Raw genomic sequence first — 57,671 nt, 5'->3', positions numbered from 1 at the left:
CAGATCGAGGATCACGAGCTCGTGGCGGTTTTGCGTGAGGGCCTGTTCGGCGAAAATGCCGTCGTGGACCATGTCGACAGTGAAGCCGGCTTGTTCGAGACTGCTTTGGATGCCGCGTGCGATGGGGCGGTCATCTTCGATCAGAAGGAGTCGCATGGATTTCGCTCAAGTACAATGGGTTAGGCGTTTGGGCAAGCGGTTCGCCGGGGCGCATGCTGCACAGGCAGCGCGCGGCATGGCCATGCCGAACTGGCAGGAACCGGCCATGAAGCAGCCTTCGAGCAGCCATTAAGCGGCCGTGGAGTGATCACGAAGTCATGTCCGAGATAACCATTCACGAACTGGAAGCCGCGATCAACTTCTGGCGCGCCCGCTCACCTTCAAGCGGCGACGAACTCGTTCTGTGCAAGGAGGCAAGCGCGCTCTCCAAGCCGTATGCGCTGATGATTGTACAGCGTCAGCAGACGCTATCACCGGATCGTTTAGACGCGATCGCCAGGCTTGCGTGGGAAACTTACATGCACCTTAAGAATAGCCTGTAGAACTGAAGGTTTAGGTGCCGGATTGCCTGCAATGCCCTTTCATTAATGCCTGCTTGCCCCTTCGAGGCGCCTGAATGCGCCTGAACCCTTGTATTAAGCGGTAATACTGTCAATAAATCGTGCCAGCTTGATGTCCCGCTCGGTCAGGCCATTGGCGTCATGCGTGGACAGCGTGATTTCCACCTTGTTATAGACGTTGAACCATTCCGGGTGGTGATCCATTTCCTGCGCCTTGATTGCCACGCGCGTCATGAAGCCGAATGCTTCGTTGAAGTCGGCGAATTTGAACTGGCGCTGGATGGCGTCCCGGCCGGCCACGGCTTGCCAGCCATGCAGCTGCGCGACTTGTGTCGCGCGTTCTTCGGAAGTCAGTTTGTGAGTCATGGTGCTACCTCGTTGATCTGAACAGGCACGCCAAACGACGTGCGCATCCGCTATTTTTTCACGGATGCCGCATGCCCGCAGTCGGTTGGATCAGTTTATGGTCAGATATCGCCGTCGGCTTGCCAGCCTTCCTGCGAGCCACGTGTGATGACGCGATCGTGCTCGAGCACGTCGCCCGCAGCACATGCCGGCTCGCTGGCGAGGCGGGTCAGAAGCGGCGCGAGATCGGTTTGCGCGATGTTGAAAAACTGCGCGAAGTCGTCGATCACGAAGTAGGTTTTCTGAAACGTGTCGATGCGGTAGCGAGTACGCATGACGCGTTCGAGGTCAAAACCGATCCGGTTCGGCGCCGCGCTTTCCAGGCTGTAAAGCGTTTCGCCTTTGCTGGACACGATGCCTGCGCCATAGATCTTGACGCCGTTGGTGCTCGCCGCGTCGCGAATCAGGCCGAATTCGACCGTGTACCAGTAGAGCCGTGCGAGCAACGGCAGCGCGCCGGCGTCATTGGCGGCGAGCGCGGCGCAGCCGTACGCGTGCATGTAGTCGGCGAACATCGGGTTGATCAGCAGCGGCACGTGGCCGAACAGATCGTGAAAGCAGTCCGGCTCCTGCAGATAATCGAGCTGGTCGGGTCGGCGCATCCACCATGTGACGGGAAAACGCCGGTTCGCGAGATGCCCGAAAAACACCTGGTCGGGTACCAGCCCGGGCACCGCGACGATTTGCCAGCCGGTTGCGGGCGTGAGTTTTGCGTTGATTTCATCGAACGAAGGCACACGGTCGGCCGGCATGCCGATGCATTCGACCCCCGCCAGAAACTCGTCGCACACGCGGCCTTTCAGCAGCGCGGTCTGGCGTGCGTAAAGCTGCTGCCACACGGCGTGGTCAACCGCACCGTACTGCTCGGTGGGTTGGTCGATAGTGAAATCAGCGCGGGTTTCGAGGCCGGCGTCGAATTGCTCTTTGAGTTTGGCGGTGTTCGGTGTGGTCATGATGCTGCGCTCTGCAATGACTGCGAGTTGAGTCGATGATGCAAGTGTAGAGCGGCAGACATGCGGAAAGGGCGCAACGTTGGCGTTTTAACTTGGTGTTATGCAATAATCATGCATCACATGCGGAATTGATGCGGGAATTAATCATGCTCGAACTCGATCACTTCGATCTCGCGCTGCTGGACGTGCTGCAGCGCTTTGGCCGTGCAACTCACCAGCAATTGGCCGAACAGGTGCCGCTGTCACCGTCGCAGATTGGGCGACGCCTGCAGCGGCTGGAGCAGGTAGGCGTGGTGGATGGTTATCGCGTCGTGCTGCGCCCGGAAAAACTTGGCCTCGGCGTGACCGCATTTACGAGTTTGAAGTTGAAGCACCACGGCGATTCGATCATCGAGCAGTTCCAGCAACAGATCGAGGTGCTGCCCGAGGTGCTGGAGTGTCACGCGGTGGTCGGCGACGCCGACTACCTGCTGCGCATCGTCGCGCCAGATCTGAATTACCTGTCCACTTTCGTCATGAAGAAGCTGATGCGCGTGCCGGGTGTCGACAGCGTGCGCTCGAATATCGTGCTGACCACCTTCAAGCGCAATGGACCGTTGCCGCTGGGACATCTTTCGCCGGGAGCGGCCGCCGCGTGATGCGGCCGCTTCACCCGACTCGCGGCGGCGGGTTTTACGCGGCTTTCGGCTCGCTGTCCGCGTTGAGTAGATCCACATAGGCGACTGCCACCAGATCCGACTCCGGCACACCGAGGCTGGCGAACATCGCGTGGGCTTCGGCCTGACCACTTTCTTCGTCATCGTCTTGCGCCAGCACGACTTCGAGTTCGACGAAGTCGCCGAGACCATCGACCCGGTCCAGATGAATCCGCGTCCGCCCGGTCAGATAGACGTGACGTTCCTTCGTCACGATACCGCGCGTGGTCAAAGCGGTGGCGAGCAGTGCGTGCATGGCTTCGGGGTTGGTCACGGGGCTGCGCGTGTAATACGACGCCTTCGGGCCGTCGCGGTCGTCGCGCTGATAGAAGATCAGCTCGGCCGGCGTGCCATCGTCGAATTGACGCAGCTTCAGGCGGCCGCGCGGCACATCGTAGAAAAAGTCCTGCTGGCGGAAGATCAGCGGCGCGTCCGGTGCGAGTTGCGCGGCGCGTTCGCGCAGTTGCTCGAAATGCTGGGCGCGGGCTTTGATTTCAATGTTGCGTGCCATGTCAGGTTCCTGTGGAAGGATGGAGTGGTCGGCGGCTTCCGGTGATGCCGGGGCGAAGCTGCCGGGATGGACAAAGTCAAACGGAACAGAAAACGATGCGGGGCCGGCGCGTTAGCGCGGAACCGTCAATCTAACAAAAAGTGCGTGACGGTGTGGTTTCAATGGGGGCGCCGGTTCAGGCGCGGCCGCCCAGCCGGCTGTCATGAGAGCGGCTCATATCGCTCGCGCGCCGTCCTCAGGCGGCTTTCATGTCGCCCATTGCTGCTCGATCAGCTTTAACGCAACGGCAATCGTCGGTTCATCCTGGCGTTCGGCGCGCGTGATAAAGCTGAGCTGGGTTGGCACGGTCACGCCTTCCACGATGGTCAACGCGTGCGCATGGGCTTCGGCGATCGCGGTGGCGTCGCGCGCAAGGGTAAGACCGACGCCGGACTTGACCAGATCGAGCATCGACGGCTCCTGATCCACCTCTGCCACCTTGACCGGTTTTACGCCGGCCTCGGCGAAGCAGCGCGACAGCAATCGGTTGTGCGCGGACGCAGGCGGCGTCCAGATCCACGGCAGCGCGGCGAGTGAGCCCCAGTCGCGTGCGCCTTTCACGCGATCCTTCCAGCCCGCTGGCGCGAGCACGCGGTACTGGAAGTGGGTGAGTGTGACGACATGGAAGGCGGCGCCGTCACGCGTATCGTCTTCGCTCGGCTGGCCGATGTAGTAGCCGACATCCAGCTCGCCGGCGCGAACCTGCTCCAGCACCCAGCCCGACATGCCGTGGCGCAAGGCCGTTTCGATATGCGGCCAGGTTTCCACGAGCTGTTTGAGAAAGCCGCCGAGGCGCAGAAAAGCCGGATCGAGAATCGTGCCGATCCGCAAACGCCCGCGCACTTCATGGCGCAGCGAGGCGGCCGCGCGTTGCACGTCGTTTGCCGCAGCGAGCGCACGCTCGGCATGCGGCAACAATGCCTGGCCATCGCGCGTGAGCGAGAGCCCGTGCGAGGTGCGCGTGAACAAGGTCACGCCGAGCGTCTCCTGCAAGTGTTTGATTTGCAGGCTGACGGCGGGTTGGGTCAGGTGGAGTTGCACCGCAGCGCGTGTGAGGTTGCCTTCGCGCGCGACGGTGACGAATGCCCGGAGCAGAGTGAGATCCATATCCTGATATTAGCTCGGCTTATAGCGCAGTTGAGCATTACTCATTGGATTTGTCGGCCGGAAGCGCCGTAGGCTTGCATTTATCACGCCGTGTGGATTGGGCGGACGACTCCACAGAAAGAGGACACAAGATGAGCGAGACACTTCAGAACGAGACCCAGCGGAGCGCGACGAGTGCACGCGCGCTGACCCATTTCATCAATGGCAAAAAGGTTGACGGCAGGAGCGATCGCTTTGCCGACGTTTTCAATCCGGCGTTGGGCGACGTGAGCGCGCGCGTGCCGCTTGCGAGCGTCGCTGAAGTGGACGCCGCGGTGGCGGCCGCCAGCGCTGCCTTTCCCGCATGGAGCGAAACGGCACCGATCAAACGGGCGCGGGTGTTGTTCAAGTTCAAGGAATTGCTCGACCGTCACCACGACGAACTGGCCGAGTTGATCACGCGCGAGCACGGCAAGGTATTTTCGGACGCGAAGGGCGAGGTGATGCGCGGTATCGAGATTGTCGAGTTCGCGTGTGGCATTCCGAATCTGCTCAAGACAGACTTCACTGACCAGATCGGCGGCGGGATCGACAACTGGAATCTGCGCCAGCCGCTGGGTGTGGTCGCCGGTATCACGCCGTTCAATTTTCCGATGATGGTGCCGTGCTGGATGTTTCCGGTCGCGATCGCGTGCGGCAACACGTTTGTGCTGAAACCGTCGGAGCGTGATCCGTCGGCGTCGAATCGACTGGCTGAATTGCTAAAAGAGGCGGGGTTGCCGGACGGCGTCTTCAATGTCGTGCATGGCGACAAGGTTGCGGTTGACGCACTGCTTGCGCATCCGGATGTGAGCGCGTTGTCATTTGTCGGCTCGACGCCGATCGCTGAGTACATTTATACGGAAGGCACTAAACGCGGCAAGCGGGTGCAGGCGTTGGGCGGGGCGAAGAATCACCTCGTGGTGATGCCGGATGCGGATCTCGACCAGGCGGTCGATGCGCTGATTGGCGCCGCCTATGGTTCGGCTGGTGAGCGTTGCATGGCGATATCGGTCGCGGTCGCGGTGGGGCACATTGCTGACGAATTGATCGAGCGGCTGACACCACGCGTGAAGAGCCTGAAGATTCTGAACGGCATGGAATCGGAAGCCGAGATGGGGCCGTTGGTGACGGCTGCGCATCGGGACAAAGTGACCGGGTATATCGAAGCTGGGGTTGCTGCTGGCGCGAAGCTGGTGGTGGATGGACGTGGGCACCAGGTGTCCGGCCATGAGAAGGGGTTCTTTCTTGGCGGCACGCTGTTCGATGATGTCGCGACTGACATGAAGATTTATCGCGAAGAGATTTTTGGTCCTGTGCTGTGTGTTGTGCGGGTGCCCGATTTTGCTTCTGCTGTGGAGCTCATTAACGCAAATGAGTTCGCGAATGGGGTGTCGTTGTTTACCTCCGATGGGGGTGTTGCACGGGCTTTTTCACGGCAGATCCAGATCGGGATGGTGGGGATCAATGTGCCGATTCCTGTGCCGATGGCGTGGCATTCTTTTGGTGGATGGAAGAGGTCCCTGTTCGGGGACCATCATGCTTATGGTGAGGAAGGGGTGCGGTTTTATACGCGGTATAAGAGCATCATGCAAAGGTGGCCCGATAGTATCGGGAAGGGGGCTGAGTTCACTATGCCTGTAGCTAAGTAGTTTTTTTTTGCCTTTGGCGGCGGCATTTTTTGGTATGCCTACGGCGTTTGGTTGTTTCTCTTGTTTTTGGTTTATTAGCGTTCCCCCTGTGCGGGGGGGCACCTACTTTTCTTTGCCGCCGCAAAGAAAAGTAGGCAAAAGAAAGCGGCTCACACCGCCAACATTTAAGTGGGTCCCCTGGCTTGGAGGGGCCGGTGGTCCGATTAACGGATCACACTTCGGTCCATGAGGGTCTGTGACACAGCCATCATCCGCTCCCACTCCGCACTGCGTGCGTCGCGGACGGGTTCACCATGGAAACCGCGCGCTTCGTTTGTGCGTGAGCGGGGCCGTCGGCTTCGCCTCGGCGAGGCGCCGAAAGACACCGATGGTTTTGGAAGTGTCGGGTCCGGCACCGAAGCCGGCAGGTCAGCAAAGGTATGCCACTGCGAGTTGAGGCGCGGCGCCGACCAAGATCGGGAAAAGAAGGGAAGTGGTTTGCTGAAGTACCGCCTCGGCGCGCGCAGCGCCGCCGGAGGTATGACGGCGTGGTCACTCAGGTGGGAGGGTGCGCAGGCTCAATCTCTACGGAGCCACTACACCCTCCAAGCCAGGGGACCCGCTTAAAAGTTGGCGGTGTGAGCCGCTTTCTTTTGCCTACTTTTCTTTGCGGCGGCCCCTCCATGTCAGGCTAGTTGTCGCCTCACCCGAACCGATTAATGTAAAGATGGGGGGGCGGACAGCGAATGGAAGATGAAACGCTATTCAGCGGAAACCCGGGAGTGGGCAATCAAACAGATGATGCCGCCGTTCAATCGGGCGGTCATCGAGCTGGCTGGAGCGACGGGCATCACGACAGTGACGCTACGCACCTGGCGGCAAGGTGCAAGACAGGCTGGAGAATTCATGCCGGGCAATGGCAAAACGGGCAATCGATGGTCGAGCGCCGAGAAGTTCAGGGCGGTGCTGGAGACGGCGTCGCTCAACGAGATCGAGATCTCCCAGTACTGCCGCAGCAAGGGTATTTATCCTGAGCAGATCCGCCAGTGGCGCGAGGCGTGCGAGCAGGCCAACGGGGTGCCTGAAACGAAACCCACGGCTGCGCAGCGCAATGAGGCAAAGGCTGCGCAAAAGCGGATCCGCGAACTGGAGCGTCAGCTCAGGCGCGCTGATGCGGCCCGTGCGGAGGCGGCAGCGTTGCTGGACCTGCGAAAAAAAGCCGAAGCGATCTGGGGCAAGGAAGAGGACGACTGATCAGCAGCCCGGATCGCGAAGAAGCCATGCAGTTGATCGATGAAGCGGTACGGCAGGGGGCAGGACGGGCGCGTGCATGCGAGCAGTTGGGGCTCAGCGTGCGCAGCGTCCAGCGCTGGCGCCTGGCACCGGAGGACGGGCGCATCCAGGCGAAGCGTGAAGCGCCGCCTAACAAATTGAGTGAGGCGGAGCGTCAGGCCGTGCTTGAAGCGGCCAACCGCCCGGTGTACGCGAGCCTGACGCCGCACCAGATCGTGCCCAAACTGGTCGACGAAGGGGTTTATCTGGCCTCGGAGTCGACCTTCTACCGGATCCTGAAAGCGGCGGGACAGGGGCAGCGTCGGGGCCGTGCGAAGGCCCCGCAACCACGCACGCTCACGACGCATCGTGCCGATGGACCAAACCAGGTATGGTGCTGGGACATTACGTGGATGCCGAGCACGGTCAGGGGCCGGTACTTTTACTGGTACATGATGAAGGACATCTACAGCCGCAAGCTGGTGATGAACGAGGTGTGGGAACAGGAGTCGGCCGAACATGCGGGCGAGTTGCTGAACAGGGGATGTCTGCGTGAAGGAATCGCCGGGCGTCCGCTGGTGCTGCACTCGGACAATGGCAGTGCAATGAAAGGCGCCACGATGCGCGCGGCCATGATCGACCTGGGGGTAGAGGCTTCGTTCAGCCGGCCGAGGGTGAGTAACGACAACGCCTTTGCCGAGTCGCTGTTCCGTACGGCGAAGTACTGTCCGTTGTGGCCCGAGCAGCCGTTCGACACGCTTGAGGCGGCCCGCGTATGGGTGCAGCGCTTCGTGCAGTGGTACAACGAGGAGCACTGCCATAGCGGCCTGAAATATGTCACTCCGGGGCAACGGCACCGCGGCGAAGCCCACGACCTGCTGGCGCGCCGGCGAGCGCTGTACGAGCGCGCACGCATGCAAAACCCTGCACGCTGGTCAGGTGCCATCCGCGACTGGCACCTGCCAGATTCGGTGTATCTGAACCCGGAGCGAAGCTCGGCCTCGGCCGAAATGTACAAGCAAGCAGCGTAACGGTTCACGCGACAACTACCTTGACACACGCCGCGGCAAAGAAAAGTAGGTGCCCCCCCGCACAGGGGGAACGCTAATAGACCAATAAGAAATGAAACAACCAACAAAAAACGAATACCAAACGCCGTAGGCAAACCAGAGACCACAAAAAACCAACCCCCGCCGAGCAGGCCAAAACCTTAGGAGACGAAACCGATGACCACACAAAAAACCACCCGTCGCCTGGAAGGCGAATTCGACTACATCATAGTGGGCGCCGGCACGGCAGGTTGCGTGCTAGCCAACCGCCTGACAGAAGACCCCGCCATACAAGTCCTCCTATTGGAAGCAGGCGGCAAAGACGACTACCACTGGATCCACGTACCGGTAGGCTACCTTTATTGCATTGGCAACCCACGCACAGACTGGCTCTACAAAACCCAATCGGAACCCGGCCTGAACGGCCGCTCCCTCTCATACCCACGTGGCCGCGTACTCGGCGGAAGTTCATCGATCAACGGCATGATCTACATGCGCGGCCAGCGTGAAGACTACGATGAATGGGCTCGCGTCACCAACGACCCATCCTGGTCATGGAATTCAGTCCTCCCAATCTTTAAACGAAGCGAAGACCACCACGCAGGCGCGTCTGAATCACACGGATCAGGCGGCGCATGGCGCGTCGAAAAGCAACGCCTCAAATGGAAAATCCTCGAAGAGTTTTCAAAGGCCGCGCAACAAACCGGTATCCCCGCCACCGATGACTTCAACCGCGGTGACAACACCGGTGTCGGCTACTTCGACGTCAATCAGAAACGCGGCATCCGCTGGAATGCGTCGAAGGCATTTCTACGTCCCGCACTCAAGCGTCCAAACCTCACGGTCATCACCGGCGCGCTCACGCAACGTGTCGTGTTCGAAGGACGCCGCTGCACCGGCGTCGAATACCGCGGTAATAACACCGACTATCTCGCCAAAGCCCGCTGCGAAGTGATCCTCTGTTCAGGCGCAGTCAATTCGCCGCAATTGCTGGAACTGTCCGGCATCGGCAACGGTGCACGTCTGCAAACTCTCGGTATCGACGTCGTGAAGGACTTGCGCGGCGTCGGCGAAAATCTGCAGGATCATCTGCAATTGCGCATGGCCTACAAGGTCAACGGCGTGCGCACCCTCAATACCGCCTCCGCGCATTGGTGGGGCAAACTGATGATCGGCATGCAATACGCGTTCTTTCAAAGCGGACCCATGTCGATGTCGCCGTCGCAACTCGGTGCGTTCGCCAAATCCGATCCGGATGATCGCTCGCTCACACGTCCCGACCTCGAGTATCACGTGCAGCCGCTTTCGCTCGACCGATTCGGCGAGCCGTTGCACCGGTTCAATGCATTCACGGCGTCGGTCTGCCAGTTAAGGCCGACGTCGCGCGGCAGCGTTCATATCGGATCGGCCGATTCTTCAGCGCCGCCGTTGATCGCACCGAACTATCTGTCCACCGACTACGACCGGCACGTCGCCGCCAATGCGCTGCGCCTCACGCGCCGCATCGCTGCCGCGCCCGCCCTGGCGCGTTATCAGCCGCAGGAGATTCTGCCGGGTGTTCAGTATCAGACTGAAGCCGAACTTCAGCAGGCCGCGGGCGCGGTCGGGACGACCATCTTTCATCCGGTCGGCACCTGCCGCATGGGCACGACCGATGATCCGGGCGCCGTGGTCGACAACCGGCTACGAGTAATCGGTATTGACGGCTTGCGCGTGGTCGATGCATCGGTCATGCCCAATATCACCTCCGGCAACACCAATTCACCGACACTCATGCTCGCCGAGCGCGCCAGCGACATGATCCGCGAAGATCGCCGTGCCCGCGTAGACGGCAGCGTGGCGGCGCAGACAGGCACGACGCGTTCCATGTCTGCGGTGTGACAGTTCCGTGTGTATGCTCTGTCTGATGCCCGCGCGCGCATCGGACAGACGTCGTACGGGCATTCAATCGGCATCCAATGCACATCCAACGGGTGTAAGGCACTCGTCGTCCACTAAGTGCAAATCCCAATGAATGCGCTGCATCATTGGCGCGACAATGGCAGCCATGCTGCGTGTTGCCCCATGGACTACCGTCCGGATTGGTGCAGCACGCCAACGAGCGGCACGGGGGTGCCGCCGTCATCAAACGTCGCGCAGCCGTTCGCGCGGAAGATCGTAGTGCTTCGCCTTACTCCGTATGGAAGGGAACATGATTCTCGGCGATACGATTCTCGAAACGCGCGGCCTCACCCGCGAGTTCAAAGGCTTCATCGCCGTGAACGGGGTGAATCTGCGCGTGCGCCGTGGTTCGATCCATGCGCTGATTGGCCCGAATGGGGCAGGCAAGACCACCTGCTTCAATCTGCTCACCAAATTCCTCGAGCCGACTGCGGGGCAGATCGTCTTCAATGGCGTCGACATCACCAATGAACGCCCGGCGCAAATCGCGCGGCGCGGCATCATCCGCTCGTTTCAGATTTCCGCTGTATTTCCGCATCTGACAGCATTGCAGAACGTGCGCATCGGTCTGCAACGCACGCTAGGCACAGCATTTCATTTCTGGAAGAGCGAGCGCACGCTGCGCCAGCTCGACGATCGCGCGATGGATTTGCTGACACAGGTCGGATTGACCGATTTTGCCGACGTGCTGACGGTCGAGCTTTCCTATGGCCGCAAGCGCGCGCTGGAAATCGCTACCACACTAGCGATGGAACCGGAGTTGATGCTCCTCGACGAACCGACGCAAGGTATGGGCCACGAAGACGTCGATCGCGTCACGGCGTTGATCAAAAAAGTATCGAGTGGTCGCACGATCCTGATGGTCGAGCACAACATGAACGTGATTGCCGGCATCTCCGACACGATCACCGTGCTGCAACGGGGCGAAGTGCTCGCCGAAGGCAGCTACGCCGAAGTCTCGAAGAATCCGCTGGTGATGCAAGCCTATATGGGTAGCGCCGATGCGGCGCTTGCCGGAGCCCACGCATGAACACGATTGCCGAGCGCGAAAGCCTCGAAGTGAGCGGTACGGATGGCGCCGCTCCCGCGCTGGACATCAAGGGTCTGCAGGCATGGTACGGGGAATCCCATATTCTGCACGGCGTCGATCTGACCGTGAACCGTGGGGAAGTCGTCACGCTGCTGGGCCGCAACGGCGCGGGCCGCACCACGACGCTGCGCGCCATCATGGGGCTCACGGGCCGGCGCACGGGTTCGATTCGCATTGGCGGCCGCGAAACCATCAATCTGCCCACACATCGCATCGCGCATTGCGGCATCGGCTACTGCCCGGAAGAGCGGGGGATTTTTTCGAGCCTTTCCTGCGAGGAAAATCTGCTGCTGCCGCCGCCTGTCGGCGATAAGGCGCACATGATGTCGCTCGAAGAAATCTATTCGATGTTCCCGAACCTGCACGAGCGCCGCATGAGCCAGGGGACGCGCCTGTCGGGCGGTGAGCAGCAGATGCTGGCCGTGGCGCGCATCTTGCGCACCGGCGCAAGCCTGCTGCTGCTCGACGAAATCTCGGAAGGCCTCGCGCCGGTGATCGTGCAGGCGCTCGCGCGCATGATCATTACGCTCAAGGAGCGCGGCTATACGGTTGTGATGGTCGAACAGAATTTCCGCTTTGCGGCGCCACTTGCCGATCGCTTCTATGTGATGGAGCACGGCGGCATCGTCGAACACTTCGGGGCCAGTGAACTCGAAAGCAAGATGCCCGTACTGCACGATCTACTGGGTGTATAAAAACACCCGATTGCCTCTGATAACCACAAGCGAAGAAACCAGGAGACAGGAATGAAGAAGAACCCACTCGCGCGGCTTGCCACACTTTGTTTCGCGGTTGCCGCCGGTGCCGCCATGACCGTGAGCAGCGCGCAAGCTGCGGATGATGCCGTGAAGATCGGCTTCATCACGGACTTGTCGGGTCTGTACGCGGATATCGACGGCCAGGGCGGCCTCGAAGCGATTCGCATGGCGGTCGCCGACTTCGGCGGCAAGGTGAACGGTAAGCCAATCACCGTGGTGTATGCGGATCACCAGAACAAGGCGGATATCGCCGCGTCGCGCGCGCGTGAATGGTTCGATCGCGACGGCGTGGATATGCTGATCGGCGGTACGAACTCGGCGACCGGTCTGTCGATGAATACGGTGGCGGGCGAAAAGCACAAGGTCTACATGAATATCGGCGCCGGCGCCGACACGCTGACCAACGAGCAATGCACGCCGTACACGATCCACTACGCGTACGACACCACGGCGCTCGCCAACGGCACGGGTTCGGCGGTGACGAAACAGGGCGGCAAGACCTGGTACTTCCTGACGGCAGACTATGCGTTCGGCAAGGCGCTTGAAAAAGCCACCTCGGACGTGGTGAAGGCGAACGGTGGCCAGGTGCTCGGCGCGGTGCGCGCGCCGCTGTCGGCGTCGGACTTCTCTTCGTTCCTGCTGCAGGCACAATCGTCGAAGGCGCAGATTCTTGGTCTCGCCAACGCGGGTGGCGACACGGTCAACTCGATCAAGGCCGCGAAGGAATTCGGCATCACCAAGACGATGAAGCTCGCCGCGTTGCTGATGTTTATCGACGACGTGCACAGCCTGGGGCTTGAAACCACACAAGGCCTGGTACTGACCGACAGCTGGTACTGGAACAAGGACGCCAACACGCGTAAGTGGGCACAGCGCTACTTCGACAAGATGAAGAAGATGCCGTCGAGCCTGCAGGCGGCCGACTATTCGGCCACCATGACCTATCTGAACGCGGTGAAAGCAGTCGGCTCGACCGACTCGGACAAGGTGATGGCGCAACTCAGGAAGGCGAAGATCGACGACTTCTACGCGAAGGGTTACATCCGCCAGGACGGCAGCATGATCCACGACATGTACCTGATGCAGGTGAAGACGCCGGCTGAATCCAAGGAGCCGTGGGACTACTACAAGATCATGGCGACGATTCCAGGCGAGCAGGCATTCACGACGAAGGCGCAAACGCGCTGCGCGTTGTGGAAATAAAAGCGGGCTGATAACCAGAAGACCGTCTGTCTGCGGCTCCTGGCGGACGTTGTATCGTGCCGCGATGGTACACAGGCTGGCGGCAAACCGTTTCACATGCCGCGCCCCCCCCCGCCCCCCCCCCGCCCCCCCCCCCCCCCCGCCCGCCCCCGGGGGGGGCGCCCCCCCCCCCCCCCCCCCCCCCGGCGCGGCCGCCCCCCCCCCCCCCCCCCCCCCCCGGCCGGATCGTGGGTAACCGATCTCACCTTGGCGATGGGTTAAGGCTTCAATGGAAATCTTTGGCGTTCCGCTACCGGCGATGCTGAGCCAGCTGCTGCTGGGGCTCGTGAACGGCTCGTTCTACGCGATTCTGAGTCTCGGTCTGGCGGTGATCTTCGGCTTGCTCAACGTGATCAACTTCGCGCACGGTGCGTTGTTCATGCTCGGGGCGATGCTCGCGTGGATGGGCTTTTCGTATTTCGGTCTGCCGTACTGGGTGATGCTGGTGCTCGCGCCGCTGGTTGTCGGCGTGTTCGGCATGGCGATCGAACGCTCGATGCTGCGCTGGCTCTACAAGCTCGATCATCTGTATGGCCTGCTGCTCACGTTCGGACTCACACTCGTAGTGGAAGGTGTGTTCCGTTCGATCTACGGTTCTTCCGGCCAGCCGTACGACGTGCCGTCGGCGCTCTCCGGCGCGACCAATCTCGGCTTCATGTTCCTGCCGAACTATCGGGCGTGGGTCGTGGTGGCCTCGCTGGTGGTGTGTTTCGCAACCTGGTTCGTGATCGAGAAAACGCGTCTGGGCGCTTACCTGCGCGCGGGCACTGAAAACCCGAAACTGGTCGAGGCATTCGGCATCAATGTGCCGCTGATGATTACGCTCACCTATGGCTTCGGTGTGGCGCTGGCGGCATTCGCCGGCGTGCTTGCCGCGCCGGTGATTCAGGTTTCGCCGCTGATGGGCCAGCCTATGATCATCACGGTGTTCGCGGTGGTCGTGATCGGCGGGATGGGCTCGATCATGGGCTCGATTCTCACCGGCCTGATGCTCGGCGTGATCGAAGGGCTGACGCGTGTGTTTTACCCGGAAGCGTCGGCGACCGTCGTCTTCGTGATCATGGCGCTCGTGTTGCTGGTGCGCCCGGCGGGTCTCTTCGGCAAGGAAAAATGATGCAGAGAAAAGCGCTCTACGGTCTGCTGCTCATCGTGCTTCTCGCGGTGCCCGTGCTCGGCATCTACCCGCTCTTCGTGATGAAGGTGCTGTGCTTCGCGTTGTTTGCAGCGGCCTTCAATCTGTTGATCGGCTATACCGGTCTGCTGTCGTTCGGCCACGCGATGTTTCTCGCCTCGGCCGGCTACGTCACCGGCTATGCGATGCAAACCCTCGGCTTCTCACCGGAACTCGGCGTGCTGGCCGGTACCGCTGCGGCGACCTTGCTCGGTCTGGTGGTCGGCCTGTTCGCGATCCGCCGCCAGGGCATCTACTTCGCAATGGTGACGCTCGCGCTCGCGCAGATGGTCTACTTCGTGTTCCTGCAAGCACCGTTCACACATGGCGAGGACGGTCTGCAAGGCGTGCCGCGCGGCAAGCTGTTCGGCCTGCTGGATCTTTCGTCGGACGTCGCGCTGTATTTCGTGGTGCTTGCAGTGATGGTGCTGGCGTTCCTGCTGATCGTGCGGATCGTACACTCGCCGTTTGGCCAGGTGCTGGTAGCGATCAAGGAAAACGAGCCGCGCGCTATTTCGCTCGGCTACGATACGGATCGCTTCAAGCTGCTTGCGTTCATTCTGTCGGCCGGCATTGCCGGGCTGGCGGGTTCGCTCAAGGTGCTGGTGCAGGGCTTCGAGACGCTGAGCGATGCGTACTGGACCATGTCAGGTCTGGTGATCCTGATGACGCTGGTGGGTGGCATGGGTACGCTGTTCGGTCCGCTGCTGGGTGCGGCGCTGATCGTCGCGCTTGAGGACCGGCTCGGCGATATCGGCTCGGCGCTGGCGGCAACCACGGGAATTGACTGGTTCCGCTCGCTGGGGGAATCGGTGACCATTGTGACGGGCGTCATTTTTATCGCCTGCGTGCTGGCGTTCCGGCGCGGCATTGTCGGCGAAATCGTAGCGCGGGTGCGGCCACTTCGAGCGTGAAACGGGCAGGTTCGAAATTGCTTCGGTATCCGATATAAATTGCCGGTTCTTGGAACCGGCAGAGGCGGATAGGTCCTGTGGGCGGGGCTTGGCGAACCGCGCCCCAATTCAGTGCCGCAGTGCACCACTAGGGTAATTGCTAGTTGTAGTCAGTTAGGTGCTCGTTTAATCTTCATGCAGTTCTGATGCACCACGAATTTTGCAGGTGGAGAACGAGGAGACAATGAGGCACTCAGTGCCCAGACGAAAGCGCTGTTGGATTGATATCCAACAGCGCTTTTTATTTGTGTTTTTGATAAAGCGCCATTCAGATCTTCCGCTAATTCGGTGACCCTTTTTTATTCACCGAATCACTCCTGGTTTCACACCTCGATACCCTGCAAAATGCTTGCAGCGCGCCGGTCTGCTCCGCTAAACTTGCTATTCACCGACCACTGGGTCGGGATTTAAATCTACGCATTTAAATTCAATTAAGTAGCGCGGTAGGCAGAGGAGCAGGATGAAGTCGGCATTGCGTTGGATGAGTGCGGCATTGGTCGCTACCGGAATATCCGCAGCATGGAGCGGCCATGCATTTGCGGACGTGAAAATCGGCGTCACGGTGTCGGCAACCGGGCCGGCTGCGTCGCTCGGCATCCCCGAAAAGAACACGATCGCGCTGCTGCCCAAAGAGGTCGCCGGCCAGAAAATCGATTACATCGTGCTCGACGACGCCACGGACTCCACCCAGGCCGTCAAGAACGCACGCAAGCTCACCAGCGAAGATCACGTAGATGCCCTGATCGGCTCGACCGTCGTGCCGAACTCGCTCGCGATGATCGACGTCGCCGCCGAAAGCACCACGCCGATGATCTCCATGGCCGCTGCGGCCAGCATTGTCGAGCCGATGGATGCCAGGCGCGCGTGGGTCTTCAAAACGCCGCAAAACGACATTCTGATGGCTACCGCCATTGCGCAGCACATGTCGAATCACGGCGTGAAAACGGTCGCGTTCATCGGCTTTTCCGACGCATACGGTGAAAACTGGTTCAAGGAATTCGGCAAGGCCGCCGATCTCGCGAAGATCAGGATCGTCGCTAACGAGCGGTTCGCGCGCAATGACGCTTCAGTGACCGGTCAGGTGCTGAAGGTCATGTCGCAGAACCCGGACGCGGTGCTGATCGCGGGCGCGGGCACGCCGGCAGCGCTGCCGCAAAAAACCCTCAAGGAACGGGGCTACAAGGGCAAGTACTATCAGACGCACGGCGTCGCCAATAACGATTTCCTGCGCGTATGCGGGAAGGATTGCGAAGGCACGTATCTGCCGGCCGGCCCGCTGCTGGTAGCCGATCAGTTGCCCGACTCCAACCCGGTGAAGAAGAGCGCACTGACCTACAAGCACGCCTATGAGGCTGCCTACGGCGCAGGCTCGGTTTCGACTTTCGGCGGTCACGCATGGGATGCAGGATTGCTGTTGCAGCGCGCGATTCCGCGTGCGCTGAAGAAGGGTCAGCCTGGCACGCCTGCGTTCCGCGAAGCGCTGCGTGCGGCGCTTGAAGACACCAAGGACATGCCCGCTTCCCACGGCATCTTCAACATGAGCGCGAACGACCATTCTGGCCTCGACCAGCGGGCACGCGTGATGGTGGAGATTGTCGGCGGAAAGTGGAAGCTGTCCGGCGACTGAGCGAAGGCGAAGCGATACGGAACCCGACCATAAGACGCGTGCAGTTGACGCGTCTTTTTTATTGCCCACACGTTGTGAAAAGTGTGGCTAAGCGGCTTCAGGACATACCCGCATTTTGGGTTGCAGGCTATTGACCGTGAATGATGCAGAGCACAACACTACTAATATATTAGTGGTTTTGTGGAGAGAAATAGCTGGAGCGGTACGCAGCAGTAACCATGTCGGATGGTCGACAAGGAGTGGCACCAAAGCGGTGAAGGTATTAACGTCGAGCAGGGAAAACCATGCTTGGCATGCCTGAACCCTATAACTAGATTCAGACACCCGGCCCGCGAGCCGGATTTCAGATACGCGCGTCAAAGCGTTTGGAGACTTGCAATGAAAAACACAAAGCAATGGGTACGCACAGGCATCGCGATGGCACTGATGTGCGGCGCGGGTGCCGCTCTCGCACAGGTGAAAATCGGCGTCACGTTGTCCACGACGGGCCCCGCTGCATCGCTCGGCATTCCTGAAAAGAACACGATCGCGCTGTTGCCGAAAGAGATCGGCGGCAAGACCGTGCAGTACATCGTCCTTGACGATGCCTCGGACACGGGCAAGGCTGTGCAGAACACCCGCAAGCTAATCGATGAAGATCACGTCGACGCCATCATCGGTTCCACCGTCACGCCGAACTCGCTGGCGATGCTCGACGCGGCAGCCGAAGGCAAGACGCCGGTGATCTCGCTGGCGGCGTCCGCAGCGATTATTTCGCCGATGGACACGAAGCGCGCATGGGCCTTTAAACCGCCACAAAACGACAGCCTGATGGCTGATGCGATCGCCGACTACATGGAGCGTCATGGCGTGAAGACGGTTGGTTTCATCGGCTTCGCGGATGCGTATGGCGACGGCTGGAACAACGTGTTCACCGCTGCGGCTGCGGCGCATCATCTGAAGATCGTGTCCAACGAACGCTTTAACCGCACGGATGCATCCGTCACCGGCCAGGTGCTGAAGACCATGGGCGCGAATCCGGACGCGGTGCTGATCGCGGGTGCGGGCACGCCGTCGGCGTTGCCGGCCAAGACGCTCAAGGAGCGCGGCTACAAGGGCAAGGTCTATCAGACGCACGGCGTCGCCAACAACGACTTCCTGCGCGTGTGCGGCAAGGATTGCGAAGGCGAATTCCTGCCGGCCGGCCCGATCCTCGTGGCGGACCAGCTGCCGGAATCGAATCCGGTGAAGAAGTCGTCGGAAGCGTACAAGACGGCCTATGAGAAGGCCTATGGCGCAGGTTCTGTGGCGACCTTCGGCGGTCACGCGTGGGATGCCGGCCAGATGCTGGAAACGGCGATTCCGGTCGCGCTGAAGACCGCTCAACCGGGCACCGAAGCATTCCGCGTCGCACTGCGCAGCGCACTCGAAAACATCAAGGAGCTGCCGGTCTCGCACGGCATCATGAACACCACCACGACCGACCATAACGGCCTCGACAAGCGCGCACGCGTGATCGTGCAGATCGTCGACGGCAAGTGGAAGCTGCAGAACGACTAAAAATAAAAGCGGTACGCGCCTCTCGCGCAAACGTGCGGCATGTAACGCCGCATTGCCATTCTGTTCGATGACAATGGCACCGACCGCCGCGCCGTGTTCCGGCGCGGCGGTCGCCTTTTCAGGCATTGCAGGTTCGTGGCTGGCCGCGGGTTTTGCCGCCGCGACTGTTTCCCGGTTTCGATTTCGACGCTTCAGGACGAGGAAGTATGGATCTATCAATTGCGGCGATCCTCGCGCAGGACGGCATCACCACCGGCGCGATCTACGCGCTGCTCGCGCTCGCGCTGGTGCTGGTGTTCTCCGTGACGCGGGTGATTTTCATCCCGCAGGGGGAGTTTGTTTCGTACGGCGCGCTGACGCTCGCCGCATTGCAGACGCAAAAGTTTCCGGCTACGTGCTGGCTGCTGATGGCGATGGGCGCTGCATGCTTTGTCGTCGAAATAGCAGGGCTCGCGCGGCATCCTGAGCGGCGCCGGCATGCCGCGCGCACGCTGGTGATGCTGGTCGGCAAATATCTGCTGTTTCCGATCGCCGTGTATGCGCTGACGCGTGGCGTTTTCCTGCAACCGCTGCCGATGCTCGCGCAGATCGCGCTGACGCTCCTGATCGTGATTCCGATGGGGCCGTTCGTCTATCGGTTGGCCTACGAGCCGATCGCGGAAGCGACTACGCTGCTGCTGCTGATCGTCGCAGTGGCGGTGCACTTCGCGATGGTGGGTCTCGGGCTCGTGATGTTCGGCGCGGAGGGTTCGCGTACGACCGCATTCTCCGACGCGACCTTCAACCTGGGCACGCTGACGATCTCCGGACAGAGCCTGTGGGTGGTCGGCACCGCAGTGGTGTTGATCGGCGCGTTGTATCTGTACTTCGACCGTTCGATTTCGGGCAAGGCGCTGCGCGCGACCTCGGTGAACCGCCTCGGCGCGCGGCTGGTCGGCATCGGCACGACGCAGGCAGGGCGCCTCGCGTTCACCCTGGCTGCGGGCCTCGGTGCGCTGTGCGGCATCCTCGTTGCACCCTTGACCACCATCTACTACGACTCGGGCTTCCTGATCGGTTTGAAGGGCTTTGTGGGCGCGATTATCGGCGGCCTCGTCAGCTATCCGCTGGCAGCGGCGGGGTCGATTCTCGTCGGCTTGCTCGAGTCGTATTCGTCGTTCTGGGCGAGCGCTTATAAGGAAGTGATCGTGTTCACACTGATCATCCCGGTGTTGTTGTGGCGGAGTCTCGCGAGCCCGCACGCCGAAGAGGACGAGGAGTGACACGATGAAACGAATCATGCAAAACAAGTTCTTCTGGCTGTTCCTCGTGGTGCTGTTCGCGCTGCCCGTGTTGCCGCAGCCGATTCACATACCCGAGTACTGGGTGACGCTGCTCAACTACATCGGACTGTATTCGATCGTCGCGATCGGTCTCGTGCTGTTGACCGGTATCGGCGGAATGACGAGTTTCGGGCAGGCGGCATTCGTCGGGATCGGCGCATACGCAACCGCGTATCTAACGACGCAGCACGGGGTGTCGCCGTGGCTCGCGCTGCTCGCCGGCGTAGTGGTGACGGCATTGATCGCGCTAATGCTGGGGCTCGTGACGATGCGTCTGTCAGGTCACTTTCTGCCGCTCGGTACGATCGCCTGGGGCCTCGCGCTGTTCTATCTGTTCGGCAACCTCGAGATGCTCGGCAAATACGATGGCATTAACGGCATTCCGGTGCTGAATGTTTTTGGGATCAACCTGGAGTCGGGCAGGCATATCTATTACCTGATCTGGGTAGTCGTGCTCGGCGCCGTTGTGTCTGTTCAAAATCTGCTTAATAGCCGGCCGGGCCGGGCGATTCGCGCATTGCGCGGCGGCGGCATGATGGCTGAGGCAATGGGCGTGAACACAGGATGGATGCGCGTGGTGATCTTCGTCTACGCCGCCGTATTGGCATCGATCTCGGGTTTCCTGTACGCGCACTTACAACGGGCGGTGAATCCGACGCCGTTTGGCCTGAATCACGGCATCGAATTCTTGTTCATGGCGGTGGTGGGTGGCGTCTCGCATGTGTGGGGCGCCGTACTCGGCGCGGCGATCCTGACGGTGCTGCAGGACTATTTGCAAACGCTGCTGCCCAAGTTGCTGGGCGAGAACGGCAACTTCGAAGTGATCGTGTTCGGCATCCTGATGGTCCTGCTGCTGCAATACGCCCGCCAAGGCGTATGGCCGTTCGTCGCGCGCTTTTTCCCGCGTGGTCCGCGCGCGCATGTGTCCGACCATGCGGAGCCGTTGCCGCAGCGCAGCAAGCCGACTGCGGGTGAAAACCTGTTGAGCGTGAATAAGGCGCGCAAGCAGTTCGGCGGTCTGGTGGCGGTGAACGACGTCAGCTTCGAGGTGAAGGCCGGACAGATCATCGGTTTGATCGGACCGAATGGTGCGGGAAAGTCGACTACCTTCAATCTTGTCACCGGCGTGCTTCAGGCTACTAGCGGTGAGATCACCTTCCGCGGCGAGCGCATCGACGCGCTGAATTCACGTGAAATCGTCAAACGCGGTATCGGCCGGACCTTCCAGCACGTCAAGCTATTGCCTGGCATGACGGTGCTGGAAAACGTCGCGATCGGTGCGCATTTGCGTGGGCAGGCTGGCGTTTGGCGCAGCGTCGCGCGGCTAAATGGCGCGGAAGAAGCCCGCTTGATGGCCGAAGCAGCGCGTCAGATTCGCCGTGTAGGCCTTGAACAGCATATGTATGACGAGGCCGGCAGTCTGGCGCTGGGACAGCAGCGCATTCTCGAAATCGCCCGGGCGTTGTGTTGCGATCCGACGCTGTTGCTGCTGGATGAGCCGGCAGCGGGTCTGCGTTACCAGGAAAAGCTACAACTGGCAGACCTGCTGCGCCGACTCAAGGCGGAAGGCATGAGTGTGCTGCTGGTCGAGCACGATATGGATTTCGTGATGAATCTCACCGATCGTCTGGTCGTGATGGAGTTCGGCACGCGAATCGCAGAAGGTTTGCCGCAGGATGTGCAGCAAGATCCGGCTGTGCTTGAAGCGTACCTCGGCGGAGTGGAATGATGGAGAACACGATGAATACTGCTGCGCCGATTCTGGATGTGAATGGCCTGTCGGTCCGCTATGGCAAGGTCGAAGCGCTGCACGGCGCCGCGATCAAGGTAACGGCGGGGCAAATCGTCTCGGTGATCGGTCCGAACGGCGCGGGCAAGTCAACGCTGCTCAACGCGATCATGGGCGCGTTGCCATCGACTGGTCATGCGAAGGGCGCAATCCGTTATCAAGGTGAAGATGTCAGCGCCGTGCCGGTTGAGAAACGTGTCGCACGCGGCATGTGCCTGGTGCCGGAAAAGCGCGAACTCTTCGCCACGATGACGGTTGAGGACAATCTTGTTCTCGGCGCGTATCGGCGCAAACGGGCGGGGGAGCGTAACTTTCTCGATCAACTCGAGCCGGTCTTCACGCTTTTTCCTCGCTTGAAGGAACGACGCAAGCAGGCTGCGGGCACGTTGTCCGGCGGGGAGCGGCAGATGCTCGCGGTCGGGCGTGCGTTGATGGGCAAGCCCGATCTGCTGATGCTCGACGAACCGAGCCTGGGGCTCGCGCCGTTGATCGTGAAGGAGATTTTTCACATCATCAGCGCGCTGCGCCAGACAGGGGTGGCGACACTGCTGATCGAGCAGAACGCTCGCGCTGCACTGCAAATCTCCGACTACGGCTACGTGTTGGAAACCGGCGAGCTGGCTTTGGAAGGACCGGCGGCGGATCTGGCGCAGAATCCGCGCGTGATCGAAACCTATCTGGGATTGGCTAAAAAAGTGGCTTGATCACGTCGGTTGGACCTGTCCGCGTCATGCAAAGCGGTGTGTTTCACGTGAAACACACCGCTTTTTTGTTGCCTGGCCATTCGGACGAAATTCGGGCCTAAACCGAACCCGTTATAATTCGCCCATACATTTCCTTTAAAAGGCTCACGCGACGATCTGGCGTGAGATCCGCGATGCTTTTTCCCACAGAATTTGACGTAATCGTCGTCGGCGGTGGTCATGCCGGCACCGAAGCCGCTTTGGCCTCGGCGCGCATGGGCAATACGACGCTCCTGTTGACGCACAACATCGAAACGCTTGGCCAGATGAGCTGCAATCCGTCGATTGGCGGGATTGGTAAGGGCCATCTGGTGAAGGAAGTTGATGCGCTCGGCGGCGCCATGGCGGCGGCGACGGACGAGGGCGGGATTCAGTTCCGCATCCTGAACTCGTCGAAGGGGCCAGCCGTCCGTGCGACGCGCGCTCAGGCAGACCGCCTGCTATACAAGCAGGCGATCCGGCATAGGCTGGAGAACCAGCCGAACCTTTGGCTGTTCCAGCAGGCCGTCGACGATCTGATGGTGGAAGGCGATCGCGTTGTGGGTGCGGTGACCCAAGTGGGGATCCGCTTCCGTTCACGCGCAGTTGTGCTGACGGCGGGGACGTTCCTCGACGGCAAGATTCACGTGGGTTTGAACAACTACACGGGCGGCCGTGCCGGCGATCCGGCAGCGGTGTCGTTATCCGCTCGCCTCAAGGAACTGAAGCTGCCGCAAGGCCGCCTCAAGACCGGTACGCCGCCGCGTATTGACGGTCGTACCATCGATTTTTCGAAGCTCGAAGAGCAGCCGGGCGACCTCGATCCGGTGCCGGTGTTCTCGTTTCTCGGGCGGGTGGAGCAGCATCCACGGCAAGTGCCGTGCTGGGTCACGCATACGAATGAACGCACGCACGACATCATCCGCGGCGGTTTGGACCGCTCGCCGATGTATACGGGCGTAATCGAAGGGGTGGGGCCACGTTATTGCCCGTCGATTGAGGACAAGATTCACCGGTTTGCTTCGAAGGAATCTCATCAGATCTTCCTCGAACCGGAAGGCCTGACGACCAATGAGTTCTATCCCAACGGGATCTCGACGAGCCTGCCGTTCGACGTGCAGCTGGAGCTGGTGCGCTCGATGCGCGGGTTGGAGCACGCGCATATCTTGCGGCCGGGCTATGCGATCGAATATGACTACTTCGACCCGCGTGGGTTGAAGGCGTCGCTGGAAACCAAGGTGATCAATGGCCTGTTCTTCGCCGGGCAGATCAACGGCACCACGGGTTATGAAGAAGCGGCTGCGCAAGGTTTGCTGGCGGGGATCAATGCAGGTTTGCAGGTGCAGGGCAGGGAAGCCTGGTGCCCGCGCCGCGATCAGGCCTACCTTGGCGTGCTGGTCGACGATCTGGTGACGCGCGGCGTGTCTGAACCGTATCGGATGTTCACGAGCCGTGCCGAGTATCGTCTTAGCCTGCGTGAAGACAACGCAGACATGCGTCTGACGGAGGTCGGCCGCGAGCTTGGCGTGGTCGATGACGTTCGCTGGGATGCGTTTAGCCGCAAGCGCGACGCTGTTTCACGTGAAACAGAGCGCCTTCGGACGACTTGGGTGAATCCTAAGACGTTACCCGCCGACGAAGCCACGGCCTTGCTCGGCAAGCCGATCGACCACGAATACAGCCTTGCGGATCTGCTGCGCCGCCCGGGCGTTACGTACGACGGCGTGTGTGGACTGCGCGAAGGTGCGTGCGCCGCGCCCGAAATCCTCGCCGATGACGAAGTGCTGCTCGCTCAGATCAAGGAACAGATCGAGATCGGCATCAAATATCAGGGTTATATCGACCGGCAGGCCGATGAGATCGTGCGGAATGAGGCACACGAAAGCACCCGTCTGCCTGAAGGCCTGGACTATGCCGAAGTCAGAGGCCTGTCATTCGAAGCGCGCCAGAAGCTGACGCAATTTCGCCCCGAAACCATTGGTCAGGCTTCGCGTATCTCCGGCATTACGCCGGCGGCCATCTCCCTGCTGATGGTGCACCTGAAACGCGGTTTGGGACGTCGCCCGACAAAACCTGTTGAGCCTGGCACCGACAGCACGCCGGTGACGCAATGACGGTAGGTCAGAAGGGGAGTATTCGGGACGCATTGGCGCCGCTATTAGAAGACGGCGTCCGTGAACTCGGTCTCGATCTGAGTGACGCCCAACTTGGCAAGCTGCTGGACTACGTCGCGCTGCTGTCCAAGTGGAATGCGGTCTACAACCTGACGGCGATCCGCGATCCGCGGCAGATGCTGATTCAGCACATCCTGGATTCGCTTTCGATCGTGCCGCATCTCGCGTCGCGGGGTGTATCGTCCGTACTCGATGTCGGTTCCGGCGGCGGTCTGCCTGGAATCGTACTGGCTGTCGTTCTGCCCGACTGGACCGTCACCGTGAACGACATCGTTCATAAAAAGACGGCTTTTCAGGCTCAGGCCAAGGCGGAACTCGGTCTCGCGAATTTGTCGGTTGTGACTGGTCGGGTGGAAACATTGAGGCCAGGCGCCGAAGTACCGGCAAAGTTCGACGTAATCGTCTCCCGCGCATTCGCAGAGCTCGCGGATTTCGTTACACTGGCCCGTCATCTGGTCGCGGAGCAGGGTGCGATCTGGGCGATGAAGGGTGTACGCCCTGACAGCGAGATCGAGCGTTTGCCTGCGGGCGCCCACGTGGAACAGATTATTCGGCTGAATGTGCCGTCGCTCGACGCCGAACGGCATTTGATCAAGGTTCTGGTAGACGGTAGCTTAGGGCCACCGGCAGCCTGATTGCACAGAGTACCGAAACGCGCTTTTACTTCATCCAAGCAGCAAAAGGGACACACCAACGATGGCAAAAATCTTCTGCGTTGCGAACCAGAAGGGCGGCGTCGGCAAGACGACGACTACAGTCAATCTGGCCGCGAGCTTGGCAGCGCAGGGACAGCGAGTCCTTCTCATCGATCTGGACCCGCAAGGCAACGCCACGATGGGCAGCGGCATCGACAAGGCTGCATGCACGAACACGGTCTACGAAGTGCTCGTGGACGGCGTGTCCGTGGCCGATACGCGCGTGAGGCCGGAGGCGGTTGACTATGACGTGCTTCCGGCAAACCGCGAACTGGCCGGCGCCGAGGTCGAACTAGTCAGCGTGCAGCACCGCGAGCGACAACTGAAGGCCGCACTGGCTGCCGTCGAAAGCGAATATGACTTCGTGCTGATCGACTGCCCGCCTGCCTTGTCGCTGCTGACACTCAACGGCCTGTGCGCGGCTCATGGCGTCGTCATCCCGATGCAGTGCGAGTACTTCGCACTCGAGGGGCTCTCAGATCTCGTCAACACGATCAAGCAGGTGCATGCAAACCTGAATCGCGATCTCAAGGTGATCGGTCTGTTGCGCGTGATGTTCGATCCGCGCATCACGTTGCAACAGCAAGTGTCCGATCAGCTGAAAGAGCATTTCGGCGACAAGGTATTCGACGTGGTGATTCCGCGCAACGTGCGCCTTGCCGAGGCGCCCAGCTATGGTTTGCCGGGCGTGGTGTTCGATAGGGCGTCGCGCGGTGCGCAAGCGTACGTGCAGTTCGGCGCGGAAATGATTGAGCGGGTGCGCGCGCTGAACGACGCGCCCCAGGCATCCTAAGCGGATCGAGGAAGCACGATGAACGCAGTAGCAAGAAAAAAGGGATTGGGTCGCGGGCTGGAGGCATTGCTTGGTGGCACCTCGGATATCACCGAAGCCGTGGTGATCGAGGGGGCGCCGAACGTGCTGCCGCTCAGTAAGCTGCAGGCCGGCAAGTACCAGCCGCGCACGCGCATGGACGAAGGCGCGTTGCAGGAGCTGGCCGCCAGCATCCGCGCACAAGGGCTGATGCAACCGATTCTCGTACGGCCCGTTTCGGCGGACAAGTACGAGATCATTGCCGGCGAGCGGCGTTTCCGCGCGGCGCGCCTTGCCGGCCTCGACGAGGTGCCGGTCCTCGTGAGGGATGTGCCGGATCAAGCCGCCGCGGCCATGGCGCTGATCGAAAATATCCAGCGCGAAGATCTGAATCCGCTGGAAGAGGCGCAGGGCATCCAGCGCTTGCTCGATGAGTTCAATTTCACGCACGAGCAGGCAGCTGAATCGGTCGGACGCTCGCGTAGTGCCGTGTCGAACCTGCTGCGGTTGCTCAACCTTGCGTCACCTGTGCAGACGATGCTGCTGGCCGGCGACCTCGACATGGGACACGCGCGCGCACTGCTGGCCGTCGACGCCGCGACGCAGATCACGCTGGCCAACCAGGTCGTCAACAAGCGTATGTCGGTGCGCGAGACCGAAAAGCTGGTAACCACAACGACCAAGGCTGCGCCCGCCGTAAAGGCGCGTGCAAATCAGGACGGCGGTCGCGATACGCGACGTCTCGAGGAAGAGTTGTCCGATCTGCTCGCCGCAACCGTCAAGATCAAGCTCGGTCGTCGTGGCCGCGGGCAGGTGCTGGTGGACTTTGGCGATCTGGACGCGCTGGAAGGCATCTTGATGCGACTGCGCGGTAACGCGACCGCCTGATCGAGGCAAGTCGCACGTGAGCACCTGAAGCGCGCCGAATGCGCTTGCGAGTTGCCTGGATGGCCCTCGCAAGCTGTGCGGCGGCAATTTGCGTATTCTTAATGGCTAAAGTTGTGGGGCGATCATCGTATCTGCTGAGGACCGCAGGATCGTCGCCGCTTTGTCCGATTGATTTGAACGGTCGTCGAATAAATTGGATTCCTGAGTAAATTGCAAGTCTGATAATCAGGATTGCCGATTGATGGATTAGTCCATTGGGTCGCCAGACAACTCACTCGCAATGCAGAGGTGGAAGTGGGTATTTCCGGGCCCGGCTGCGGAGCGGCTGCCGAACGGATGCATCACAGGCCGGAGCAGGGCGAAGATTGAGCCGGCGGCCACCGGTGGGTCCTAACCAGGACCGCCGCTTATGTCTACCAAAGCTCGCAACAATTGCCTTCTGTTGCATTTTTGAGACGTCCGCGGCAGCGTCGGAGCGACTTGTTTTTGAGTTCGGCGGCACCCGATTCGGAACGCACGTTTTGCCGCCGCCCGGCCGCCTTACATTTGCCGTGTTTGAGTCCGCCAGAAGGCCTTTCCCGCATCGTGAGGACCGTTTTCACGCAGGTTATTGGACAGCCTAAAGTCTTGAATTGCCTGCAACTATCGCTTACAATCGCCCGGATTTAATTGCACGGCAACCCCGTAAGCGCAGCGTAAGCTCGCGGGCTGGAACAAGACTTTCGGAACACTGCGATGGCGGTCAAAGCGTCGAATCAAACGCCAAAGAATGGGCACGACGAACACCGCGCAGAACGCACCGCTTCCGATGCGTCCACCGGTCAGCACGTTACAACTGACGATGCGTGGGATGTCGAGCAACAAGATAACAATATCGTTCCGCTCACGCGGGCCGAAGCTGAAAAGCTGTTTGGTCCGAATGTGAGTCGTCCATCGCGCGTTACGCCTTTCAAGGTCGTGGCAGCGCAAATGGTTTTGTCCCTGGGTGCTACGCTGGTGTGGTGGCTTTTTTACAAGCCGCCGGGCGCTGCTGCGCTGTCCGCGTTCCTGGGGGGAGCGATCTGCTGGGTGCCGGGCGCGTTGTTCGCGGCACGCCTTAGAACGCTGAGCGGCGCCGAAACAGTGATGAGCTGGATGATCGGCGAAGCGCTCAAGATGGGGGCAACGATTGCGATGTTTGTAGCCATCGCTTTCTGGTATCACGACGTACGCTGGGTGCCGCTGCTCGTGACTTACCTCATCGCGCTCAAGACCTACTGGATCGCCTTGGCGTGGCGCTAACGTAGTAACAGAGAGTAGCAGCACAAAATTCAGGCCGGCGCGCAGCGCCGGCATCAGGAGTGCGGATATGACACGATCCGCACCCGGCATGTTCCCGCAATACAGAATGGCGGCGGGAGCGGCCTGAGACGATTTTCGACAATTTGGGTGGCATTAACGATATGGCAGCTAGCGAAGGCACGCGCGCTCTGGATCCGTCCGAGTACATCGCGCACCACTTGCAGAACTTTTCCACCGCGCACCAGACGTCGATTTTTGACATTCACGTCTGGAATCTGGACACCCTTTTCTGGTCGATCGTTTGCGGTCTGGCCACGATCGCGATCCTGCATCTGGCCGCGCGCAAGGCAACCTCCGGCGTGCCGGGTCGTTTCCAGTGCGCGATCGAAATGCTAGTCGAGATGGTCGAAGATCAATCGAAGTCGATGATCCACGGCAGCCGCACGTTCATCGCGCCGCTCGCGCTGACCGTGTTCGTCTGGGTTGCGTTGATGAACTCGCTCGACTTCATCCCCGTCGACCTGCCGGGTCGCGTGATCGGCTGGCTGGGTCTGTCGGGAGTCATTCCCCATCATCGCATCGTGCCGACTGCCGACCTGAACGGCACGCTCGGTATCGCGCTCGGCGTGTTCGCGCTGATGATTTACTACAACTTCAAGATCAAGGGCGCAGGCGGTTTCGTGCATGAACTGCTGTCGGCTCCGTTCGGCGCGCATCCGCTGCTGTGGATCCCGAACCTTGCATTGAACATTATCGAGTTCGTCGCAAAGACGGTCTCGCTCGGCATGCGGCTGTTCGGCAACATGTACGCGGGCGAACTGTTGTTCCTGCTGATTGCCCTGCTCGGCAGCATGTGGGGTTTCGGCGCGGACGTGTCAGTGCTCGGCTTTATCGGCCACGTCATCGCAGGCACGGTTTGGGCGATCTTCCACATCCTGATCGTTCTGCTGCAAGCATTCATTTTCATGATGCTGACGCTGGTGTACATCGGACAGGCACACGACACCCACTAACACGGCGTGTCGGACGACGAATTGTTTTAGTTTTGTTTTTTTAAATCCCAGTTCCAACCAGTTCTAAAAGACTTTTCACAAAGGAGTGATCATGCAAGCTTTCATCGCCAACATCCAGGGTCTGACCGCCATCGGTATCGGCATCATCATCGGCCTGGGTGCAATCGGCGCCTGTATCGGTATCGGCCTGATGGGCGGCAAATACATCGAAGCATGTGCTCGTCAGCCGGAACTGATGAACCCGCTGCAAACCAAGATGTTCCTGCTGGCTGGTCTGATCGATGCGGCGTTCCTGATTGGCGTTGGTGTGGCAATGCTGTTTGCGTTCGCGAACCCGCTCCTGTCGAAGCTGGCAGGCTGAGGTTCCTCGGAAGTTTGCGCCTGAGCTATAACTGGTAAAGGCGCAGGGCGGAACGGGCACTTGGGCGCTGATCGAATACAGAATCGATGAGCGCCTTGCCGTTTCACTTTTCCGAACTAGCAACGTTTAAGGAAACACCGTGAATCTCAACGCAACCCTGTTTGCGCAAATGGTCGTGTTCCTGATCCTCGCGTGGTTCACGATGAAGTTCGTGTGGCCGCCGTTGATCAACGCCCTCGACGAGCGCTCGAAGAAGATTGCTGACGGTCTGTCTGCCGCTGAAAAGGGCAAGGCTGAACTCGAAGCCGCTCACAAGCGCGTCGACCAGGAACTCGCTCAGGCACGCAACGACGGTCAGCAACGTATTGCTGACGCAGAAAAGCGCGCTGTGACAGTCGCTGACGAAATCAAGGCTCAAGCACAGGCTGAAGCCGCTCGCATCATCGCGCAAGCGAAGGCGGACGCGGACCAGCAAGTGGTGAAGGCGCGCGAAACGCTGCGCGGCGAAGTTGCTGCTCTCGCTGTGAAGGGCGCTGAACAGATCCTGAAGCGCGAAGTCGACCAGGCAGCTCACGCTGACCTGCTGAATCAACTGAAAGCCGAGCTCTGATCATGGCCGAACTTGCAACCATCGCCCGTCCGTACGCAGAAGCGCTGTTTGGCGTGGCCGAAGCTGGTGACATCGCCGCCTGGTCCACGCTCGTGCAGGAGCTGGCACAGGTTGCGCGTCTGCCCGAAGTGCTGTCGATCGCCTCGAGCCCGAAAGTAAGCCGCGCCCAGGTCAGCGAACTGCTGCTGGCCGCGGTCAAGTCGCCGCTCAAGGACAACGCGCAAGCGAAGAATCTGGTGCAGATGCTGGTGGATAACCATCGCCTGCAATTGCTGCCGGAAATCGCCGTGCAGTTCGAAGAGTTGAAGAACGCCCGCGAAGGGGCGGCAGATGTGCTGATCGTCAGCGCATTCCCGCTCGAAGGCGCGCAGTTGAACGAACTCGTCGCAAGTCTCGAACGCAAATTCAAGCGCAAGCTGAAGCCGACGGTCGAAGTCGACTCGTCGCTCATCGGCGGCGTACGCGTGACGGTCGGCGACGAAGTGCTCGATACCTCGGTCCGCGCGCGGCTTGCCAGCATGCAGACGGCTCTGACGGCCTGAAGCGCCCAAAGCGCCGAAGCGGCTGGCACGCAACAGAATTGACTATCAGGAGCGAATAATGCAACTCAATCCCTCTGAGATCAGCGAGCTGATCAAGAGCCGGATCCAGGGCCTTGAAGCGAGCGCAGACGTTCGCAACCAGGGCACCGTGATCTCCGTGACCGACGGTATCGTGCGTATTCACGGCCTGTCGGAAGTGATGCAGGGCGAAATGCTCGAATTCCCGGGCAACACCTTCGGTCTCGCACTGAACCTCGAGCGCGACTCGGTCGGCGCCGTGATTCTGGGTGAGTACGAACACATTTCGGAAGGCGACATCGTCAAGACGACGGGCCGCATTCTCGAAGTGCCGGTGGGTCCGGAACTGCTCGGCCGCGTGGTCGACGCACTGGGCAACCCGATCGACGGCAAGGGCCCGATCAACGCAAAGAAAACCGACGCAATCGAAAAGATTGCTCCGGGCGTGATCTGGCGTAAGTCGGTTTCGGAACCGGTCCAAACCGGTCTGAAGTCGATCGACGCGATGGTGCCGGTTGGCCGTGGCCAGCGTGAGCTGATCATCGGCGACCGCCAGTGCGGCAAGACCGCAGTCGCAGTCGACGCGATCATCAACCAGAAGGGCAAGAACCTCTTCTGTATCTACGTCGCGATCGGCCAGAAGGCTTCGTCGATCATGAACGTGGTGCGCAAGCTGGAAGAAACCGGCGCGCTGGAATACACGATCGTCGTCGCCGCTTCGGCTTCGGAATCGGCTGCGATGCAGTACCTCGCACCGTACGCCGGCTGCACGATGGGCGAATACTTCCGCGACCGCGGTCAAGACGCGCTGATCGTTTATGACGATTTGACCAAGCAAGCTTGGGCATACCGTCAGATCTCGCTGCTGCTGCGCCGCCCGCCGGGCCGTGAAGCTTACCCGGGTGACGTGTTCTATCTGCACTCGCGTCTGCTGGAGCGTGCTGCTCGCGTCTCGGAAGAGTACGTCGAGAAGTTCACGAACGGCGAAGTGAAGGGCAAGAGCGGTTCGCTGACGGCACTGCCGGTCATTGAAACGCAAGCAGGCGACGTGACCGCATTCGTTCCGACGAACGTGATCTCGATTACTGACGGCCAGATCTTCCTGGAAACCGACCTCTTCAACGCAGGTATCCGCCCGGCAATTAACGCCGGTGTGTCGGTCTCGCGCGTGGGTGGTGCGGCTCAAACCAAGGTTGTGAAGAAGCTGTCGGGCGGTATCCGTACCGACCTCGCGCAGTACCGTGAACTGGCAGCATTCGCTCAGTTCGCATCGGACCTCGACGAAGCGACCCGCAAGCAACTGGAGCGCGGCCGCCGCGTGACGGAACTGCTGAAGCAGCCGCAGTATCAGCCGCTGCAAGTGTGGGAACTGGCTATCGCTCTGTTCGCCGCGAACAACGGTTACCTGGACGACCTGGAAGTTGCACAAGTGCTTCCGTTCGAAAAGGGCCTGCGCGAATACCTGAAGTCGAGCCACGCTGACCTGGTCAAGCGCATCGAAGACACCAAGGAACTCTCGAAGGACGACGAAGCCCTGCTGCATACGGCTCTCAAAGACTTCAAGAAGTCCGGCGCTTATTGATCCGCGAGTGATCCGCAAGGCATAAAAGTACCTCGAAGCGGCGCGGGCCGCAGGCAACTGAACCCGCGCTGCTTCGATCGCTTTGCATGGGACCCGGGTAACCGCTAAAGCGCTAACTCGGGCCGACGCTTTGCATGGGACCCGAGTAACCGCAAAAGCGGTAACTCGGGCCGACAAAGGAGCAAGCAATGGCTGGAATGAAGGAAATTCGCGGCAAGATCAAGAGCGTGCAAAACACGCGCAAGATCACGAAAGCGATGGAGATGGTGGCCGCATCGAAGATGCGCCGCGCTCAGGAGCGCATGCGCGCTGCTCGCCCATATGCCGACAAGGTCCGCGATATCGCAGCACACATGAGCCGTGCGAACCCGGAGTATCGTCACCCGTTCATGGTGTCGAACGAAGGCGCGAAAACGGCTGGCATCATCCTCGTGACGACCGACAAGGGTCTGTGCGGCGGGATGAACACCAACGTGCTGCGTGCGTCGCTGCAAAAGTTCAAGGAACTGGAAGGTCAGGGCAAGACGATCGAAGCAACTGCGATCGGCACCAAGGGTCTGGGTTTCCTGAACCGTCTGCGCGCCAAGGTGGTGTCGAATGTCGTGCATCTGGGCGACACGCCGCATCTGGAAAAGCTGATCGGCGCGGTGAAGGTGCAGCTCGACCTGTACTCGGAAGGTAAGGTTTCGGCGGTGTACCTGGCGTACACGCGCTTCGTCAACACGATGAAGCAGGAGCCGGTGATCGAGCAACTGCTGCCGCTGTCGGCAGACCAGTTCGAGCGCAAGGACGAAGACGGCACGACGCCGAGCACGCAGTGGGACTACATCTACGAGCCGGACGCGCAGGCAGTGGTGGACGAACTGCTGGTGCGTTATGTCGAAGCGCTGGTCTATCAGGCCGTCGCGGAAAACATGGCATCGGAACAGTCGGCACGAATGGTCGCAATGAAGGCCGCTTCGGACAACGCGAAGACGGTCATCAACGAACTGCAGCTTGTGTACAACAAGAGCCGTCAGGCAGCGATCACGAAAGAACTGTCGGAAATCGTCGGTGGCGCCGCTGCGGTCTGATCGTCAAGACGACAGGCGCGCATACGCCTTCAGGCGAGCCCCATCGAAACTGCGCCTTTGCGCGAGTGAAGAATTGAGTATCTAAAGGAAAAGCGATGAGTACTACTGCTTTGGTAGAAGGCAAGATCGTACAGTGCATCGGCGCGGTGATCGACGTGGAATTCCCGCGTGCAACCATGCCGAAGATTTACGACGCGCTCATTCTCGAAGGTTCGGAACTGACCCTCGAAGTCCAGCAGCAGCTGGGCGACGGCGTTGTCCGTACCATCTGTCTGGGTGCATCGGACGGTCTGCGCCGCGGTACGACGGTAAAGAACACCGGCAAGCCGATCAGCGTGCCGGTCGGCAAGCCGACTCTGGGCCGGATCATGGACGTGTTGGGTCGCCCGATCGACGAAGCCGGCCCGATCAACTCGGACGTGGTTCGCGGCATTCACCAGAAGGCTCCGGCGTTCGAGGATCTGTCGCCGTCGACGGAACTGCTCGAAACCGGCATCAAGGTTATCGATTTGATCTGCCCGTTCGCCAAGGGCGGTAAGGTGGGTCTGTTCGGTGGCGCCGGTGTGGGCAAGACCGTGAACATGATGGAACTGATCAATAACATCGCTAAGGAACACGGTGGTTACTCCGTGTTCGCCGGTGTTGGCGAGCGTACCCGCGAAGGGAACGACTTCTATCACGAAATGAAGGACTCGAACGTTCTCGACAAGGTCGCGCTGGTGTACGGCCAGATGAACGAGCCGCCGGGCAACCGTCTGCGCGTCGCGCTGACCGGCCTGACGATGGCTGAGCACTTCCGTGACGAAGGCCTCGACGTGCTGTTCTTCGTCGACAACATCTACCGTTTCACGCTGGCCGGTACCGAAGTGTCGGCACTGCTCGGCCGTATGCCGTCGGCAGTGGGCTATCAGCCTACGCTGGCTGAAGAAATGGGCAAGCTGCAAGAGCGTATTACGTCGACCAAGACTGGCTCGATCACGTCGGTGCAGGCCGTGTACGTCCCTGCGGATGACTTGACCGACCCGTCGCCGGCTACGACTTTCGGCCACTTGGACGCAACCGTCGTGTTGTCGCGTGACATCGCTTCGCTGGGTATCTACCCGGCAGTGGACCCGCTCGATTCGACCTCGCGTCAGATCGACCCGAACGTGATCGGCGAAGAGCACTACGCGATCACGCGCGGCGTGCAGCAAACGCTGCAGCGCTACAAGGAATTGCGCGACATTATCGCGATTCTGGGCATGGACGAACTGGCGCCGGAAGACAAGCTCGCCGTGGCGCGCGCTCGTAAGATCCAGCGTTTCCTGTCGCAGCCGTTCCACGTCGCTGAAGTGTTCACGGGCTCGCCGGGCAAGTACGTGCCGCTGAAGGAAACGATCCGTGGCTTCAAGATGATCGTTGAAGGCGAATGCGACCACCTGCCGGAACAAGCGTTCTACATGGTCGGCACGATCGACGAAGCCTTCGAAAAGGCCAAGAAGATCCAGTAAAGGTCGGGTGTAACGAAGCGGGCGCCGGCCTCGCGCGTATCGATACCGAAAACGGTGTCGGAACGCAAAGCCGGCGCCTCTTACTACGCTCAACCCAGCCTTGCATGGGACGAGAGTCAGCGTTAAAGCGCTAACACTCGTCGAGCTTTGCAGGGGGCCCGGGTAAGCGCTAAAGCGCTAACTCTGGTCGCGCTTTGCATGGGACCCGAGTAAGCGCTAAAGCGCTAACTCTGGTCGACACAGGAGTCGACATTTATGGCAACTATCAAGGTAGACGTCGTCAGCGCAGAAGAGCAGATCTTCTCGGGCCAGGCGAAGTTCGTCGCGCTGCCGGGCGAAGCAGGTGAACTCGGCATTCTGCCGGGCCACACGCCGCTCATCACGCGGATTCGTCCGGGTGCGGTGCGCATCGAAGCTGAAAACGGTGAAGAAGAGTTTGTCTTCGTCGCCGGCGGTATCCTCGAAATCCAGCCGGGCGCTGTGACGGTTCTCGCCGACACGGCTATCCGCGGCAAGGATCTCGACGAAGCCAAGGCCGAAGATGCACGCAAGCGTGCGGAAGAAGCGCTGCAGAACACGGGTTCGAACCTCGAATACGCCACCGCGCAAGCGGAACTGGCGTACGCGACGGCTCAGCTCGCTGCGATCCAGCGTCTGCGCAAGCTGCGCGGCCAGAACTAGGCAACACGTATCAGAGAGAAAGCAGCCTTCGTGGCTGCTTTTTTTTGACCCGTACTTGACGTTTACGGAAAGGTGAGCAAAATCGTGTGCGCAGATCGACGGCGCGGAATCAGGGCATTGCGCGGCATGCGCTTCGGGTAAGACTTGATGCCTTCCGGACACGTGCCGATGGCACAATTGGTTTCAAAATCATTTCAATTGAGCGAGCTTCCGCTCACGGAGACAACACCATGGCAACGCAAGTGTCAGGCGAAGGTGCACTCATTGAACCCAAGGACGGCCTGTCATACGTCCGTGGTTCGACCGACATCCCCTTGAGCGAAGCGACGGTGGGCCAGTTTCTGCGCGACACTGCGGCGCGTTTCCCCGACCGCCCGGCCGTGGTGTTTCGCGAGCAGCTCATTCGCTGGACGTGGAAAGAGTTTGCGGAAGAGGTCGACGTGCTGGCGTCGGGTCTGCTTGCGCTCGGCATTGTGAAGGGCGGCCGGGTCGGCATCTGGTCGCCGAACCGGGTGGAATGGCTGCTTACCCAGTTTGCGACCGCGCGCATCGGCGCCGTTCTGGTCAACATCAACCCGGCTTATCGGCTCGCGGAACTCGAGTATGCGTTGAACAAGGTCGGCTGCAAGGCGATCATCGCCGCCGAACGCTTCAAGACGTCGATGTATCTGGAGATGCTGCAGGAACTCGCACCGGAGCTGGCCACGCAAGCGCCCGGCGAACTGCGTGCCGCCCGTCTGCCGGAGCTGCGCTACGTGGTGCGCATGTGCGACACCGAAACGCCGGGCATGCTGACCTTCTCCGATGTGATTGAGCAGGGCCGCGCGACGCTCGACCTGGCCAGGCTCGACGCCATCGGAACGACTTTGTCGTGCCATGAGCCTATCAACATCCAGTTCACGAGCGGTACGACAGGCAACCCGAAAGGCGCGACGCTGACGCACAGCAACGTCGTCAACAACGCGCGCTACATTGCGATGGCCATGCGCTTAACGGAACAGGACGCACTGTGCATTCCCGTTCCGCTCTATCACTGCTTTGGCATGGTGCTGGCCGTGCTCGCGTGCGTGTCGGTTGGCGCAAATATGGTGTTTCCGGGCGAAGGGTTTGATCCGGCCGCCACGCTCGCGGCCGTTGCCGAAGAACAGTGCACCGCGCTGCACGGCGTGCCGACCATGTTCATCGCAGAACTCGATCACCCAAGCTTCTCCGCTTACGATTTCTCGCGCCTGCGCACCGGCATCATGGCCGGATCGCCGTGCCCGATCGAAACGATGAAGAAAGTCGTCTCGCAGATGCATCTGAGCGAAATCACGATCGCATACGGCATGACGGAAACCAGTCCGGTGTCGCTCCAGAGCTCCACCACCGATCCGCTCGACAAGCGCACCACGACGGTCGGCCGGATTCAGCCGCACCTGGAAGTGAAAATCGTGGATCCGCTCGGCGAAATCGTCCCTGTGGGCGAAACGGGCGAGTTGTGCACCCGCGGTTATTCGGTGATGCAGGGTTACTGGGGGGACGAGGCGAAAACGCGGGAAAGTATTGTCGACGGCTGGATGCACACCGGCGACCTGGCGACGCTCGACGCCGAAGGCTACTGCAATATCGTCGGCCGCCTGAAGGACATGCTGATCCGTGGCGGCGAAAACATCTACCCGCGCGAGATCGAGGAGTTTCTCTTCCGCCACCCGAAGATCCAGAGCGTGCAGGTATTCGGCGTGCCAGATTCGAAGTACGGTGAGGAAGTCTGCGCGTGGATTGTCTTGCGCTCGGGTGAGCAGGCCACCGCAGAAGACATCCAGCAATTCTGCCAGGGCCAGATCGCCCATTATAAGGTGCCGAAGTACATCCGTTTCGTCGACGAGTTGCCGATGACGGTGACCGGCAAGGTGCAGAAATTCATCATGCGCGAACGGATGATCAGTGAATTGAAGGTGCAGGAAGACAAGACGGCCTGATCGGCCAGCGGGTGCGCGTGCAGGGTCGGTGCCGCGCGGAATCGCGGCACCGACGGCATGTTGTGGAAAACCGTTCGCTGAGGGTGTCGTCAGCGAGCCAGAAAATGGTTCTGCCGATGAGCGCGCAAACGTTTGACCAGACGAAAAAAAAGCGGGCCTGGAGCCCGCTAAAAACCACACGCTACGGGGTTAGCGCGAGGAGACCAAAGAAGGAACCGACTGAGACGACAACCCTGCGTCGTTTTACGGCCCCAGCAGGGATGCCCCTTTACAGGGCTCCGGCATTACGCCGACCGGCAAGTGCATTGTATCCGCTCACACCACGCACCCAGCCACATCCGTGTTGAAACCGTTGAGGGCATTGTGGGCGAATTAACCTACAAGCGCGGTAACAAAGTGTTTCAGGTTGTAACGCCCGCCAGATAAGGGCTTGCGGGACATTTTGCCAACTCGGAGTGTTTCAAACGTAATTTATACCGATGACTCGCCTGCAATTTCATACGCCTGATTGATGCTATTCGCGACGGATATCGCGGCGTAATCCGTTCGGTCGATTCCGAATGAAATGGTTGCACAGTCATCTTTTTTGCACTGAATCGCCTGTGTTGCCGGTGCTTTACCGAACTTGCGCGATGCGCGTTTCTGCAAGCGAACGGCCGTGCTGCATTGCAGTACAACGCGAGGGGGACAGATCCGCTCGAAATGCCTGATCGCCGTAGCGGTCTTCCCATCGCATTGCTCTGCTTTTGCTTAATAGTTGGGCTGCGCGGTTACAGGATGTGTCGTCGATCGAGACTCTTTGAGGGCTTTGCGATGCCTGCTGACCGCTGGTCGGTGAGCAGGCATCGCAGCAAACGCCGTCCCTATTTCAACCACTTGTCAGAGATTGCCTGGTATTCGCCCGTCGCCCGAGCCAGGTGCAGCCACTGGTCGACGTACTGCTGGAACGCAACGTCGCCACGTGGCAGTAGCCAAGCCTTCTCGCCGTACTGAAACGGCTTGTCCGGATGCACTGAGCATAGACCTGGATTCAGTTTCTGCTGCAATAACGTTTCGGACGCGTCCGTCACCATGACATCGGCTTTGCCGGCGAGGATCTGTTTAAAGATTGTCACGTTGTCCGGATACACGGTGAGGTTCGCATGCGGGAAGTACTGCTTCGCGAAACGCTCGTTCGTGCCGCCCGGATTGACGATCACGCGCGTGGCCGGCTGGTCGATCTGCGCCACCGTCTGGTACTTGTTCACGTCGTCGCATCGGACGATCGGCGTCTTGCCGTCGACCATGTACGCCTGCGTGAAGAACGCACGTTTTTGCCGGTCAAGCGTAGGTGAAACACCACCCACGCCGATGTCGCATTTCGCGACAAAGTCATTCATCAGATTCGACCACGACGTTTTGACGAACTCCGCCTTCACGCCAAGCGATTTGGCGAGCGACTCGGTCATGTCGATATCGATGCCTTCGAACTGGCCATCCGTCTTGTAGAACGAGTACGGTTTGTAGTCACCGGTCGTGCAGGCGCGCAGCGTGCCGCGCGAGAGCACTTCGTCGAGCCGCGAGGGTGCCGCGGCGGTAGCGCTGGTCTGCGCCTGGGCCACGCCTGCGTGTACCAGAACGCCGGTCAAAACACCGAGCAGTGCGAGTGCTGCCTTGTTCATCGAGTCTCCTTGATTGCGCGTAATTGTTTGGTAAGGCCGTCGGATGATAGCCCGGTAATTGGTGCTTGAACATTGGCCGTTCAGCTGAGGCATGGCGCCGCAGAACGGGATCGGAAAACGGCCGCCGGCAAGGCGCGCTTCAGTTATTGCCCGCATCAAGCGCGATGCGGCGGGCCGGGTCCGGTAAAATGCCCCTTTGCCCTCAGTCGTACGCAACGTGGCCCATAAACTCCTGAACGACACTTTCCTGCGCGCGTTGCTGCGCCAGCCGACCGACTACACGCCGATCTGGCTGATGCGGCAGGCCGGCCGCTACTTGCCCGAGTACAACGCCACGCGTGGTCGCGCGGGCAGCTTCCTCGGTCTCGCGAAGAATCCGGCTTATGCAACGGAAGTCACGCTGCAGCCGCTCGAGCGCTATCCGCTCGACGCCGCGATTCTGTTTTCAGACATCCTCACGGTGCCGGACGCGATGGGCCTCGGCCTCGAATTCGTGGCGGGCGAGGGCCCGAAATTCGCCCGTCCGGTGCGTACGGAAGACGATGTGGCGCGCCTCGCCGTGCCGGACATCGACGCCACGCTGCGCTACGTGACCGACGCCGTGCGCGAAATTCGCACTGCACTGACTGATGCGCAAGGCCGTCAGCGCGTGCCGCTGATCGGCTTCTCCGGCAGTCCGTGGACCCTCGCGTGCTACATGGTCGAAGGCGGCGGCTCGGCGGATTTCCGTACCGTCAAGTCGATGCTGTACGCGCGTCCGGACCTGATGCACCGCATTCTGGAAATCAACGCGAAGTCGGTTGCGGCCTACCTGAACGCGCAGATCGAAGCCGGCGCGCAGGCCGTGATGATCTTCGACACGTGGGGCGGGGCATTGGCCGAGGGCATCTACCAGCGCTTCTCGCTGCATTACATTCAGCAGGTCGTTAGCCAGTTGAAGCGTGACCACGACGGCGAAAAGGTCCCCGTGATCACCTTCACGAAGGGCGGCGGCCTGTGGCTCGACGAGATCGCCGATACCGGCGTGGACGCAGTCGGTCTGGACTGGACCGTGAACCTGAGCAAGGCGCGCGAGCGCGTCGGCGGCAAGGTGGCTTTGCAGGGCAATATTGATCCTTCCGTACTGTTCGCACCACCCGCTTCGATCCGCATGGAAGCGCGCGCTGTACTCGACAGCTTCGGCAATCATCCGGGCCACGTCTTCAATCTCGGTCACGGCATCTCGCAGTTCACGCCGCCGGAGCACGTCGCCGAACTGGTGGACGAGGTCCATCGGCATAGCCGCGCGATTCGCAGCGGCGCTCATGCACCAGCATGATGCTGTAACCGTTACCGTTTTTGCTGCAATGCAGCGCACTGGGCTCTCGGGCTAAGGAGAAAATCGCAGCCCGCGGGCCGTCAAATGGTGCTCCTGCTCTTGTCAAGACTTGACTTATGCACATTCATCACGCTGCGGCGCGGTAGAAGCTTTCGTCGTACCCTAGCCCTTGCACATTGCCGGCGCATTTGATCTAAGCCTTGTCTGGCAAGGGTTTCAGGGGTTCACAACGAAATGTGCGGAATCCCACAGAAGGCCCAAGCGGCGCGGTTCTTGGCCCTTCTGGGCGAAGTTCTCAACAAAGTTATCCACAGGCACACGGACCGATTGCAATTGTTCAGCGGAATCCAAAACTTAGCGCCGAAATTGAAGTTTTACTTTAACTTCGACGGAGGGGCCGTCTACCTGACGTGCACCTTGATGCGGCGCTGTAACGCATCAACGCATCCATTCCCTGTTGCCGCGTGAGCGAAGCTTTCGTCCGCGTCGCGCTAGATCATCCGCTGCCGACCTTATTCGACTACCGCTGCGATACGCCGGAACGCGTCGCGCCGGGCACGCTCGTGAGCGTGCCGTTCGGCAAGCGCCATGTGGTGGGCCTTGTCTGCGAAGTGACTGCTCACAGTAATGTGCCGGCCGACCGTCTCCGGGCGGTGAACGGCGTTTGCACGTCATGCCCGCCGGTATCGGAGCAATGGCTGGCGCTGGCCGCCTTCGCCGCGGACTATTACCAGCGTGGCCTCGGGGAAGTGGCTCTGCCCGCCTTGCCGCAGGCCTTGCGCGATGCGTCGCGCTGGGCGCGCCTGTTCGCACCGGAAGAGCGATACAGCCTGACTCCGGTTGGGCGCGCCGCTTTGCCCGATGCGCTGCCCGCGCGAGCCAGCGCGCTGCGGAAGCTTGCGCAGGCGTTAGCCGAGACCGACTTCCTGCTGGCCGCCGACGCTCGCGCGATCCACCCCAAGGCCGTTGCAACGCTGGACGCGTGGCGGGAGCAAGGGTGGGTTGCGCTGGAGGTCATTGAAGCGGCGGCGGTACTTGCCGCACCCGCGTCGCCGGACACGCCGGCGCCTACGCTGCCCACGCTCACGGGTGAACAGGCGGCCGCTGTCGAAGCGATTCGCGACGCGCGCGGCTTTGCGCCGTTCCTGTTGCACGGCGTCACGGGCAGCGGCAAGACCGAGGTGTATCTGCGCGCGCTGGCCGAGATACTGGCCGCAAAGCCCGACGCCCAGGCGCTCGTCCTTGTCCCCGAAATCAATTTGACGCCGCAGTTCGAGGCAGCCTTCCGGGCGCGTTTCGCCACCTTGGAGGGCACGTCGATCGTCACGCTGCATAGCGGTCTCGCGGAAGGCGAACGCGCGCGCAACTGGTTCGCGGCGCACACCGGCCGTGCGCGCATCGTGCTGGGCACGCGTCTCGCCGTGCTCGCATCGTTGCCGAAGCTCGCGATCATCGTGGTCGACGAAGAACATGATCCGGCCTACAAGCAGCAGGAAGGTTTGCGCTATTCGGCGCGCGATCTGGCCATTTATCGCGCGAAACAGCTCGATTTGCCGGTCGTACTCGGGTCGGCCACGCCATCTCTCGAAAGCTGGTGGCAGGCGGATCAGGGGCGCTACAAGCGTCTCACGTTATCGCGCCGGGCAGTGGCCGAGGCAGTATTGCCGACCGTCAAGCTGATCGATCTCGAAGAAGAGCGCAGACGTGGGCGGGCTTCGGTGGAAGGGTTGTCGGGACCGCTGATCGCTGCGTTAAAAGGCCGCCTCGAGCGCGGCGAGCAAAGCCTCGTGTTCCTGAACCGGCGTGGCTACGCGCCGCAGCTCGCGTGCGACGCCTGCGGCTGGGTGGCCGGTTGTCCGCGCTGCAGCGCCTACGTCGTCCTGCACAAACCCGAGCGCGCGTTGCGCTGCCATCATTGCGGCTGGGAGTCGCGCATTCCTCGCTCGTGCCCCGACTGCGGCAACGTCGACATCGCGCCGATGGGACGCGGCACGCAACGTGTCGAGGAAACGCTCGCGAGCGCGGTGCCCGGTGCCCGCGTGCTGCGCATCGACGCCGACAGCACGCGCCGCAAGGGCAGCGCACAGGCGCTGTTCTCCGACGTGCACGCCGGAGAAGTCGATATCCTGGTGGGCACGCAGATGATCGCGAAGGGGCACGATTTCCAGCGGGTATCGTTAGTCGGCGTCTTGAACGCCGACACGGCCTTGTTTTCGCACGACTTCCGCGCGAGCGAGCGCCTGTTCGCCCAATTGATGCAGGTAAGCGGCCGGGCAGGACGCGCCGGTTTGCCGGGCGAGGTGCTGGTGCAAACACGCTATCCCCGTCATGCGCTCTACCACGCGCTCGGCCGGCACGACTATGTCGGCTTCGCCAATTCGACGCTGGCCGAGCGGCGCGACGCCCGTCTGCCGCCGTTCGTGTACCAGGCGCTGCTGCGCGCGGAAGGGCGCACGCTCGAAGCCGCGGTCGCTTTCTTGCAGCAGGCCGCTGCGGCCTTGAGCGAGATCCCGGCGGCGGAGCGCGTGACCGTCTATGACGCCGTGCCGCTCACCATCGTCAAGGTGATGCACGTGCATCGCGCGCAATTGCTGATCGAGAGCGGGTCGCGTGCCGCTTTACAGGCAACCTTGCGCGCGTGGCAGCCGGCGCTGCGCGGCATCAAGGGCGTGTTGCGCTGGAATCTCGAAGTCGATCCACTCGACGTCTGACGCCGGTCTTCGCCCGGCGCCGCCGTTACTCCTTTAAGTCATATTCATAGAGCGAATGGTCGTTTCGCTTTAAGGCTTTGCTCGCCTATATTTCGCCGAATCGGCGCGTCCTTGCTCAAAAATCCACTTCCTGCGCCGAGACACCTCAACTTTCTCGGGGCATTGCGATGAGCGATACCAACCCAACACTGCCGAGTGGCGCGGCGCCCAGCAAACCGCACAGCAGCCACGGCGCGCATGGCAGCGGTCTGTTTTCGACTGAAGACTGGTGGGCCGTCTGGATCGGCCTGCTGGTAATCGTGATTGCCTGGGCGTTGTTCGCTTCGGGCAGCAGCATCAAGTGGCTGGCGGTCGCGCCGGCCAAATGGTCGAGTGTGGGGCAAGCGGCGCAGGACGTGGGCAAGCACCTGCCGAACTATGCCGCACTGTTCGTCGTGTTCGCTGTGTTGTTCGGCGTTAGCCTCGCCGCATTGAAGCAGCGGGTGGGATCGTTCCTTGGCTCGTTCCTGATTCTGTTCGTCGCGTCGGGGCTGATCTTCACGCTCGGCGCCTGGGTGAATGCGTCGAAGTACAACCTGGAGCCGCCGCTTGTGGCGCTGGCGCTCGGTCTGCTGATTTCGAACGTGTTCACGTTGCCTGAGTGGTTTTCGGCGGGCTTGCGAGTCGAGTTCTATATCAAGGTGGGTATCGTGCTGCTCGGCGCGACGCTGCCGTTCACCCTGCTGGTGTGGGCGGGACCGGTGGCGGTCGGGCAGGCGACCATCGTTTCGCTCGTGACGTTCTTCGTGATCTTCTTCGTCGGCAAGGCGCTCGGTCTCGACCGGCGCTTTGCCGCGGTGCTTGGTGTGGGCGGCGCGGTGTGCGGCGTGTCGGCGGCCATCGCGATCGCGGGCGCGGTGCGGGCCAAGCGCGAGCAGGTTTCGGTGGCGATCACGCTGGTGGTCTTGTGGGCGATCGTGATGATCTTCGTGCTGCCGTTCGCGTCGCGCTCGCTGGGGTTGTCGACGGCCGTGGCGGGCGCATGGATCGGCACCTCGGAATTCGCCGACGCCGCCGGCATCGCCGCCGCGCAGGCCTATGGCGACTTCGCGAAGCACGCGGGCGGCGCGATTGCCGGCGCGCCGGAAGCGTCGTTGCAGGCGTTCACGCTGATGAAGGTGGTAGGACGCGATATCTGGATCGGCATCTGGGCATTCGTGCTCGCGATCGTCGCGACCACCCGCTGGGAGTCGCAGGACAGCGGCGTCAAAGCGCGGGCCAACCCCGGCGAGATCTGGGCGCGTTTTCCGAAATTCGTGATCGGCTTCGTGATCGCGTCGGCGCTGGTGACGTGGATCGCAAGTCACTATTCGCTCGCGGATTACCGCAAGGTGGTGACACCAGAATTCGTCGCCCCGATCACCGCGCTGCGCACGTGGGCGTTCACGTTCTGTTTCCTGAGCATCGGTCTGACCACGCGCTTGCGCTCGCTGACGGCCACCGGCCTGAAACCGTTCCTGGCCTTTACGGTGGGTGTGGCAGTCAATGTCGCGATCGGCTACGCGCTGTCCGCGCACGTGTTCGCACCGTACTGGAATAGCCTGGGGCAGGGTTCATGACGGGCGTGGCTGTGCGCGTCGCCAGTACTGCCGACGCTCGCGACGAGACATGCGCGCGGCGTTGCGCGAGCTGCCGGTATCGCGCGGCGGATCGGCATTCACTGGAGCAGAGCATTCCGGGTCTCGTTGTGTTCGGTTCCGGGTTCGGTGCGAGCGTGGCGGGTAGCCGGCTATGCCGCCTGCACGACCAGTTCGTTTCACCTGACGATGCGTGCGCTCAGTTCGAGCGGATTCCCCGGCACTGACGCACGTGCGCCGGCGTCGGCGCCCGGCTGAACCGGGCGCCGCGCCTTCTCAGAGAATGGGCGCCGCTATGTCAAACGCGAATCGCCGTCCTCCTTCGCTTAGTCGTTCAAGGCCCCGTGCGTCTCGCCAGCCGATGCACGCGATGCCGTAAGCGTCTGCTCTTCCGCGGACGCGCGTCTAGCTGCTCGACCCGTCGCGCCACGGATGAACAGCACTGCGCAGGTCGCGCACATCACCCAGATACCCAATACCACCAGCCACTTTTCCATTTTTAGGTCCTCAAAAACCCCGTACCGCTTTTTATGTGCGTGCCTTTCGGCCGCGTGCCGCTATGTTCTGTATATCGGCGCGGCGCGCGATTCGATAAGGGCGAAGACAAAAAGAAACACGCCAGGGAAAGTACCGATCGCAACCGCCGCCGCCAGACGCAGCGCCGTTCGGCGCAAACCCTGACGCCATAAGGCTTCCACGAGGGTGCAACCTTGCCTCATACATGGTTGCACCTTTTTATTGGGAGGCGTACGATTCGGCCAACTTTTAGTCTTTCGCCAGCGCAGTTTGACTGGTATCCGAAGAAGGAAACATGGCTAGCACCACACTTGGCGTCAAAGTCGACGACCTCCTGCGCTCGCGGCTGAAAGATGCCGCCACTCGTCTCGAACGCACTCCGCACTGGCTAATCAAGCAGGCGATCTTCGCTTACCTCGAGAAGATCGAGCACGGTCAATTGCCTCCCGAGTTGTCGGGCGCCACGGGCTCGGCCGATCTGGCCGACGGCGCCGCGGTGGAAAACGAGGAAGACGGTGCGTCGCACCCGTTCCTCGAATTCGCGCAGAACGTGCAACCGCAATCGGTGCTGCGTGCCGCGATCACCGCTGCGTATCGTCGCCCCGAGCCGGAATGCGTGCCGTTCCTGCTCGGTCAGGCGCGTTTGCCGGCGAATCTCGCGGGCGACGTGCAGACCATGGCCGGCAAGCTGGTCGAAACGCTGCGTACCAAGAGCAAGGGTGGCGGCGTCGAAGGGCTGATCCACGAATTCTCGCTGTCGAGCCAGGAAGGCGTCGCGCTGATGTGCCTCGCCGAAGCGCTGCTGCGTATCCCCGATCGCGCCACGCGCGACGCGCTGATCCGCGACAAGATCAGCAAGGGCGACTGGAAATCGCACGTCGGCCAGGCGCCGTCGCTGTTCGTCAACGCCGCGACGTGGGGCCTGATGATCACCGGCAAGCTGGTGACGACCAACAGCGAAACGGGCCTCTCGTCGGCGCTGACGCGTCTGATCGGCAAGGGCGGTGAGCCGCTGATCCGCAAGGGCGTGGACATGGCGATGCGCCTGATGGGCGAGCAGTTCGTCACCGGCGAAAACATTTCCGAAGCGCTGGCCAACAGCCGCAAATACGAAGCACGCGGCTTCCGCTACTCGTACGACATGCTCGGCGAAGCAGCGACCACCGAAGCCGACGCGCAGCGCTACTACGCGTCCTACGAGCAGGCGATCCACGCCATCGGCAAGGCCGCCGGCGGTCGCGGCATCTACGAAGGCCCGGGCATCTCGATCAAGCTCTCCGCGCTGCATGCACGCTACTCGCGTTCGCAGCAGGAACGCACGATGAGCGAATTGCTGCCGCGTGTGCGCTCGCTGGCGATTCTCGCGCGTCGCTACGACATCGGCCTGAACATCGACGCCGAAGAAGCCGACCGACTCGAAATCTCGCTCGATCTGCTCGAAGCGCTGTGCTTCGATCCCGAACTGGCCGGCTGGAACGGCATCGGTTTCGTGGTGCAGGCGTATCAGAAGCGCTGCCCGTTCGTGATTGAGTACCTGATCGATCTGGCGCGCCGCAGCCGTCACCGCATCATGGTGCGCCTCGTGAAGGGCGCGTACTGGGATACCGAAATCAAGCGCGCCCAGGTGGACGGCCTGGAAGGCTATCCGGTCTACACGCGCAAGATCTACACCGACGTGTCGTACCTCGCCTGCGCGAAGAAGCTGCTCGGCGCGCCGGACGCGGTCTATCCGCAGTTCGCGACGCACAACGCGCACACGCTCGCGGCGATCTATCATCTCGCGGGCCACAACTACTACCCTGGCCAGTACGAGTTTCAATGCCTGCACGGCATGGGCGAGCCGCTGTATGAAGAAGTCACCGGCCGCGACAAACTGAACCGCCCGTGCCGCGTGTACGCACCGGTCGGCACGCATGAAACGCTGCTCGCGTATCTCGTGCGCCGTCTGCTGGAAAACGGCGCGAACACCTCGTTCGTGAATCGCATTGCCGATGAAAGCGTCGCCATCAAGGACCTGATCGCCGACCCGGTCGACGAAGCGTCGAAGATCGTGCCGCTCGGCGCGCCGCACGCGAAGATCCCGCTGCCGCGCAATCTGTACGGCGCCGAGCGTCTCAATTCGATGGGCCTCGATCTGTCGAACGAGCATCGGTTGGCGTCGCTGTCGTCGGCGTTGCTGGCGAGCGCGCATCATCCGTGGCGCGCCGCGCCGCTGCTCGCAGACAACGAGATTGCCGTGGGCACCGCGCGCGACGTCCGCAATCCGGCGGATCATCGCGATCTGGTCGGCACGGTAGTCGAAGCGACCTCGGAGCATGTCAGCGCCGCGCTCGCCCATGCCGTGGCCGCAGCGCCGATCTGGCAGGCTACGCCGGTCGATGCCCGCGCCGACTGTCTCGCCCGCGCTGCTGATCTGCTCGAAGCGCAGATGCATACGCTGATGGGTCTGGTGGTGCGTGAGGCCGGTAAGTCGCTGGCGAACGCAGTTGCGGAAATCCGCGAAGCGATCGACTTCCTGCGCTACTACTCCACGCAGATCCGCAACGAGTTCTCCAACGACACGCACCGTCCGCTCGGTCCGGTCGTGTGTATCAGCCCGTGGAATTTCCCGCTGGCGATTTTCATGGGCCAGGTGGCCGCGGCGCTGGCAGCGGGCAACACCGTGCTCGCGAAGCCGGCCGAACAAACGCCGCTGATTGCCGCGCAAGCCGTGCGTATCCTGCGCGAAGCCGGCGTACCGGCGGGCGCGGTGCAACTACTGCCGGGCGACGGTGAAACGGTCGGCGCGGCGTTGGTGGCCGATGCGCGTACCCGCGCGGTGATGTTCACCGGTTCGACCGAAGTCGCACGTTTGATCAACAAGACGCTGTCGAACCGGCTCGATCCGGACGGCAAGCCGATTCCGCTGATCGCGGAAACCGGCGGCCAGAACGCGATGATTGTCGATTCGTCGGCGCTGGCTGAACAGGTGGTCGCGGACGTACTGCAATCGTCGTTTGATTCCGCCGGTCAACGGTGTTCCGCGCTGCGCGTTCTTTGTCTACAGGACGATATCGCGGACCGCACGCTGGAAATGCTGACCGGCGCCATGCGCGAACTGGCAGTGGGCAATCCGGACCGTTTATCGATCGACGTCGGCCCGGTGATCGACCTCGACGCGAAGCGCGGCATCGACGCACATATCGCGGCGATGCGCGAAAAAGGCCGCAAGGTCGAGCAACTGCCGGTGCCTGATGGCTGCGCGCCGGGCACATTTGTGCCGCCGACGCTGATCGAACTCGACAGCATCGACGAACTGAAGCGCGAAGTGTTCGGCCCGGTGCTGCACGTGGTGCGTTACCGCCGCAGCCAGCTGGACAAGCTGCTCGAACAGATCCGCACGACCGGCTACGGCCTGACGCTCGGCATCCACACGCGAATCGATGAAACCATCGCTCACGTGATCAGCCGCGCGCATGTCGGCAACATCTACGTGAACCGCAACGTGATCGGCGCGGTGGTCGGGGTGCAGCCGTTCGGTGGCGAGGGTTTGTCGGGCACGGGTCCGAAGGCGGGCGGCGCGTTGTATCTGCAGCGTCTGCTGGCTACGCGTCCGGCGGGTTTGCCGAAGTCGCTGGCGCAATCGTTGGTGGTGGATGCGCCGCAAAGCGGAGAAAACAGCGACAATCCTGCCGCTGCGCTGACCGCGTTGCGCGACTGGCTGATTTCTGAGCGGCAACCGGTTCTGGCCGCGCGCTGCGACGGTTATCTGTCGCACGTGCTGGCGGGTGCGACTGCGGTATTGTCGGGCCCCACCGGCGAGCGCAATACGTACACCCTGGGCGCGCGCGGCACGGTGCTGTGTATCGCGTCCACCGCTAGCGGCGCGCGCGTGCAGTTCGCCGCGGCACTGGCTACGGGAAATCGCGCCTTGTTCGAAGGCGCGGCTGGTGAACAATGGGTGTCGCAGCTGCCCGCCGCGTTGAAGTCCTACGCAAGCGTGAAGAAGAGCGCCGATACGCCGTTCGACGCGGTGCTATTCGAAGGCGATAGCGACGAACTGCTGGCGCTGGTGAAGGAAGTCGCGAAGCGCCCAGGACCGATCGTCTCGGTGCAAGGCGTCGCGGCTCGCGCGCTGGAAAGCGGCGACGAGGACTACGCGCTCGAGCGTCTGTTGACGGAACGTTCGGTCAGCGTGAATACGGCAGCAGCAGGCGGTAATGCGAATTTGATGACGATCGGTTGAGCGAACCTCATCGGTTTATTCAATAAAACGGAAGCGGTACGGCGACCCCGAAACCGCTCCATCCACACCTGGTACCAAGGAGAAGCTATGCAACACAAGATGACACAGCTGGCAGGCGCAGCGCTGGTTGCAGCAATGTCGCTGGCGGGGACGGCCAACGCTCAATCGACTGAAGACGTGAAGATCGGTTTCGCCGGTCCGATGACGGGCGCGCAGGCGCACTACGGCAAGGATTTCCAGAACGGCATCACGCTGGCCGTGGAAGACATGAACGCGACCAAGCCGGTGATCGGCGGCAAGCCGGTTCGTTTCGTGCTGGATTCGGCCGACGACCAGGCTGACCCGCGCACCGGCACGACCGTTGCACAAAAGCTGGTGGATGACGGCATCAAGGGCATGCTCGGCCACTTCAACTCGGGTACCACGATTCCGGCTTCGCGCATCTACGCAAATGCGGGCATCCCCGAAATCGCAATGGCGACGGCGCCGGAGTACACGCAACAGGGCTTCAAGACCACGTTCCGCATGATGACGTCCGACACGCAGCAAGGTTCGGTCGCCGGCACGTTCGCGGTGAAGACGCTGGGCATGAAGAAGATCGTGATCGTCGACGACCGCACGGCTTACGGCCAGGGTCTGGCGGATCAGTTCGAGAAAGCCGCGAAGGCAGCGGGCGGCACGATCGTCGATCGTGAATACACGAACGACAAGGCAGTGGACTTCAAGTCGATCCTGACCAAGCTGAAGTCGAACAACCCCGACATGGTGTACTACGGCGGCGCGGATTCGCAAGCGGCCCCGATGGTCAAGCAGATGAAGCAACTGGGCATCAAGGCACCGCTGATGGGCGGCGAAATGGTCCACACGCCGACGTTCATCCAGCTCGCGGGTGACGCAGCGAACGGCACGGTGGCATCGCTCGCGGGCCTGCCGCTGGAAGAAATGCCGGGCGGCAAGGACTACGTCGCGAAGTACAAGAAGCGTTTCAACGAAGACGTGCAAACGTACTCGCCGTACGCTTATGACGGCGCGATGGCCATGTTCGACGCAATGAAGAAGGCGAACTCGACCGATCCGGCCAAGTACCTGCCGCTGCTCGCGAAGACCTCGATGCCGGCAGTGACGGCAGCGAACCTTGCGTACGACGGCAAGGGCGACCTGAAGAACGGCGGCATCACGCTGTACAAGGTTGTTGACGGCAAGTGGACGACGCTGCAAAGCGTGGGCGGCAAGTAAGCAGTTTTCGTTACGCGCCTCACGTTGTCAAAAAAAAGCCCCGCAAAAATGCGGGGCTTTTTTCATGAAGCGCTCTGCACGAACCGCGGCCTCACTCCATTTTCTGCCGCACGACCGCAAGCGTTTTGGTGTCGTAGTTCAGTTTCACCTTTCTGCCGTCCTTGTTGTAGGCCTCGACTTCATAGCAGTTGTCGTTGATCTCGAACCTGGCAATCTTGTAGCCGTGCGCTTCGATCTGCGCGCGCGCGTCGCTTTCCTTGAGCCATTCCGCTGTGGGATGAACCGGACAGGACACGTCCATCGCGAACACCGCACCGGATAGTCCCAGCATACCGACGAGTATCGTAGCCTTGAGCATTTCGACTCCTTGAATTGTTTCGACAAACGGCCACCCTAGTTCGCTCGGCAGGTGGCGCGCAAGGCAGTCGTCATCCAGTCTTGCGGCCCGTCAACAATTCGGCTCAAGGCACTTAGGCACGATAGACACACCGGCCGCGAACTTTTTTGCTAAACCGACTCCCCGCGCATCTTCCGCCCTTGCTCCCGAATCTGCTCCAGCGTCGCGCCCGGCGTGCTCGCCTCCTGCGGCATGCGAATTTCGATTACCGCTGCACGCCTCGCCTCAATAGAGCGCTGCAATGCAGGCAGGAAATCTTCTGTCCGCTCCACTGTCTCGCCATGTGCGCCGAACGAGCGCGCGAACGCCGCGAAGTCCGGATTCGTGAGTCCCGTTCCGTGCACGCGATTCGGATAATGCCGCTCCTGATGCATCCGGATCGTGCCGAAGTGGCTATTGTTCACGACGATAAAGATCACGTGCAGATCGTATTGCATCGCCGTCGCGAGCTCTTGCGCGGACATCATGAAGCAGCCGTCGCCGGCCAACGCGACCACCGCGCGCTGCGGATAGAGCGACTTCGCTGCAATCGCCGCCGGCACGCCGTAGCCCATCGCGCCACTGGTCGGCGCGAGTTGCGAGCGGAAATGCCGGTACGAGAAATGCCGATGAAGCCACGTCGCGTAATTGCCCGCGCCGTTGGTGAGGATTGCGTCTTCGGGTAGTTGCGCGCGCAACTGCTGGATGACTTCGCCCATCTGCACGTCGCCGGGAATCTGACGCGGTTTGCGCCAGTCCAGATACGCGCGATGCGCTTGTTCCGCCGTGCCCGCCCATGCGGGCGTGCCGGATGAAGGTTCTAGTTCGGCAAGCAGCGCCGCGAGTTCCGGCATGCCGGACACGATCGGCAGATCTGCTGCATAGACGCGCCCTAGTTCTTCCGCGCCTTGATGGACGTGAACCAGGGTTTGCTGCGTTTTCGGAATGTCGAGCAGCGTGTAACCGTTGGTGGTCGCTTCGCCCAGACGCGGTCCAAGTGTCAGCAGCAGATCCGCGTCGCGGATACGTTGAGCAAGCGCGGGATTGATGCCGAGCCCGACATCGCCGGCATAGTTTGGATGCTCGTTGTCGAGCGTGTCCTGGAAGCGGAACGCGAGGCCGACCGGCAAGTGCCAGTTCTCCACGAAGCGCTGCAAGTCCGCGCATGCAGCGGGTGTCCAGCCACTGCCGCCGGCGATCACCATCGGCCGTTGTGCCCCTTCGAGCAGCAGGCGCAACTGCTCGAGTTGCGGGGCAGACGGCGACGCCGCGACGCGCTTGTAGGCCGGTGCGCCGGCAACGCGCTCGCATGCATCGCTCAAGACGTCTTCCGGCAACGACAGCACGACGGGCCCTGGTCGGCCGGATGTTGCCGTGTGAAACGCGTGGCTCAGATATTCGGGAATACGCTTTGGATCGTCGATCTGCGCGACCCACTTCGCCATCTGACCGAACATGCGACGGTAGTCGATTTCCTGGAAGGCCTCGCGATCGAGATGCTCGCGCGCGCATTGGCCGATCAGCAGGATCATCGGCGTGGAATCCTGAAACGCGGTGTGCACACCGATCGACGCGTGCGTGGCACCGGGCCCGCGCGTGACGATCGCGACACCGGGGCGGCCGGTCAATTTGCCGACGGCTTCGGCCATATTCGCGGCCGCCGCCTCGTGCCGGCAGACGATCGTCTGGATGCGATCGGTTTCGTCGTGCAGGGAATCGAGCACGGCGAGAAAGCTCTCGCCGGGGACACAGAAAACACGTTCGACACCGTGCGTCAGCAGGGCATCGACGATGAGACGCGCACCGGTGGTTTGGGCGGCGGGGGAATCAGAAGCGGGAGCATTCGGCAGCGACATTGCGATGAGGCCTCCATGCGAGTCGGTAACGCGTAGGTCTTGTTCAGGCGAATTGCCGCCTATAGCTTACGCCGACTATGCCGTCGACGTCACGGGGCAGATGGTCGTTTTACTGAAAGCAGTATTTTTCGAGATGAATTTGACGCGTAGCATCCAGCTTTCGATAAGTACGGGAAACGTGGGCCAGCGAATGTCCAATTTAATCGTTCCAAATGCGAGTGACGATAAGCAATGCTAATAAGTCCTCCATTCCTGCCGCATGTGCCCACTTCTGACATAGCTTCCGCTGAAGCGGGAAATACCGTGATTCCCGATCAGGATATGTGTGCCGCTGGTATGCAGGAATGTGCGCCGGGAAACGGCGCCTATCCTGTCAGCTTCAACCTCGGTTGGCACGGTGGCTCGCACCTCATTGCGCCGCGCGATGCACACGGAACCGCTGCGCCTGTCCGTGCCATTGCCGACGGCACGATTGTTTATACGCGCCAAACCGACGTCACTGAGAAAACGGCTTTGTCGTATCGCGGCGTGCGTACAGATGACGGCTGCGTGGTGATCAGGCATTCCACCGAGATCGGCGAAGGCGAAGATGCAAAGGTCACATTTTTTTCGATCTATATGCATCTGCAAACCGTCAGCTCGCCGATGATCGTCGGCAACAAGGTCTATCGGAAGGATGTTATCGGCATTGCGGGCCAGATATACGGGCAGCTTGGTCAGATCCATTTTGAAATCGTCTGCAACCACGCGAACCTGCGGAAGCTTGTCGGTCGTACCGCGGGGCCGCTCGCCGCGATGGTCGGCCGCAAGGATGCTATCTATGGGGATATCTGGTTCAGGGTGCCGAAAGGAACTCCGGTTTTCGAGAATCGAGAGCCACATCCGTATCGGCTGGACGACAGAGAACCGCCACCATGCAGCACCATCACACCGCAAGCAGCGCGCACGACCCAACGGGAGTACGTGATCCGCATGCGATATCAAAAGGGGGAGTGCACTCTCACGACGTTCCAAAAAGATGCCGCGGGGCACTATGCCGTGTTCAGATCCCTACCGTGCGGGAGTGGCTACGAATATGACCTTTACAAGGAAGCCACCCGGCTGAGCGCAAAGTACGTCGAGTTGAACCAGGCGGCGGGTTGCGCCTATGCGACGGTGCCGGCGCCTGCTTCAATTTACGAAATTCTGCGTTTCGGGCGTACCGTTGGCACCGACTTCCTGCCCACAGGTAGTAAGTTCGGCCACTGGCGAAAGATCACGACGCCTGACGCCACCGGATGGATTAACTTGAGCCTTCCCGGCATTGGCATCTATAGCGACGCAGACTTCCCAGATTGGGCTGGATGGAATCTGATCGACGACGACACAATGGCGAAAAGCTTATGTAATTCACCAACGATCAGACGTTGGCTTGACCTGAATGGTGATGGCCACGTCTCGCATGCGGAGGCGGTGCAAGGGCTGCATGACAACGGTGCGCGCGCACGCTTGTCGACGGCGATCTGCAAATTTCCAATCGAGTGGTCGAAAAACGAAGAGGCCATCGAGCACCGTTGGGGCTGGCTCAAGGAGTCGAGTGAAAGCTTACATGTCTTGTTGTCATCAGACGGTTTCGCCCTCCTGAAAGCTCATATACAAGCTTTGGCCTTCTGGGAAGAAATCGACGACGCGCATTTGCCAGCAGCCGACCAATGTTGGCATTTCCCGCCGAAGGCTTTTGTTGAGCATTTCAGGAAGTGTGGCTGGCTGAGCGCGAACGAACTCGCTCAATGCCTCCCGAGGAGATCGCTTTCCGGAAACATGCCTTGGAATGTGGCGTTTGACCGTGGAAGCACACATGCGAAACCTATAAATCTTATTTACCGGAAATACCTGAATGAAAGCCGGCTCCGCCTGTTGCATTTCTTGGCGCAGGTGCACATTGAGACCGATATTCTCCGAACGATGGCGGAGGATTCGAGCGGCAATGGACGCGTCTACGGCCCTTTCTATGGCAGAGGCTACCTACAACTAACCTGGCCGCTCAACTATGACGCATATAGCCGATATCGGAGTATTCCAAATAATGCGGTCTTGTCATACGCGGATCATCGAATAACAGCAACGTCGGCGCATATTTGGGCGAATGGCGGCGCGACGCAGCGCTGGTCGCCTCGATTCGACCCAAAAATTGTTGCTACGGATTTCGTTCATGCAGCCGAATCATCAGCTATGTATTGGCTGGCAAAGACATTTCGGGGCAAGCACAACATCAATCGCGTCGCGGATCTTGGTACGTCGCCAGCGGTAGTGGGCTTTATCAGTTGGCTCGTTAATGGAGGCGGCCACGGATATGTGAATCGTCAACAGTTTGCGTCGCTTCTCGCAGAGGTGTTGCTGGATCAGCCACCCAGAACGGATACCGGAACGCTCAACTATCCGCCCTTGTCGCCCCCGGGCAATCCTTTTCTCTGCAGCACCTTTCCGCCGGCTGCGGTCCCTTCAACCCAAACCGTAACGGTTACCTATGCTGCACAGAAGCCTTAGCTTCCTGTTTTTTCTCGTGGCAATACCCGCATTCGGAGAACGACATTTGGCCTTACCTCCCGCGTGGGCTAACTCGCACTACGGCGCGTGCTATGGCTCGATTGAAGAAGGAATGGTAGCGGTGTATGGGCCTGACTACGCCAACGATGACAACGTGCTGAGTACCACAAATCGGTATGATGCCAGCGAGATGCTTCTCAGCCAAGACACGACTTCGGGTACCAATTCTTCTCGGACCATCTTTGAGAAACGCACTGGGAACCGGTGGTGCATCGTCTTGACTTCACCGCCCGTAGCCAGCATGGATGCGGTTCGGGGTAAGGGAAAATCTGCTCGTCCAGCGCAATGGATCACACTTACTCAGGCGCCACCCGGCTTTGCCGAAACAAAGGTTGTGTATTCGTGGAGCCGGGCAAAAGCGCTTTATCTGCCCTCAGAGTGCTATCGCATTTCGGGGGTAAAGACTACCGTGTTAGATTGTAGAGACGCATACAACTGACATACCTTGGCGCGCGTGCGGACGTCAACGCGGTGCACCTCGCAATCGACAATGCACGGGTCCCCTTCGGCCACCCATCTACCCCCATCCCCGCCCTCAACACTCCACAATATTCACCGCCAACCCACCGCGCGACGTTTCCTTGTACTTGGTCTTCATATCCGCGCCGGTCTGCATCATTGTCTTGATCACGGAGTCCAGCGAAACGTAATGTGTGCCGTCACCGCGCAGCGCCATACGTGCGGCATTGACAGCCTTTACTGAGCCCATCGCATTGCGCTCGATGCACGGGATCTGCACCATCCCGCCGACCGGATCGCACGTGAGCCCCAGGTTGTGCTCCATGCCGATTTCCGCTGCGTTCTCCACCTGCTTCGGCGTGCCGCCCATCACCGCGGCGAGTCCGCCAGCCGCCATCGAACAAGCCACACCCACTTCACCCTGGCATCCCACTTCCGCGCCCGAAATCGACGCGTTCAGCTTGTACAGGATGCCGATCGCCGCGGCCGTCATCAGGAAGTCGATCACACCTTGCTGGTTCGAACCCGGCATGAAGCGCGTGTAGTAATGCAGCACCGCCGGAATGATGCCGGCCGCGCCATTGGTCGGCGCGGTGACGACGCGGCCGCCGGCAGCATTCTCTTCATTCACGGCGATCGCATACAGATTGATCCAGTCGATCATCGACAGCGGATCGCGCAGCGCCAGTTCAGGATTACCCGACAGCGCGCGATAGAGCTGCGGCGCGCGGCGTTTCACCTGGAACGGTCCGGGCAGATTGCCATCGGCATCGGGGTTGTTGATGCCGCAACCGCGCGCCACGCACGACTGCATCACGTCCCAGATCTTTAACAGGCCCGCACGCGTCTCTTCTTCCGTGTGCCAGACGCGCTCGTTTTCCCACATCAATTGCGCGATGCTTTTGCCAGTCGATTCACACAGCGCGAGCAACTCGTTACCGCTGCGGAACGAGTGCGGCAACTGGTCGACAGCGCTCAGCACTTTCGTATTCGGCGCGCCTGCCGTCACCACAAAGCCGCCGCCGACCGACAGATACGTCGATTCGCGCAGCGCCGCGCCTTGTGCATCGAATGCGCGCAGTGTCAGGCCGTTCGGATGCTCGGCCAGCGCCTGCCGGTAAAACGAAATGTGATCCTTCTGCACGAACGGCACCTCGTGCGTGCCGAGTAGCGCGAGTTTGCGCGACGCGCGTACGGCGTCGAGCCGCTGCACGATCGTGTCGGGATCGACGGTGTCGGGTGCATCGCCCATCAAGCCCAGCATGACGCCGCGATCCGTACCGTGACCCTTGCCGGTTGCACCGAGCGAACCATACAGATCGACTTTTACCGATGCCGTCGCGCCGAGCAGCCCATCACGTTCGAGCCCTTGAGCGAACATCAGCGCCGCGCGCATCGGCCCGACCGTATGCGAACTGGACGGGCCAATGCCGATTTTGAAGAGGTCGAACACGCTGACTGCCATTACTGCTCCTGCTGGTAAATGTGGGTTTAGCGCGCCGGCAGCGGCAAACACACGGCGAGCCACGCGGGCGGC

Annotated in this window: 47 protein-coding genes (2 of these 47 only partly in view); 36 read left to right on the top strand and 11 right to left on the bottom strand. The window is 61.0% G+C overall.

Translation table 11 applies throughout. From position 1 onward, the window contains the following. Positions 1-156: the 5' portion of a response regulator gene (locus PQR27_RS20395; protein ID WP_013590077.1), read on the bottom strand. It extends 531 nt beyond the left edge of the window; 156 of the gene's 687 nt are visible here — the first part of the coding sequence; its start codon is at positions 154-156; its stop codon lies beyond the left edge, outside the window. Positions 157-317: 161 nt separating this feature from the next. Between PQR27_RS20395 and PQR27_RS20390 the strand changes: the two genes are divergently transcribed. Next, positions 318-542, top strand: coding sequence for a DUF3717 domain-containing protein (locus tag PQR27_RS20390; protein WP_408525305.1), 225 nt, complete (start codon positions 318-320; stop codon positions 540-542). Between the two features lie 93 nt (positions 543-635). On the opposite strand, the gene PQR27_RS20385 is transcribed toward PQR27_RS20390, so the two are convergent. Beyond that, positions 636-980, bottom strand: a complete 345-nt coding sequence (locus PQR27_RS20385) for a 4a-hydroxytetrahydrobiopterin dehydratase (protein WP_408525525.1) — start codon at positions 978-980, stop codon at positions 636-638. Positions 981-1,027: 47 nt separating this feature from the next. After that, entirely contained in the window at positions 1,028-1,918 is an 891-nt protein-coding gene (gene phhA, locus PQR27_RS20380; protein WP_408525304.1) for a phenylalanine 4-monooxygenase, read from the bottom strand. Positions 1,919-2,064: 146 nt separating this feature from the next. On the opposite strand from phhA, the gene PQR27_RS20375 reads away from it, so the two are divergent. Continuing rightward, the gene (locus tag PQR27_RS20375; RefSeq protein WP_054042727.1) at positions 2,065-2,556 is read left to right on the top strand and encodes an Lrp/AsnC family transcriptional regulator; all 492 of its coding nucleotides are present in this window, start codon (positions 2,065-2,067) and stop codon (positions 2,554-2,556) included. A 34-nt stretch (positions 2,557-2,590) separates the two neighbouring features. On the opposite strand, the gene PQR27_RS20370 is transcribed toward PQR27_RS20375, so the two are convergent. Both PQR27_RS20370 and PQR27_RS20365 read right to left on the bottom strand, forming a co-directional pair. Beyond that, positions 2,591-3,124: a class IV adenylate cyclase gene (locus tag PQR27_RS20370; protein ID WP_408525303.1), complete on the bottom strand. Its 534-nt coding sequence runs from the start codon at positions 3,122-3,124 to the stop codon at positions 2,591-2,593. 246 nt (positions 3,125-3,370) lie between these two features. Further along, on the bottom strand, positions 3,371-4,270 hold the full coding sequence (locus PQR27_RS20365; RefSeq protein ID WP_408525302.1) for a LysR family transcriptional regulator: 900 nt from the start codon (positions 4,268-4,270) through the stop codon (positions 3,371-3,373). 131 nt (positions 4,271-4,401) lie between these two features. On the opposite strand from PQR27_RS20365, the gene PQR27_RS20360 reads away from it, so the two are divergent. The 27 genes from PQR27_RS20360 (at position 4,402) to PQR27_RS20230 (ending at position 37,574) form a co-directional block, all read left to right on the top strand. Beyond that, positions 4,402-5,940, top strand: a complete 1,539-nt coding sequence (locus PQR27_RS20360; RefSeq protein ID WP_408525301.1) for a CoA-acylating methylmalonate-semialdehyde dehydrogenase — start codon at positions 4,402-4,404, stop codon at positions 5,938-5,940. Positions 5,941-6,672: 732 nt separating this feature from the next. After that, a protein-coding gene (locus tag PQR27_RS20355; protein ID WP_408522367.1) for an IS3 family transposase occupies positions 6,673-8,222 on the top strand; the annotation gives its coding sequence in 2 pieces (ribosomal slippage) (positions 6,673-7,147 and positions 7,147-8,222; 1,551 coding nt in all). A 195-nt stretch (positions 8,223-8,417) separates the two neighbouring features. Beyond that, positions 8,418-10,121: a GMC family oxidoreductase gene (locus PQR27_RS20350; protein WP_408525300.1), complete on the top strand. Its 1,704-nt coding sequence runs from the start codon at positions 8,418-8,420 to the stop codon at positions 10,119-10,121. Positions 10,122-10,431: 310 nt separating this feature from the next. Then, positions 10,432-11,211: an ABC transporter ATP-binding protein gene (locus PQR27_RS20345; protein ID WP_408525299.1), complete on the top strand. Its 780-nt coding sequence runs from the start codon at positions 10,432-10,434 to the stop codon at positions 11,209-11,211. Beyond that, positions 11,208-11,966 (top strand): ABC transporter ATP-binding protein, encoded by a 759-nt coding sequence (locus PQR27_RS20340; RefSeq protein WP_408525298.1) that lies wholly within the window; start codon positions 11,208-11,210, stop codon positions 11,964-11,966. The genes PQR27_RS20345 and PQR27_RS20340 overlap by 4 nt, the downstream gene beginning before the upstream one ends. A gap of 51 nt (positions 11,967-12,017) precedes the next feature. Next, positions 12,018-13,232: an ABC transporter substrate-binding protein gene (locus PQR27_RS20335; protein WP_408525297.1), complete on the top strand. Its 1,215-nt coding sequence runs from the start codon at positions 12,018-12,020 to the stop codon at positions 13,230-13,232. A gap of 268 nt (positions 13,233-13,500) precedes the next feature. Further along, positions 13,501-14,385: a branched-chain amino acid ABC transporter permease gene (locus PQR27_RS20330; protein ID WP_408525296.1), complete on the top strand. Its 885-nt coding sequence runs from the start codon at positions 13,501-13,503 to the stop codon at positions 14,383-14,385. Next, positions 14,385-15,356: a branched-chain amino acid ABC transporter permease gene (locus PQR27_RS20325; RefSeq protein WP_408525524.1), complete on the top strand. Its 972-nt coding sequence runs from the start codon at positions 14,385-14,387 to the stop codon at positions 15,354-15,356. The genes PQR27_RS20330 and PQR27_RS20325 overlap by 1 nt, the downstream gene beginning before the upstream one ends. Positions 15,357-15,855: 499 nt before the next feature. Next, positions 15,856-17,022: an ABC transporter substrate-binding protein gene (locus PQR27_RS20320; RefSeq protein WP_408525295.1), complete on the top strand. Its 1,167-nt coding sequence runs from the start codon at positions 15,856-15,858 to the stop codon at positions 17,020-17,022. Between the two features lie 378 nt (positions 17,023-17,400). Beyond that, a complete protein-coding gene (locus PQR27_RS20315; protein WP_408525294.1) occupies positions 17,401-18,561 on the top strand; it encodes an ABC transporter substrate-binding protein in 1,161 nt (386 codons plus the stop codon). A gap of 206 nt (positions 18,562-18,767) precedes the next feature. Further along, the gene (locus tag PQR27_RS20310) at positions 18,768-19,823 is read left to right on the top strand and encodes a branched-chain amino acid ABC transporter permease (protein WP_408525293.1); all 1,056 of its coding nucleotides are present in this window, start codon (positions 18,768-18,770) and stop codon (positions 19,821-19,823) included. A 4-nt stretch (positions 19,824-19,827) separates the two neighbouring features. Continuing rightward, positions 19,828-21,612, top strand: coding sequence for a branched-chain amino acid ABC transporter ATP-binding protein/permease (locus PQR27_RS20305; protein WP_408525292.1), 1,785 nt, complete (start codon positions 19,828-19,830; stop codon positions 21,610-21,612). 11 nt (positions 21,613-21,623) lie between these two features. Next, positions 21,624-22,376, top strand: a complete 753-nt coding sequence (locus tag PQR27_RS20300; RefSeq protein ID WP_408525291.1) for an ABC transporter ATP-binding protein — start codon at positions 21,624-21,626, stop codon at positions 22,374-22,376. Positions 22,377-22,549: 173 nt separating this feature from the next. Then, positions 22,550-24,508 carry a tRNA uridine-5-carboxymethylaminomethyl(34) synthesis enzyme MnmG gene (gene mnmG, locus PQR27_RS20295; RefSeq protein WP_408525290.1) on the top strand — a complete coding sequence of 653 codons (1,959 nt, stop codon included), beginning with the start codon at positions 22,550-22,552 and terminating at the stop codon, positions 24,506-24,508. After that, positions 24,505-25,203, top strand: a complete 699-nt coding sequence (rsmG, locus tag PQR27_RS20290; RefSeq protein WP_408525289.1) for a 16S rRNA (guanine(527)-N(7))-methyltransferase RsmG — start codon at positions 24,505-24,507, stop codon at positions 25,201-25,203. The genes mnmG and rsmG overlap by 4 nt, the downstream gene beginning before the upstream one ends. 61 nt (positions 25,204-25,264) lie before the next feature. After that, entirely contained in the window at positions 25,265-26,056 is a 792-nt protein-coding gene (locus tag PQR27_RS20285) for a ParA family protein (RefSeq protein ID WP_408525288.1), read from the top strand. 18 nt (positions 26,057-26,074) lie between these two features. Further along, positions 26,075-26,962: a ParB/RepB/Spo0J family partition protein gene (locus PQR27_RS20280; protein ID WP_408525287.1), complete on the top strand. Its 888-nt coding sequence runs from the start codon at positions 26,075-26,077 to the stop codon at positions 26,960-26,962. Positions 26,963-27,697: 735 nt separating this feature from the next. Further along, entirely contained in the window at positions 27,698-28,243 is a 546-nt protein-coding gene (locus PQR27_RS20275) for an ATP synthase subunit I (protein WP_408525286.1), read from the top strand. Positions 28,244-28,404: 161 nt separating this feature from the next. After that, positions 28,405-29,256 carry a F0F1 ATP synthase subunit A gene (gene atpB, locus PQR27_RS20270; RefSeq protein ID WP_408525285.1) on the top strand — a complete coding sequence of 284 codons (852 nt, stop codon included), beginning with the start codon at positions 28,405-28,407 and terminating at the stop codon, positions 29,254-29,256. Positions 29,257-29,347: 91 nt separating this feature from the next. After that, positions 29,348-29,617 (top strand): F0F1 ATP synthase subunit C, encoded by a 270-nt coding sequence (atpE, locus tag PQR27_RS20265; protein ID WP_007180033.1) that lies wholly within the window; start codon positions 29,348-29,350, stop codon positions 29,615-29,617. 139 nt (positions 29,618-29,756) lie between these two features. After that, a complete protein-coding gene (locus PQR27_RS20260) occupies positions 29,757-30,227 on the top strand; it encodes a F0F1 ATP synthase subunit B (RefSeq protein ID WP_074281809.1) in 471 nt (156 codons plus the stop codon). A gap of 2 nt (positions 30,228-30,229) precedes the next feature. After that, the gene (locus PQR27_RS20255) at positions 30,230-30,769 is read left to right on the top strand and encodes a F0F1 ATP synthase subunit delta (protein WP_120346434.1); all 540 of its coding nucleotides are present in this window, start codon (positions 30,230-30,232) and stop codon (positions 30,767-30,769) included. Between the two features lie 58 nt (positions 30,770-30,827). After that, complete coding sequence (gene atpA, locus PQR27_RS20250; RefSeq protein WP_179735232.1) at positions 30,828-32,369, top strand: F0F1 ATP synthase subunit alpha; 1,542 nt, start codon at positions 30,828-30,830, stop codon at positions 32,367-32,369. A 188-nt stretch (positions 32,370-32,557) separates the two neighbouring features. Further along, positions 32,558-33,442, top strand: a complete 885-nt coding sequence (gene atpG / locus PQR27_RS20245; RefSeq protein WP_115781412.1) for a F0F1 ATP synthase subunit gamma — start codon at positions 32,558-32,560, stop codon at positions 33,440-33,442. Positions 33,443-33,537: 95 nt separating this feature from the next. Beyond that, positions 33,538-34,932: a F0F1 ATP synthase subunit beta gene (atpD, locus tag PQR27_RS20240; protein ID WP_408525284.1), complete on the top strand. Its 1,395-nt coding sequence runs from the start codon at positions 33,538-33,540 to the stop codon at positions 34,930-34,932. A gap of 255 nt (positions 34,933-35,187) precedes the next feature. Further along, entirely contained in the window at positions 35,188-35,613 is a 426-nt protein-coding gene (locus tag PQR27_RS20235; RefSeq protein ID WP_012434800.1) for a F0F1 ATP synthase subunit epsilon, read from the top strand. 230 nt (positions 35,614-35,843) lie between these two features. Next, positions 35,844-37,574: an AMP-binding protein gene (locus tag PQR27_RS20230; RefSeq protein WP_408525283.1), complete on the top strand. Its 1,731-nt coding sequence runs from the start codon at positions 35,844-35,846 to the stop codon at positions 37,572-37,574. An 863-nt stretch (positions 37,575-38,437) separates the two neighbouring features. Here PQR27_RS20230 and PQR27_RS20225 read toward each other — a convergent pair. Continuing rightward, positions 38,438-39,235: a transporter substrate-binding domain-containing protein gene (locus PQR27_RS20225; RefSeq protein WP_408525282.1), complete on the bottom strand. Its 798-nt coding sequence runs from the start codon at positions 39,233-39,235 to the stop codon at positions 38,438-38,440. 217 nt (positions 39,236-39,452) lie between these two features. Between PQR27_RS20225 and hemE the strand changes: the two genes are divergently transcribed. From hemE to PQR27_RS20205, 4 genes are all read left to right on the top strand, one after another. Continuing rightward, the gene (gene hemE, locus PQR27_RS20220; RefSeq protein WP_408525281.1) at positions 39,453-40,553 is read left to right on the top strand and encodes a uroporphyrinogen decarboxylase; all 1,101 of its coding nucleotides are present in this window, start codon (positions 39,453-39,455) and stop codon (positions 40,551-40,553) included. A gap of 464 nt (positions 40,554-41,017) precedes the next feature. Beyond that, positions 41,018-43,264: a primosomal protein N' gene (locus tag PQR27_RS20215; protein ID WP_408525280.1), complete on the top strand. Its 2,247-nt coding sequence runs from the start codon at positions 41,018-41,020 to the stop codon at positions 43,262-43,264. Positions 43,265-43,431: 167 nt separating this feature from the next. Beyond that, a complete protein-coding gene (locus PQR27_RS20210) occupies positions 43,432-44,862 on the top strand; it encodes a YeiH family protein (protein ID WP_408525279.1) in 1,431 nt (476 codons plus the stop codon). Continuing rightward, a complete protein-coding gene (locus PQR27_RS20205) occupies positions 44,859-45,107 on the top strand; it encodes a hypothetical protein (protein ID WP_408525278.1) in 249 nt (82 codons plus the stop codon). Before PQR27_RS20210 ends, PQR27_RS20205 begins: the two co-directional genes overlap by 4 nt. Before the next feature lie 99 nt (positions 45,108-45,206). On the opposite strand, the gene PQR27_RS20200 is transcribed toward PQR27_RS20205, so the two are convergent. After that, positions 45,207-45,377 (bottom strand): hypothetical protein, encoded by a 171-nt coding sequence (locus PQR27_RS20200; RefSeq protein ID WP_408525277.1) that lies wholly within the window; start codon positions 45,375-45,377, stop codon positions 45,207-45,209. A 314-nt stretch (positions 45,378-45,691) separates the two neighbouring features. On the opposite strand from PQR27_RS20200, the gene putA reads away from it, so the two are divergent. Both putA and PQR27_RS20190 read left to right on the top strand, forming a co-directional pair. Continuing rightward, positions 45,692-49,621, top strand: coding sequence for a trifunctional transcriptional regulator/proline dehydrogenase/L-glutamate gamma-semialdehyde dehydrogenase (putA, locus tag PQR27_RS20195; protein ID WP_408525276.1), 3,930 nt, complete (start codon positions 45,692-45,694; stop codon positions 49,619-49,621). 87 nt (positions 49,622-49,708) lie between these two features. Continuing rightward, positions 49,709-50,857 carry a branched-chain amino acid ABC transporter substrate-binding protein gene (locus tag PQR27_RS20190; protein WP_408525275.1) on the top strand — a complete coding sequence of 383 codons (1,149 nt, stop codon included), beginning with the start codon at positions 49,709-49,711 and terminating at the stop codon, positions 50,855-50,857. 91 nt (positions 50,858-50,948) lie between these two features. Here PQR27_RS20190 and PQR27_RS20185 read toward each other — a convergent pair whose 3' ends face one another. Next, on the bottom strand, positions 50,949-51,215 hold the full coding sequence (locus PQR27_RS20185) for a PepSY domain-containing protein (protein ID WP_408525274.1): 267 nt from the start codon (positions 51,213-51,215) through the stop codon (positions 50,949-50,951). 149 nt (positions 51,216-51,364) lie between these two features. Further along, entirely contained in the window at positions 51,365-53,089 is a 1,725-nt protein-coding gene (locus PQR27_RS20180; RefSeq protein ID WP_408525273.1) for a thiamine pyrophosphate-binding protein, read from the bottom strand. Between the two features lie 303 nt (positions 53,090-53,392). Here PQR27_RS20180 and PQR27_RS20175 point away from each other — a divergent pair, with 303 nt between their 5' ends. Further along, complete coding sequence (locus PQR27_RS20175; protein ID WP_408525272.1) at positions 53,393-55,615, top strand: hydroxyethylthiazole kinase; 2,223 nt, start codon at positions 53,393-53,395, stop codon at positions 55,613-55,615. Between the two features lie 595 nt (positions 55,616-56,210). Here PQR27_RS20175 and PQR27_RS20170 read toward each other — a convergent pair. Together PQR27_RS20170 and PQR27_RS20165 are read right to left on the bottom strand one after the other, a co-directional pair. Beyond that, complete coding sequence (locus tag PQR27_RS20170) at positions 56,211-57,599, bottom strand: L-serine ammonia-lyase (RefSeq protein ID WP_408525271.1); 1,389 nt, start codon at positions 57,597-57,599, stop codon at positions 56,211-56,213. 26 nt (positions 57,600-57,625) lie between these two features. Then, positions 57,626-57,671 carry the 3' portion of an alginate lyase family protein gene (locus PQR27_RS20165; protein WP_408525270.1) on the bottom strand. 1,088 nt of this gene lie beyond the right edge of the window, so only the last 46 of its 1,134 coding nucleotides appear in the window; its start codon lies beyond the right edge, outside the window; the stop codon is at positions 57,626-57,628.

Origin of the sequence: Paraburkholderia fungorum, from assembly GCF_046027215.1 — a bacterium.
GTDB classification, from domain to species: Bacteria; Pseudomonadota; Gammaproteobacteria; order Burkholderiales; family Burkholderiaceae; genus Paraburkholderia; species Paraburkholderia fungorum_D.
The sequence above is the reverse complement of the archived record's forward strand: the minus strand, read 5'-3'. Positions and strand labels throughout refer to the sequence as shown.

Bases quoted from the DNA above. Each gene is read 5' to 3' on its own strand.
- PQR27_RS20390 (WP_408525305.1), top strand. From the start codon at position 318: ATGTCCGAGATAACCATTCACGAACTGGAAGCCGCGATCAACTTCTGG.
- phhA (WP_408525304.1), bottom strand. From the start codon at position 1,918: ATGACCACACCGAACACCGCCAAACTCAAAGAGCAATTCGACGCCGGC.
- PQR27_RS20375 (WP_054042727.1), top strand. From the start codon at position 2,065: ATGCTCGAACTCGATCACTTCGATCTCGCGCTGCTGGACGTGCTGCAG.
- PQR27_RS20370 (WP_408525303.1), bottom strand. From the start codon at position 3,124: ATGGCACGCAACATTGAAATCAAAGCCCGCGCCCAGCATTTCGAGCAA.
- PQR27_RS20365 (WP_408525302.1), bottom strand. From the start codon at position 4,270: ATGGATCTCACTCTGCTCCGGGCATTCGTCACCGTCGCGCGCGAAGGC.
- PQR27_RS20360 (WP_408525301.1), top strand. From the start codon at position 4,402: ATGAGCGAGACACTTCAGAACGAGACCCAGCGGAGCGCGACGAGTGCA.
- PQR27_RS20350 (WP_408525300.1), top strand. From the start codon at position 8,418: ATGACCACACAAAAAACCACCCGTCGCCTGGAAGGCGAATTCGACTAC.
- PQR27_RS20345 (WP_408525299.1), top strand. From the start codon at position 10,432: ATGATTCTCGGCGATACGATTCTCGAAACGCGCGGCCTCACCCGCGAG.
- PQR27_RS20340 (WP_408525298.1), top strand. From the start codon at position 11,208: ATGAACACGATTGCCGAGCGCGAAAGCCTCGAAGTGAGCGGTACGGAT.
- PQR27_RS20335 (WP_408525297.1), top strand. From the start codon at position 12,018: ATGAAGAAGAACCCACTCGCGCGGCTTGCCACACTTTGTTTCGCGGTT.
- PQR27_RS20330 (WP_408525296.1), top strand. From the start codon at position 13,501: ATGGAAATCTTTGGCGTTCCGCTACCGGCGATGCTGAGCCAGCTGCTG.
- PQR27_RS20325 (WP_408525524.1), top strand. From the start codon at position 14,385: ATGCAGAGAAAAGCGCTCTACGGTCTGCTGCTCATCGTGCTTCTCGCG.
- PQR27_RS20320 (WP_408525295.1), top strand. From the start codon at position 15,856: ATGAAGTCGGCATTGCGTTGGATGAGTGCGGCATTGGTCGCTACCGGA.
- PQR27_RS20315 (WP_408525294.1), top strand. From the start codon at position 17,401: ATGAAAAACACAAAGCAATGGGTACGCACAGGCATCGCGATGGCACTG.
- PQR27_RS20310 (WP_408525293.1), top strand. From the start codon at position 18,768: ATGGATCTATCAATTGCGGCGATCCTCGCGCAGGACGGCATCACCACC.
- PQR27_RS20305 (WP_408525292.1), top strand. From the start codon at position 19,828: ATGAAACGAATCATGCAAAACAAGTTCTTCTGGCTGTTCCTCGTGGTG.
- PQR27_RS20300 (WP_408525291.1), top strand. From the start codon at position 21,624: ATGAATACTGCTGCGCCGATTCTGGATGTGAATGGCCTGTCGGTCCGC.
- mnmG (WP_408525290.1), top strand. From the start codon at position 22,550: ATGCTTTTTCCCACAGAATTTGACGTAATCGTCGTCGGCGGTGGTCAT.
- rsmG (WP_408525289.1), top strand. From the start codon at position 24,505: ATGACGGTAGGTCAGAAGGGGAGTATTCGGGACGCATTGGCGCCGCTA.
- PQR27_RS20285 (WP_408525288.1), top strand. From the start codon at position 25,265: ATGGCAAAAATCTTCTGCGTTGCGAACCAGAAGGGCGGCGTCGGCAAG.
- PQR27_RS20280 (WP_408525287.1), top strand. From the start codon at position 26,075: ATGAACGCAGTAGCAAGAAAAAAGGGATTGGGTCGCGGGCTGGAGGCA.
- PQR27_RS20275 (WP_408525286.1), top strand. From the start codon at position 27,698: ATGGCGGTCAAAGCGTCGAATCAAACGCCAAAGAATGGGCACGACGAA.
- atpB (WP_408525285.1), top strand. From the start codon at position 28,405: ATGGCAGCTAGCGAAGGCACGCGCGCTCTGGATCCGTCCGAGTACATC.
- atpE (WP_007180033.1), top strand. From the start codon at position 29,348: ATGCAAGCTTTCATCGCCAACATCCAGGGTCTGACCGCCATCGGTATC.
- PQR27_RS20255 (WP_120346434.1), top strand. From the start codon at position 30,230: ATGGCCGAACTTGCAACCATCGCCCGTCCGTACGCAGAAGCGCTGTTT.
- atpA (WP_179735232.1), top strand. From the start codon at position 30,828: ATGCAACTCAATCCCTCTGAGATCAGCGAGCTGATCAAGAGCCGGATC.
- atpG (WP_115781412.1), top strand. From the start codon at position 32,558: ATGGCTGGAATGAAGGAAATTCGCGGCAAGATCAAGAGCGTGCAAAAC.
- atpD (WP_408525284.1), top strand. From the start codon at position 33,538: ATGAGTACTACTGCTTTGGTAGAAGGCAAGATCGTACAGTGCATCGGC.
- PQR27_RS20235 (WP_012434800.1), top strand. From the start codon at position 35,188: ATGGCAACTATCAAGGTAGACGTCGTCAGCGCAGAAGAGCAGATCTTC.
- PQR27_RS20230 (WP_408525283.1), top strand. From the start codon at position 35,844: ATGGCAACGCAAGTGTCAGGCGAAGGTGCACTCATTGAACCCAAGGAC.
- PQR27_RS20225 (WP_408525282.1), bottom strand. From the start codon at position 39,235: ATGAACAAGGCAGCACTCGCACTGCTCGGTGTTTTGACCGGCGTTCTG.
- PQR27_RS20210 (WP_408525279.1), top strand. From the start codon at position 43,432: ATGAGCGATACCAACCCAACACTGCCGAGTGGCGCGGCGCCCAGCAAA.
- PQR27_RS20205 (WP_408525278.1), top strand. From the start codon at position 44,859: ATGACGGGCGTGGCTGTGCGCGTCGCCAGTACTGCCGACGCTCGCGAC.
- PQR27_RS20200 (WP_408525277.1), bottom strand. From the start codon at position 45,377: ATGGAAAAGTGGCTGGTGGTATTGGGTATCTGGGTGATGTGCGCGACC.
- putA (WP_408525276.1), top strand. From the start codon at position 45,692: ATGGCTAGCACCACACTTGGCGTCAAAGTCGACGACCTCCTGCGCTCG.
- PQR27_RS20190 (WP_408525275.1), top strand. From the start codon at position 49,709: ATGCAACACAAGATGACACAGCTGGCAGGCGCAGCGCTGGTTGCAGCA.
- PQR27_RS20185 (WP_408525274.1), bottom strand. From the start codon at position 51,215: ATGCTCAAGGCTACGATACTCGTCGGTATGCTGGGACTATCCGGTGCG.
- PQR27_RS20180 (WP_408525273.1), bottom strand. From the start codon at position 53,089: ATGTCGCTGCCGAATGCTCCCGCTTCTGATTCCCCCGCCGCCCAAACC.
- PQR27_RS20170 (WP_408525271.1), bottom strand. From the start codon at position 57,599: ATGGCAGTCAGCGTGTTCGACCTCTTCAAAATCGGCATTGGCCCGTCC.